The organism is Bacillota bacterium, from assembly GCA_013178125.1.
In the GTDB taxonomy this organism is placed as follows: Bacteria; Bacillota; SHA-98; order Ch115; family JABLXJ01; genus JABLXL01.
Genome location: JABLXJ010000002.1, coordinates 115344 through 173014 on the forward strand (window position 1 = coordinate 115344; position 57671 = coordinate 173014).

The 57671-nt window shown below is 49.3% G+C and carries 50 protein-coding genes and 1 pseudogene (1 of these 51 only partly in view); 46 read left to right on the forward strand and 5 right to left on the reverse strand.

The annotated features are described in order from the left end of the window. Nucleotides 1–472: 472 nt before the first annotated feature. From HPY71_02805 to HPY71_02960, 32 genes and pseudogenes are all read left to right on the forward strand, one after another. On the forward strand, nt 473–1207 hold the full coding sequence (locus tag HPY71_02805; GenBank protein NPV52434.1) for a GntR family transcriptional regulator: 735 nt from the start codon (nt 473–475) through the stop codon (nt 1205–1207). 22 nt (nt 1208–1229) lie between these two features. Next, nucleotides 1230–2330, forward strand: a complete 1101-nt coding sequence (murQ, locus tag HPY71_02810; protein NPV52435.1) for an N-acetylmuramic acid 6-phosphate etherase — start codon at nt 1230–1232, stop codon at nt 2328–2330. After that, entirely contained in the window at nt 2323–3591 is a 1269-nt protein-coding gene (locus HPY71_02815; GenBank protein NPV52436.1) for a hypothetical protein, read from the forward strand. The genes murQ and HPY71_02815 overlap by 8 nt, the downstream gene beginning before the upstream one ends. Next, complete coding sequence (locus HPY71_02820) at nt 3569–4354, forward strand: N-acetylmannosamine-6-phosphate 2-epimerase (protein NPV52437.1); 786 nt, start codon at nt 3569–3571, stop codon at nt 4352–4354. Before HPY71_02815 ends, HPY71_02820 begins: the two co-directional genes overlap by 23 nt. 321 nt (nt 4355–4675) lie before the next feature. Next, nucleotides 4676–5992: an extracellular solute-binding protein gene (locus HPY71_02825; GenBank protein NPV52438.1), complete on the forward strand. Its 1317-nt coding sequence runs from the start codon at nt 4676–4678 to the stop codon at nt 5990–5992. Nucleotides 5993–6154: 162 nt separating this feature from the next. Further along, nucleotides 6155–7060: a sugar ABC transporter permease gene (locus tag HPY71_02830; protein NPV52439.1), complete on the forward strand. Its 906-nt coding sequence runs from the start codon at nt 6155–6157 to the stop codon at nt 7058–7060. After that, complete coding sequence (locus HPY71_02835; GenBank protein ID NPV52440.1) at nt 7057–8028, forward strand: carbohydrate ABC transporter permease; 972 nt, start codon at nt 7057–7059, stop codon at nt 8026–8028. Before HPY71_02830 ends, HPY71_02835 begins: the two co-directional genes overlap by 4 nt. Before the next feature lie 277 nt (nt 8029–8305). Then, the gene (locus HPY71_02840; GenBank protein NPV52441.1) at nt 8306–9379 is read left to right on the forward strand and encodes a hypothetical protein; all 1074 of its coding nucleotides are present in this window, start codon (nt 8306–8308) and stop codon (nt 9377–9379) included. Between the two features lie 21 nt (nt 9380–9400). After that, nucleotides 9401–10444, forward strand: a complete 1044-nt coding sequence (locus HPY71_02845; GenBank protein NPV52442.1) for a hypothetical protein — start codon at nt 9401–9403, stop codon at nt 10442–10444. Nucleotides 10445–10589: 145 nt separating this feature from the next. After that, on the forward strand, nt 10590–10925 hold the full coding sequence (locus HPY71_02850; GenBank protein NPV52443.1) for a hypothetical protein: 336 nt from the start codon (nt 10590–10592) through the stop codon (nt 10923–10925). Beyond that, nucleotides 10909–11304, forward strand: a complete 396-nt coding sequence (locus HPY71_02855; GenBank protein NPV52444.1) for a type II toxin-antitoxin system RelE/ParE family toxin — start codon at nt 10909–10911, stop codon at nt 11302–11304. The genes HPY71_02850 and HPY71_02855 overlap by 17 nt, the downstream gene beginning before the upstream one ends. Before the next feature lie 304 nt (nt 11305–11608). After that, a complete protein-coding gene (locus HPY71_02860; GenBank protein NPV52445.1) occupies nt 11609–12712 on the forward strand; it encodes a LacI family DNA-binding transcriptional regulator in 1104 nt (367 codons plus the stop codon). A 249-nt stretch (nt 12713–12961) separates the two neighbouring features. After that, nucleotides 12962–14281: an extracellular solute-binding protein gene (locus tag HPY71_02865; protein ID NPV52446.1), complete on the forward strand. Its 1320-nt coding sequence runs from the start codon at nt 12962–12964 to the stop codon at nt 14279–14281. Between the two features lie 196 nt (nt 14282–14477). After that, on the forward strand, nt 14478–15389 hold the full coding sequence (locus HPY71_02870; protein ID NPV52447.1) for a sugar ABC transporter permease: 912 nt from the start codon (nt 14478–14480) through the stop codon (nt 15387–15389). Nucleotides 15390–15479: 90 nt separating this feature from the next. Continuing rightward, the gene (locus HPY71_02875) at nt 15480–16406 is read left to right on the forward strand and encodes a carbohydrate ABC transporter permease (GenBank protein NPV52448.1); all 927 of its coding nucleotides are present in this window, start codon (nt 15480–15482) and stop codon (nt 16404–16406) included. A gap of 73 nt (nt 16407–16479) precedes the next feature. Beyond that, complete coding sequence (locus tag HPY71_02880) at nt 16480–17700, forward strand: hypothetical protein (GenBank protein ID NPV52449.1); 1221 nt, start codon at nt 16480–16482, stop codon at nt 17698–17700. 44 nt (nt 17701–17744) lie between these two features. Then, nucleotides 17745–18140 (forward strand): D-ribose pyranase, encoded by a 396-nt coding sequence (gene rbsD / locus HPY71_02885; protein ID NPV52450.1) that lies wholly within the window; start codon nt 17745–17747, stop codon nt 18138–18140. A 188-nt stretch (nt 18141–18328) separates the two neighbouring features. Continuing rightward, complete coding sequence (locus tag HPY71_02890) at nt 18329–20425, forward strand: hypothetical protein (GenBank protein NPV52451.1); 2097 nt, start codon at nt 18329–18331, stop codon at nt 20423–20425. 357 nt (nt 20426–20782) lie between these two features. After that, on the forward strand, nt 20783–21631 hold the full coding sequence (locus HPY71_02895) for an IclR family transcriptional regulator (GenBank protein NPV52452.1): 849 nt from the start codon (nt 20783–20785) through the stop codon (nt 21629–21631). A 60-nt stretch (nt 21632–21691) separates the two neighbouring features. Further along, nucleotides 21692–23362 carry a biosynthetic-type acetolactate synthase large subunit gene (ilvB, locus tag HPY71_02900; GenBank protein NPV52453.1) on the forward strand — a complete coding sequence of 557 codons (1671 nt, stop codon included), beginning with the start codon at nt 21692–21694 and terminating at the stop codon, nt 23360–23362. 65 nt (nt 23363–23427) lie between these two features. Continuing rightward, entirely contained in the window at nt 23428–24885 is a 1458-nt protein-coding gene (locus HPY71_02905) for a hypothetical protein (GenBank protein NPV52454.1), read from the forward strand. 71 nt (nt 24886–24956) lie between these two features. Beyond that, nucleotides 24957–26327 (forward strand): sugar ABC transporter substrate-binding protein, encoded by a 1371-nt coding sequence (locus HPY71_02910; protein NPV52455.1) that lies wholly within the window; start codon nt 24957–24959, stop codon nt 26325–26327. A gap of 106 nt (nt 26328–26433) precedes the next feature. Beyond that, nucleotides 26434–27288 (forward strand): sugar ABC transporter permease, encoded by an 855-nt coding sequence (locus tag HPY71_02915; protein ID NPV52456.1) that lies wholly within the window; start codon nt 26434–26436, stop codon nt 27286–27288. A 41-nt stretch (nt 27289–27329) separates the two neighbouring features. Next, complete coding sequence (locus HPY71_02920; protein NPV52457.1) at nt 27330–28154, forward strand: carbohydrate ABC transporter permease; 825 nt, start codon at nt 27330–27332, stop codon at nt 28152–28154. 326 nt (nt 28155–28480) lie between these two features. Then, nucleotides 28481–29170 (forward strand): sugar ABC transporter permease, encoded by a 690-nt coding sequence (locus tag HPY71_02925; protein ID NPV52458.1) that lies wholly within the window; start codon nt 28481–28483, stop codon nt 29168–29170. Nucleotides 29171–29211: 41 nt separating this feature from the next. Then, entirely contained in the window at nt 29212–30066 is an 855-nt protein-coding gene (locus tag HPY71_02930; GenBank protein NPV52459.1) for a carbohydrate ABC transporter permease, read from the forward strand. 45 nt (nt 30067–30111) lie between these two features. After that, on the forward strand, nt 30112–31197 hold the full coding sequence (locus HPY71_02935) for an ABC transporter ATP-binding protein (GenBank protein ID NPV52460.1): 1086 nt from the start codon (nt 30112–30114) through the stop codon (nt 31195–31197). A 294-nt stretch (nt 31198–31491) separates the two neighbouring features. After that, nucleotides 31492–32769 (forward strand): sugar ABC transporter substrate-binding protein, encoded by a 1278-nt coding sequence (locus tag HPY71_02940; GenBank protein ID NPV52461.1) that lies wholly within the window; start codon nt 31492–31494, stop codon nt 32767–32769. A gap of 158 nt (nt 32770–32927) precedes the next feature. Then, nucleotides 32928–34265, forward strand: coding sequence for an FAD-dependent oxidoreductase (locus HPY71_02945; GenBank protein NPV52462.1), 1338 nt, complete (start codon nt 32928–32930; stop codon nt 34263–34265). Between the two features lie 158 nt (nt 34266–34423). Continuing rightward, on the forward strand, nt 34424–34882 hold the full coding sequence (locus tag HPY71_02950) for a helix-turn-helix domain containing protein (GenBank protein ID NPV52463.1): 459 nt from the start codon (nt 34424–34426) through the stop codon (nt 34880–34882). 3 nt (nt 34883–34885) lie between these two features. After that, nucleotides 34886–35503 carry an IS630 family transposase gene (locus HPY71_02955; protein ID NPV52464.1) on the forward strand — a complete coding sequence of 206 codons (618 nt, stop codon included), beginning with the start codon at nt 34886–34888 and terminating at the stop codon, nt 35501–35503. 110 nt (nt 35504–35613) lie between these two features. Continuing rightward, nucleotides 35614–36045, forward strand: a pseudogene (locus HPY71_02960) (IS256 family transposase). Nucleotides 36046–36122: 77 nt separating this feature from the next. On the opposite strand, the gene HPY71_02965 reads toward HPY71_02960, so the two are convergent. After that, nucleotides 36123–37817, reverse strand: coding sequence for an IS1634 family transposase (locus HPY71_02965; GenBank protein ID NPV52465.1), 1695 nt, complete (start codon nt 37815–37817; stop codon nt 36123–36125). An 889-nt stretch (nt 37818–38706) separates the two neighbouring features. On the opposite strand from HPY71_02965, the gene HPY71_02970 reads away from it, so the two are divergent. The 4 genes from HPY71_02970 to HPY71_02985 all read left to right on the forward strand — a co-directional run bounded on the left by HPY71_02970 (nt 38707) and on the right by HPY71_02985 (nt 43773). Then, complete coding sequence (locus HPY71_02970) at nt 38707–39453, forward strand: sugar ABC transporter permease (GenBank protein ID NPV52466.1); 747 nt, start codon at nt 38707–38709, stop codon at nt 39451–39453. Beyond that, entirely contained in the window at nt 39450–40298 is an 849-nt protein-coding gene (locus tag HPY71_02975) for a carbohydrate ABC transporter permease (GenBank protein NPV52467.1), read from the forward strand. Before HPY71_02970 ends, HPY71_02975 begins: the two co-directional genes overlap by 4 nt. A gap of 129 nt (nt 40299–40427) precedes the next feature. Next, nucleotides 40428–41723: a sugar ABC transporter substrate-binding protein gene (locus HPY71_02980; protein ID NPV52468.1), complete on the forward strand. Its 1296-nt coding sequence runs from the start codon at nt 40428–40430 to the stop codon at nt 41721–41723. A 541-nt stretch (nt 41724–42264) separates the two neighbouring features. Next, nucleotides 42265–43773 (forward strand): hypothetical protein, encoded by a 1509-nt coding sequence (locus HPY71_02985; protein NPV52469.1) that lies wholly within the window; start codon nt 42265–42267, stop codon nt 43771–43773. A gap of 506 nt (nt 43774–44279) precedes the next feature. Here HPY71_02985 and HPY71_02990 read toward each other — a convergent pair. After that, complete coding sequence (locus HPY71_02990; GenBank protein ID NPV52470.1) at nt 44280–44690, reverse strand: hypothetical protein; 411 nt, start codon at nt 44688–44690, stop codon at nt 44280–44282. 395 nt (nt 44691–45085) lie between these two features. Here HPY71_02990 and HPY71_02995 point away from each other — a divergent pair, with 395 nt between their 5' ends. The 4 genes from HPY71_02995 (at nt 45086) to HPY71_03010 (ending at nt 49689) form a co-directional block, all read left to right on the forward strand. After that, nucleotides 45086–46033 carry a sugar-binding transcriptional regulator gene (locus HPY71_02995; GenBank protein NPV52471.1) on the forward strand — a complete coding sequence of 316 codons (948 nt, stop codon included), beginning with the start codon at nt 45086–45088 and terminating at the stop codon, nt 46031–46033. 496 nt (nt 46034–46529) lie between these two features. Then, nucleotides 46530–47813, forward strand: coding sequence for an extracellular solute-binding protein (locus HPY71_03000; GenBank protein NPV52472.1), 1284 nt, complete (start codon nt 46530–46532; stop codon nt 47811–47813). 308 nt (nt 47814–48121) lie between these two features. Beyond that, a complete protein-coding gene (locus tag HPY71_03005) occupies nt 48122–49336 on the forward strand; it encodes an IS110 family transposase (GenBank protein NPV52473.1) in 1215 nt (404 codons plus the stop codon). A gap of 122 nt (nt 49337–49458) precedes the next feature. Next, the gene (locus HPY71_03010) at nt 49459–49689 is read left to right on the forward strand and encodes a hypothetical protein (protein NPV52474.1); all 231 of its coding nucleotides are present in this window, start codon (nt 49459–49461) and stop codon (nt 49687–49689) included. Nucleotides 49690–49887: 198 nt separating this feature from the next. On the opposite strand, the gene HPY71_03015 is transcribed toward HPY71_03010, so the two are convergent. From HPY71_03015 to HPY71_03025, 3 genes are read right to left on the reverse strand one after another with little or no spacing between them, the layout of a single operon-like run. Next, nucleotides 49888–50892, reverse strand: coding sequence for a D-glycerate dehydrogenase (locus HPY71_03015; GenBank protein NPV52475.1), 1005 nt, complete (start codon nt 50890–50892; stop codon nt 49888–49890). Nucleotides 50893–50937: 45 nt separating this feature from the next. After that, nucleotides 50938–51852, reverse strand: a complete 915-nt coding sequence (locus tag HPY71_03020) for a sugar phosphate isomerase/epimerase (protein NPV52476.1) — start codon at nt 51850–51852, stop codon at nt 50938–50940. A 1-nt stretch (nt 51853) separates the two neighbouring features. After that, entirely contained in the window at nt 51854–52594 is a 741-nt protein-coding gene (locus tag HPY71_03025; GenBank protein ID NPV52477.1) for a FadR family transcriptional regulator, read from the reverse strand. Nucleotides 52595–53106: 512 nt separating this feature from the next. On the opposite strand from HPY71_03025, the gene HPY71_03030 reads away from it, so the two are divergent. The 6 genes from HPY71_03030 to nrdR form a co-directional block, all read left to right on the forward strand. Continuing rightward, entirely contained in the window at nt 53107–53991 is an 885-nt protein-coding gene (locus HPY71_03030) for a sigma-E processing peptidase SpoIIGA (GenBank protein NPV52478.1), read from the forward strand. Nucleotides 53992–54049: 58 nt separating this feature from the next. Further along, nucleotides 54050–54790 carry an RNA polymerase sporulation sigma factor SigE gene (gene sigE, locus HPY71_03035; GenBank protein NPV52479.1) on the forward strand — a complete coding sequence of 247 codons (741 nt, stop codon included), beginning with the start codon at nt 54050–54052 and terminating at the stop codon, nt 54788–54790. 161 nt (nt 54791–54951) lie between these two features. Continuing rightward, nucleotides 54952–55725 (forward strand): RNA polymerase sporulation sigma factor SigG, encoded by a 774-nt coding sequence (gene sigG, locus HPY71_03040; protein ID NPV52480.1) that lies wholly within the window; start codon nt 54952–54954, stop codon nt 55723–55725. 114 nt (nt 55726–55839) lie between these two features. Further along, a complete protein-coding gene (gene spoIIR, locus HPY71_03045) occupies nt 55840–56592 on the forward strand; it encodes a stage II sporulation protein R (GenBank protein NPV52481.1) in 753 nt (250 codons plus the stop codon). Nucleotides 56593–56720: 128 nt separating this feature from the next. Then, on the forward strand, nt 56721–56984 hold the full coding sequence (locus HPY71_03050) for a YlmC/YmxH family sporulation protein (GenBank protein ID NPV52482.1): 264 nt from the start codon (nt 56721–56723) through the stop codon (nt 56982–56984). Between the two features lie 253 nt (nt 56985–57237). Next, nucleotides 57238–57671: the 5' portion of a transcriptional repressor NrdR gene (gene nrdR, locus HPY71_03055; protein NPV52483.1), read on the forward strand. Its footprint extends 22 nt past the window's final position; 434 of the gene's 456 nt are visible here — the first part of the coding sequence; the start codon lies at nt 57238–57240; its stop codon lies off the right edge, out of view.

Here is a 57671-nt window from a genome sequence, read left to right on the forward strand (position 1 = left end):
GCTGCAAAGAGTAGCACATTTTTTAAGAACGTGCTGTAACCAGTAGCATCAGACCCATCGATGCTACTGATTGCAGCATGTTTTTCCGGGACATGCTGCGGTCTGCAGTATGTTTTCTAAAGATATGCTGTAATGAGTAGCATCGATATCCCCGATGCTGCAGATTGCAGCACATTCCGCCAGAACATGCTGCGTAGTGTAGCATGTTTTTCATAGATATGCTGCGATCTGCAGCACGTCCAGCCTATAGCAACAATATGGAGGTTTATGTCATAAGCTAAGTAATGTTTTTTTCAATTACGTTTTTGTGTGGCAGGAATTTAGAGATCAATGTAGTATTTATTTACTAGAAAACTAGTTATCTAGATAGGCTCCTATAGATAAAGGGCTATAGGTTTCTAAGAGGGCACAGTGCGGGTCTAAAGGATCTAGCCGGGCGAAAGTGTTGGTTAGCGGAGGTCGGTTGGTTAACATGGCATTGAATCGCGATGGGGTAGTGCCGCTCTACTTTCAAATAAAGCAACAGATACTCGAGGCCATCAAATCCGGCGAATGGGGCGTTGGCGAACAGATTCCGTCGGGGCCGGCGCTGAGCGAGAAATTCAAGGTCAGTGTCATGACGGTGAGACAGGCCATCTCGGAGCTCATAGAGGAAGGAACGCTCATTTCGAAGCGCGGCAAGGGGACCTTTGTCGCCCCACCCAAGCTGGCCATCCGGTTGCCGTACTTCATGGGGTTCACGGAGGAAATGAAGCTCCGGGGCCTCGTGCCCGAAACCCGCATCCTTGAGAAAGGCTTCATAGATGCAGGTCCCGAGATCGCCAGGGCTTTGAATATACCGGCAGGTTCGCAAGTGACCTACTATGAACGCTTGCGCCTGGCGGATAACGAGCCTATCTGTTTTGAAACCTCCTACTTCAGCTCTACGCGCTTTCCAGACTTCCCTTTCCCGTCAGGGAAATACCGGTCGTTCTATGAGATATTCCAGGAACGATACGGCGTCGAGGTGGTAAGGGCGGAACAGGTACTTCACGCTACCAAAGCCACGGCGAAGCAGGCGAGGATATTGAAAATACCCGTTGATTCCCCAGTATTCTTGCTCGTGAGCACGGAGTTCGACGGGAACGGCGAACCTGTGGAGCTTACGGAAGGAATATATAGAGGCGACCGCTACACCATTACTTTTGAACGGGTCAAAAAGAGATAAGATGATAATATGAAGCAGGATAATGAAGGTCATAGAAAGATCGGAGGAAAGCTCGGAGAAGGGTAGAAAGGGTGAGATAGCCTTGGCGGCCGGCATTCGTTGGCCTCACGGGCCCCATGAGCCGCATAAGCCTCATGAGCCCCACGATTTTAAATCACATGATGAATCCCATGAACGGATCACTGAAGGGGTCAACCCACGAAGCTCAAATCTTGATCTTCGAACTACAATTGAGATTCTATCCATTATGAATCAAGAAGACAATGAGGTGCCCAGGGCAGTGGCGCTCGAGCTCCCCGAGATTGCGGCGGCGGTAGATGCGATCGTGTCGAGGTTGAGGGCAGGTGGGAGACTGGTTTATGCCGGTGCCGGCACGAGTGGCCGTATGGCGGCGTTGGATGCCCTCGAGATCCCACCTACGTTTGGAGTTGACCCTGGCATCATCAGGGCGCTGGTGGCCGGAGGACCCGCAGCGTTCACACGCCCCGACGAGGCGGCGGAGGATGATTTCGAGGCAGGGAAGAGGGATGTCGAGGAACTTGTCCCCACAAGATCCGATGTCGTTATGGGGATTGCCGCAGGCGGGCGTACACCATATGTTCTTGGGGCTATGAAGGCGGGCCGTTCAGCTGGTTCGTTTGTAATCGGGCTCGCATGCAACAGGGGAACGCCTATGGAGGGGATCGCGGATTTAATGATACGTCCCATAGTAGGTCCAGAGATTATTACCGGTTCCACACGGCTAAAGGCTGGAACTGCCCAGAAGCTCGTGCTTAATATGATAAGCACGGCGGTGATGACGCGCCTCGGCCTCGTATATGATGGCTTCATGATCGGCATGCGGCCCGTGAATTCTAAACTCTGGGAGCGGGCACGCAGCATCGTCGCCTCCATAAGTGGGGTTGGTGAGGTGGAAGCCGGAGCCGCGCTCAACTCGGCCGGGGGCGATATCAGGGTAGCGGTGCTCCAGTGCATGGGGAATATGGACGTTGAGGATGCGAGGCAGTTGCTCGCGAGTTCGGGCGGGAACCTCCGCGAGGCTTTGACGAGAATCAACGGGGAGGGTAACCAGAGAGAGGGACATCAGGGGAAGGGATATCAGGGGGTATGCGGTCTTGAATGAGGAATGCTTTCTCGGTTTTGATGGGGGGCAAAGCGCAAGCCGTTGCCTTATCGTCGATGCAGAAGGGCATGTGCTGCTCAAGGCCGTTGGCCCACCATTTGAACATATTGATGCCCCTGGCGGCAAAGAGAAGATAAGGCGCGCCTTTGGCGAGTGCCTCGCCGGGGTTACTGGGGCTACCGGGGTTACCGGCGGTAGACCGTATGCGGTTAAAAGCGCGTTCCTGGGCCTCACGGGGCTGTGGAGCCCCGAGTCGCCGGAGGCGGGTCCCATCCTTGAAATATTCCGTTCGGTGCTCCATGTCGGCCGCCTGAGCCTGGATAGCGATTCCGTAAGCTGCTGGGCGGGGGCCTTCGCTTGCAGGCCCGGCATCGTGCTGGCCGCCGGCACTGGCGTTGTGGCCTACGGGGTCAGCCCGGGCGGGCGGAGCGTCAAGGTGGGCGGCTGGGGTTATGTCATGGGGGACCTCGGCAGCGCGTTCGATATTGGGCACAAGGCGCTGATTTTGATCGCGGCGGAGAGCGACAGAGGGGGACCGCGGAGCCTGTTAACCTCCCGAATACTGGATCACCTGGGTGCGGCTGATCCGAGGGAGCTGCAGAGAAGGCTATACAGGTTGGAAGAACAGCGGCAGGCGATAAGCTCCCTGGCCTCCGTTGTGGCGGAATGCGCCCGGGAGGGAGACCAGGGGGCGGCTCAGATACTGCGCGAATCGGGGTGTCATCTTGCGGAGCTTGCAATAACGGCGATACAGAGACTCGACTGGCTTGACAGAGACGAGAGAGACGACAGAGATGATAGGGACGATAGAGGTGATAGAGATGACGGGGATGAGGGGAATGGCGGGGGTGCGGCGCTAGCTCGAGAGCCGCGGGAGCGGGGGCCGGCGGTTGGATCGGGACCCGGCCCGGGACCGGTGCCGGAATCGATGTCTCCTCCGGTGTCAATGTCGCCCGTGGTCCCGGTCGCATGTGCCGGGGGGGTATTCAAGGCTGGTTCATTACTCAGAGATGCGTTTCGTGCCGCTGTATTGAGTAGATTTAATAATGTGTGTTTCGTTGAACCCAGCTTTGAACCGGTAGTAGGGGCGGTTCTCCTGGCCTGGCGACAGGCCGGGGTCGAGATCACCCTCGAGCGCCTCAAGGCCCTGACCGAGGGCATCAGCGGGTGGAGTGATTTGGATTTAAGGACAGATTGGTCGGATCCAACGACGGAGAAGAGGGCAGGGGACCAGGTTGATGGAGCAAACGCAACAGCTTGATAAGCTACTTGACAGGGCCAGGAAGGTTCTGGAACAACTAAGAGGTGGATTAATAGTTTCATGCCAGGCCACATACAGTGACAGCCCGGCCAATAGCCCCGACTTTCTGGCCAGGATGGCCCAGGCGGCCGTCCGCGGCGGGGCCCGGGGTATCCGCGCCAACAGGCCGGAGAATATCCGGGCGATCCGGAGGGCGGTAGAAGTCCCCATAATCGGGCTTTATAAAGAATCTATCCCTGGGTATGAAGTTTACATAACGCCCACATTTGAGCATGCCAGACTTGTGGTGGAAGCCGGGGCGGATATAGTAGCGCTGGATGGCACTTTAAGAGACCGGCCGGGGCCCGAGGATTTAGGGGCGATCGTCAGGAGGATCCGCACAGAGCTTGGTGCGATGGTGATGCTGGACATATCAACCATTGAGGAGGGCTTGAAGGCAGCGGCGCTCTCGCCCGACCTGATCTCCACGACTCTGTCGGGTTATACATCATATAGCCCCAGGCTGGATGGCCCCGACCTGCGTCTGGTCTGGAGCCTTGCGGCGCGGAGTGATATTCCAGTAGTTGCCGAGGGACGCATCGAGTCCCCCGAACAGGTGCGGGCCGCTTTCGAAGCGGGCGCTTTCGCGGCGGTCGTCGGGCGGGCTATAACGGATCCAGAGGGGATAACGCGGCGGTATGCCGCAGCAGCTGAAAAAAATCGGGTGCAATTCCCGCAGGATTCTCAAGGTCAAGGCGAACGCAACAATGCTGAAGATGTGTGAGCTGAAGATGCTTGACCGGTGATTGATAGTCAGCGATAGATTGGGTTGGGTATCGCCGGATTAGATATTACCGGGTCAGGTATTGCCGGGTTTGCTTCGAGTTGGGCTCAGGCTAATTTGATGTTGGAGCTATACCTATACCGGGAAGCTTGTTCGAATAGGTGCTCTCGAATGGAGGTGATGCGGGAGAATTCGGGTAAAAGATATTAGCAGGGGGCCGGAAAGAGCTGTCTTGGCGGTTGGGGTAGTTGGCGTTTAGGAAGAGAGAGATTCGCCAGGGGAAAGGGAATGGATGAATAAATAAAAGGGAGGTTTATTGGAATGCGGTATAGTCGGAAGGTCGTCAACACGCTTCTTTTAGTCCTGTTAGGTATCTTTTTGGCCGGGTCGTTAGCGGTGGAGGCTGCTGGGGACAAACCTTTCAAGGGCCAGTCCCTGGTCCTGCTTTACTTTGAGGCTACTTATGCGAATGCTGCACGAAAGGTTGTCCCCGAGTTCGAGGAGCTTACGGGCGCAAAGGTTACGTTAGTTACGGCTCCGTATGCAAGCCTTTACGAGAAGGAGTTCACGGCCCTGGTGACCGGAGCCGGCGGATTTGACGTGATGCAGGTTGCATCTCAATGGGACGGGCAATTTGCCCCATACTTTGAGCCCCTTGATAAGAGGCTCAAGGCCGATTCTAATGCAATAAAGATCGATGATTTTGTGGTGGGCGTTGCCAGAGCTACCGGCATCTGGAGGGGAGTCCGTTTTGGCATCCCGAACGCTTGCGATGCGTATGGGATCATCTATCGCACCGACATCTTCAAGAACGCAGGGATAAAGGCAGACCCGGGGTGGTCATGGGACGATTACATGAGCATCGCCAAGAAGCTGACAAAGGGCGGCATGCAAGGTACAAGTATAGCAGGAGCCAAGGAGCAGCTCGATGCGTTCTGGACGGCCCGTTACTGGTCTATGGGCGGTCACCTGATGAGCCGTGACTGGAAGACCCCGCTACCCCAGAGGGATATAGCCGTAAAGGCGATTGATATGATAATTGCGCTGAAGCCCTATATGCCCCAGGGGGTTCTTTCCTACAACATCCCTGATGAGAATGCGGCCTTCAACCACGGGCTCGTGGCCATGGCAGAGCTCTGGCCTAGCCTGATCAGAGGCGAAGCAAGTGATCCCACGAAGTCTAAAGTAGTTGGGAAATGGAGTATAATACCTTACCCGAATGCGTCGCCCCAGCTTAGCTCCTGGAGCCTTGCGATCCCCAAGAGCGCTAAGGCCAAGGACCTTGCATGGGAATGGATTAAATTCTACACAGCCGAAAAGAAGCAGCGGGCCTTCCTGGAGGAACTCGGCATCGGCCCGACCCGGAGGGCTATCTACCAGGATCCTAACGTGATCAAGAAGCATCAGGATTTCCCCAATATGCTGATATCGCTCAATGGGGTGAGACCGAGATTCCGTATAGCTCAATCACAGGAGGCATTTGATTTCCTCGATGATCGCTTGAATGACGCCCTGACGGGGACGATGACGTCAAAGCAGGCAATCGAGTCCATAGCGCAACAGTGGAAGCAGATAATCTCCGATAATCCCCCGGAGGGTGAGTATACTGACGATTATATACCCCCATTTGATAAGTAGCGAATTGTTGCCGGTGACTGCCGACAACTGGCGGGGACTGGCGGCGTAAGGCAGGCGCCAGTCCTCGCCAGCTCGCCAGCATATATAGCCCGGGCTCGTGCACGTTATGCCTACGTTACCCGAGCTGAGGAGCTTTAGACGAGTTAGAGAGGTGTTCAAAACATGAATACCGGTGCCGCCCAAAGATACCTACCCGCTGGTTGGAGGCGGAAGGAGTGGTATGCAGGAGCAACCTTTCTTATCCCTACCGTGCTGTTTTTGGGGTTTACTTCCCTGTATCCACTCATCTATGCCTTGATACTGAGTTTTCACCGCCTTGACCTCAAGTTTGGGACAGAGGCTCGCTTCATAGGCCTGGGCAATTACCTTCGGGCCCTGACGGACCCGTTTTTCGGCAAAAGCGTTATAACTACAGTTTTATTTGTGATTATTACGGTAGCTGGGGAAACGGTCCTGGGGATGGTGATAGCCCTTTTAGTATCGCAACAGAGAGGCTATTACCGTTTGGCAAGATCTCTTCTGCTGATCCCCTTGGTGATGACCCCTGTGGTCATAGGCATCCTCTGGCGAATGCTGTTTAATCCGGATTTCGGCCTCATTAATTATATTGTGACATTGCTTGGCGGTCATAAATTATCATGGTTGGGCACCCCAAGCCTCGCGCTGGTTGGCGTTATGCTGGTTGATATTTGGGAGTGGACTCCATTCGTTGCCCTGTGTTTTGTATCAGGGATTACCGCCCTCCCTTATAATACCGTCGAAGCCGCCCTCGTTGACGGTGCTTCTTCATGGCAGCTTTTTTGGAGGGTCACGCTCCCGCTCCTGCGGCCCGTTATTCTGGTCACCGTATTACTGCGGCTCCTAGACGCCTTTAAGGTGGTCGACACTATCTACGTCATGACCGCGGGAGGCCCGGGTAATACGACGAAGCTTCTCAGCCTCTTCATCTATGAGATGGGGTTAAAATACTTCAATATTGGGTATGCATCCGCTCTTTCCTGGATCTTCATCGTATTAATGCTGGTTCTAACATTCTATTTCCTAAAGGAAAGAGGATCCGCGTTATGACTAGAGGAGAGAACATGAACGACCGTGTGACGATCACGACCGGTGGGTATAGTATAAACCCTGGACAGGTGTCAGTACGTGCCGGACTGAATAAACAGCAGGGGAGAAACGGGCAGCAGGAGAGAAATAGCGCCCGCAGGCGAAAGATAGCCTCAACGTTGAGCTCGGTAACCGCAACATATCTCTTGCTGGCGGTCATCCTGGTGCCTTTCATCTGGCTGATATTTACTTCTTTCAAATTCCCTGTTGAATTTCTGAGCTGGCCTCCGACGTTCCTCCCGAGGAGCCTGACCATTGAGAACTATCGCAGAGTGCTCCACCAGCCTCTCCTCCTGAATTATTTCGCCAACACCTTCATAGTCGCCAGCGCTTCGACATTGCTGGCGCTGGCAGTGGGGTCGGCAGCTGCCTATAGCCTGACCAACGTGAAGTTCCCGGCGAGGTTAAACGCCATCTTTGCCGTATGGGTCCTGATTACGCGCATGTACCCTGCGATCGCTACGGCTGTCCCGTATTTTATGCTTATAAAGAATCTGGGTCTTTTGGACCACAGGCTGGCCCTGATCATCACCTACACCAGCTTCAACCTTCCATTGGTTATCTGGTTTATGCTGGGTTTCTTTCAGGGCTTGCCCGAAGAGATCAACAACGCCGCTATTGTTGATGGATGCAGCCTCTGGCAACGCTTTTTCAAAATAGGCTTGCCCCTTGCAGCTCCGGGGCTCGTCACATCTGCGATCCTTTCCTTTATACTTGGGTGGAATGAATTCCTGTTCGCCGTGATCCTGACATCCATCAAGGCCAAGACTGTGCCTGTCGTGGTTGCGGGCTTCATCACCGATAAGGGTCTGGAGTGGGGCGAGATGTCCGCTCTCGGCAGCATGTTGGTGATCCCGGTCATCATCCTGGCGTGGCTGGCCCAGAAGTATTTGATCCAGGGGCTGACATTCGGGGCGCTAAAGGAGTAGCCGTATATATAGATGCCAAGCCCAGAGTTCAATAAACGTGCTGTTTCGCCGGTGCCGGCGTTCCGCATATATTCTGCGCCTGGTTCAATTCTGAGCTTGGTTATCTACAGCTGCGTGGGTCAGCAGTTGGGTGGGCCGGATTATTTCGAGATCTAGGGCGGGGTTGTTGCTCTCAGCGGACTGAAGGCTTGGAAAAGCGTGCCACATTATTGCTATGATTACGACAGATTAGGATATAGAATTTGACACGGGACGTAGATATGGGGGGGCGAGCCGAGTGACATCGAGGGAACGATCTATCAGGGCGATGAGACCAGCAGCCGGGATGGGCGGGAGGGCGGCGATGCCGGATAGGGTGCCGGTCGTGCCTCTTATCGATACCTCATATGCCGGCCGGGTTTATGGACTACTCGTATCCCAAGGTTTTCTCGACCCCGGGAAGCATGCCCGCTCGCTGATCTCATGTTTTGAACGGCATCCCGGCATTGACGGACTTTCGATAAACCTGTGCCTCTCTGAGAGCGTGATCCTGGATATAGCCCAGCGCGAGGGCGGATTCCGGGTGAAAACCGTGGGCGGGCTTACATGGGAACTCCCATATGATGACATAGGGACGCCTGTGGAGCGGGACATAGTAAGCTTCGATGATGAACGCCTCTATTCGGATGATCCGTTCGCTGCAGGCATTGTCGAGACTCTAGAGTATTTCCCCAGGGATATCCTAGATAATTATCTCATCAACGTCGGGCTTACGGGGGCGTACTCCCAGGTAGTTTTCCTCATGGGGCTGGAGCGAGTGATGGTTGGCATGATAGATGATCCTGACGGCGTGAGGCGCGCCATCGAGGCGCGGCTACCCTTCGCGTTGCGCTGGGCCGAGAAATTGGCGAGCCTCGGGGCCCCGTGCATATGGATAGGCGAAGGCACGGCATCTTCTACGTTAATCTCGCCGGCGATGTATAAGGAATTCGTCCTCCCGTATGAACAGGAGGTTATTTCATATATACATTCGCTGGGCATTCCATGTGTAATCCATATCTGTGGTAACACGAACCCCAGCCTCGATCTCATTGCCCAAAGCGGGGCCGAGTGCTTCGAGCTCGACTGGCAGGTTGACCTCGGGCATGCAAAGAACATGATAGGGGGCTCCATGTGTCTGAAGGGGAACCTCAATACGACGCTGCTTGCTGAGAGCGGGTCGGAAGAGATCTATCAGGAATCATGTAGATGTATTCGGGAGGCGGCGGCTGGGGGCGGGTTTATTTTGAGCAGCGGGTGCGCCGTCGGTAGAGATACGCCGGGCGAAAACATCGATGCAATGGTTAGGGCCGCAATGGAATATGCGTATTAATGTTTTAGCCTGAAATTGCCTATGGGGGAGATCAAGTTGTCGAATCCGCTCGAGCGCTGCATGAAAGCTATAAAGCTTGAAGAGCCTGACCGGGTGCCGGTAATCCCATTAATTATTCGGCATGCCGCGAAAATTGAAAAGGTATCATTAAAGGATTATTCTCTCAACCCTGAACTCCTTGTGCAGTGTCAAGTAGCCGCTCTCGAGAGATATGGCTATGACGGCATCCATGTTACCTCGGATAATTGGATCCTACCGGAGGCGGTGGGCTGTGAGATAACATGGCCGGGCGACGAGCCGCCTGTGCTGCTGCGAAGCCCACTCAGCGATAGACGTGATATTGACAGGTTGCGGCTCGCGAACCCTTATGTTGACGGCAGGATGCCCCTCAGGCTTCAGGCGACGGGAATAGCCATGAAGGCCGTGGGCGACAGGTGCTGCGTGAAGGTCAATTTCGACCAGGGGCCGTTCAGCCTCGCATCCGCGTTGCGAGGAATACAGCAGTTCTTTCTTGATTTGCACGATGATCCTGTATATACCCTCGAGTTGCTGGATTTTTGTGCGAGAGTGGTCGCGGAGTTCGGGGTTGCAGCAGCCAAGGCCGGAGCTCACGTGCTTACCTTTGGGGATTCGGTTGCGAGCCTTGTTAACCGCGAAGCATATGAGCGGTTTGCTTTTCCCTTTGAGAAGCGGGTTATCCAGGAAATTCACCAGCGCACTGGCGGGGTGCCTGTTTTCCTGCACATCTGCGGCGATACAACGCGCATTTTAGACCTTATGGCTCAGACCGGGGCCGACGGCCTCGAAATAGACTACGCTGTCGACCTGGCCTTCGCCAAGCGGACAGCCGGGGAGGTCACATGCTTGGAGGGCAATATAGCCCCCTCGGAGGTGCTGCTGCAGGCCGGGCCCGACAGGGTGCTCGAGGAGGCTCTGAAATGTATCCAGGCGGCGGGCCAGGGCGGTGGCTTTATCCTCAGCTCCGGCTGCGAGGTCCCGCCTGACGCCCCGGCAGAAAACATCCTGGCGATGGTGCGTGCGGCGGAGGTTTACGCGGAGGGCTGATATATATGGCTTCGTAGTCATAAATCGCGCTAGTTTTCACAGATTTCGATATAAATTGCGTAGCTTACTGAGCATTGAATTGCTCAGTTATTTGTGTAATAATTAAGCTGTAAAGATGTATAGTAAATGAAGAAGATGCGCATAGGTGGTGATTGGAATGGCACCGGGTGGCAGGCTTATGTTTACTAGAGGTCAGTTAATTCCCTCATCAGTCTTCGCGAAGAAATTTGGTTCATTCTTACAGAAGGTAAAAGATCACCCTGTATTCATTACTCATCGAAGCGGGGATATAAAAGCGGCCTTCATCGATATTGATGAGTATGAACGCTTAAAATCTTCTGAGGAAGAATTGGCCGAACTCCATCTCATTGCCGAGGCCAGCGACCGCCTCTTGAGATTTATTAAGGGCAAGCAACGCACATATAGCTTCGATGATATACTGTCTGAAGAAGGGCTGACAAGGGATGAGCTGGAAGATTGAATTCCTACCGGAAGCCAGGGATGACTTGAAGCGATTAGACGGAGATCAACGGAAGCAAGTCCTAAAGTCCATAAAGAAGTTGGAAATGGATCCGTTGGGCTACGGTTCACCTTTAGGCAGTAGATCAGGACGAAATTTGACAGGTTTATACAGCATTAGAGCAGATAACAGGTCACTCCGGGTGATTTATGCGATCTTCGATACCAGCATTCAGATAGTGCTAATCATTGTTATCGGCAAGCGTGAAGACTTTGCTGCCCACAATGAAGCAGAAAAGCGCAAGGCATTCTATAATGAGCTCCTTAATTTCTTGGAGGGCTCCGTAGATCAGGATAGTTTTGAATCCACTCTTGCCAGGATTTTGAGGAAAAGGTCGTGAGCTCATCCTACGGGTTCTTTACATCCGCTATATCCGCGAATTATCTACGATTCTCTTATAGAGTCAGCCAACTCCTTGATTTGCCTCTGGTCTATTCTGGGCTGCAACCCAAAATCAAAATGTTGGAGCATACTGCCCTATTCATCTCTCCATCCCGAACCTTACGCGCGCTAAGAAATTTTTGAAAAGCTCTCTAATCCAGAGGAGGATTTTAGGTTAGTATGTAGAATTAATAAAAATTAGGAACGTTACCAAATGGTTGTTATCATGTAGATTAGTATACGATACAGGTGTAATGTACAAGATGTCGAGAAAGTCAACTCAAATACCGCAGCTGTCACAGGGTAATCCCAATGAACTGATTCCGTCACTGGGGGGTAAGCAAATCAAAAATCCGACGATAAAGGATGTAGCCGCCATTGCAGGCGTCTCGCCCTCGACGGTTGGACGGGTTATAGGTGAGTACGGCTCTACTAGTGCCAAAGCACGAGAAAGAGTGGCTAAGGCAATAAAGCAACTAGGGTACAAGCCCAATGCCATAGCGAGGAGCTTGAAAAGTCGGCGAACGAGGACCCTTGGCTATCTCTTGCCCATCATAACAAATCCGTTTCACGCCCAAATCGCTAAGGGGATTCAGGACGTAGCCAATGCGCACGGCTACAATGTGATTCTATGTAGTACGGGTATGAATGCCCAGAGGACTTCTGAGTTGGGGCGAGTTTTGCTTGAAAATAGGGTTGATGGGATCGTTCTCTCGCTACCTGGTGACGATTCTGTGTTTGGACTAGTGGAGGCCTTTAGAGATAGTGGGATTCCTATCGTAGTTTGCCATGGTTCCAGGAGGATAGCCGGCGTTGATAAAGTCATGTGTGACGATGCTAGAGGCGGGTACCTGGCAGCGAAACATCTCGTAGACTTCGGCCACCGGCGGATTGGCATAATAGCTATAAAAGATAGCACCACGAGTTCCTTGAGACTAGATGGATGCCGGAAAGCACTTGGTGAGGTTGGGATCGATCTCTCTCCTGAACTAGTAATGGAAGTTCCGGATTTCTCGCAAGAAGCTGGTTATACCGGGACGAAGCTTTTATTAATGCGTTGTGAACAGCCCACTGCCATAATTGCGTTCAACGACCTTATGGCCCTGGGTGCGATGGATGCCCTGGCAGAGGAGAATCTAGGGGTGCCCGGGAACGTATCCGTAGTTGGCTTTGATAATACATTTGCCGCAGTTATGCGTCCGCGCCTCACGACGGTGGCTCTCCCGATGTATCAGGCTGGTCAGATTGCCGCACAGCTTTTGTTTGAGCGTATTAATGGACGTTATCGCGGAGAACCGAGAGAGGTGAGCCTTCCGGAGGAACTCATCCTAGGGGGGTCCTCTACCGTGCTGAAAATACGGGCTTGATGAGAGTTGTCTTCAACTGGATGGGGGAGTTTTGTCCAGTACGAGCCTCCCGGGATCTTCAAGTGGGAGATGGATGAATGACTTGGAGGGGCAGGTCAAGCTTGTATCGTGAATCTATCGCGAATCTACAAAAGGACGCAAATGGGGGTGGAAAACTAAGTACCGACATGATATGTCAGCTGTTATGAGGGTTAGCTGCGGGTAAATGGAGCGGGCTGAAAATAGAGTTACTAAGGAGGTTATGGAAAAGTGAAAAGAAACCTTGTTTACATTTTGTGTGCAGTAGCCTTACTTGTCCTGATATTTGGGTTTGCGACGGGTACCATGGCGGCTAGTTCGACAACACTACATATCTATGGCGTATTCCCGCCGAACCCGAAACAGGCTGAGGCCCTGCAGAAGGGTTTTCAGGCTATTCACCCCGATGTAACCTTGAAATGGCACAGATTTCTTGATGAACGCTTTATAGAGTCTTTCATGGCGGCTCGTACAGCGGGGGAACCGATTGACGTAGTTGCTTTGAATGGACAGGATTTGCGCTTTTTTGCAACTTCCGGTATGCTTGAGAATCTTACGCCCTTTGTAAAAAATAAGGAAGCCTATTATAAAATTGGGATTGACCCATACACCATCGGGGGCAAGCTATGGGCTCTCCCTGGTCTCAGTCCCGGGGTGGTTAGTATGGGACTCTATTATAACAAGTTGATATTTAATAAATACGGACTTACGCCCCCCGAAACCTACGCGGATATGGTAAAGATAGCTAGAACGCTCCGCAGCCATAATGTTGAGCCTCTGGTCCATGAGGGCGGGGTTACCTATATGTGGCCTCTATGGTATTTCTTCACCTTTGCCCAAACGAGCAAGAACCGTTCAGTAGAACGCACAGCGGATATCCTGGAGGGCAAGGGGAAATTCACCGATGCCGACTCGATGGAGGCAATGAGAGCGATTCAACAATTTGCTAAAGATAGAGTGTTTATCACTGGCGTGAATAGTATGTCTCGTGATCAGGCTGCGCAGGCTTTTATGAATGGGAAAGCGGCCATGTGGGTAGCTGGTTCTTGGATGAATCCGCAGTTCATTCAGAAGGCAAAAGAAGAGCCCAAGATCTTCCAACCAGGTCGTACTCATTTCCCTATATTGGTCGAAGGGGTTATCCCAGAGGCACCTGGTGGGCCGCCGCCTGCGATCGGTATCTACAGGGGATCCAAGAATAAGGATCTAGCTAAAGACCTGGTTCTTTATTTAGCTGGTCCGGAAGCAACGGAAATCGTCGCAAGTCTAGATCAATTCGGGCGTGGTGCAGGTTATGCCTTACCTGAAGTGAAAGGTGCACCAGGAGAGCTCAACGAGCTGACTCGAAAGGACTTTCCTCGCACCGTAGTCTGGCTCGACTGGTTTTGGCCGCCGGAGATCACCCGGGTTTTCCAGACAGAAATACAAGCTGTGGTCGGTTTGCAGCGTAAACCTGAAGATGCGATGCTGAACATCCAAAAAGAATTTGATCGTCTGGTTGCCAGGGGTTATAAATTTAGTGGGGTGGTAGAGACTACAGCCGCTGAATAAAAACTCATTAATATAACTCAATTATTAGATGCGTAATCTGTGTAATGTTATCCTCACCAAATTAGGAAACATGGGCTTGGCGGGAGGGCGGTTGCCAGCCCTCCTTTTCCCTTCTTAGTGATGAGTCGGGTGCGTTCTTGAGTAACGCGTCAAAACCCGGAAAGTCTGTGGCGCCGCATATGGGGGTGCGTTTACGTTGACTCAGAATGTGATCCGCCGAAAATCGGTAATCGCCACTTTTACTCCATATTTACTTATAGCGCCGGCTCTAATCCTATATTTAACTTTTACAGCTTATCCGATCCTCTATGGAATATGGTTGAGTCTACTTGACTGGGATGGCTTTTCTCAAAATATGATATTCGTCAGCTTTCGGAATTTTAGCGAGATCATTCTTCATGATCAATTATTCCGTTTATCTTTGTGGCACAACGTGATCTATACCCTTGGAACCGTCATGGCCAAGACTATAGTAGGGTTAGGCTTGGCACTTCTCCTTAATAGGAGTACCAAGATGCTAGTTGTATATAGAACTGCAATTTTTATTCCGGTAATCTTATCGTTTGTAGTGGTCGGGATGATGTGGTCATGGATCTTGAACCCAATATTCGGGCTCGCCAATGCCCTCTTCAAAACACTTGGTCTCGGTTTCCTGGCCCAGGATTGGCTTGGCAATCCTCGCCTTGCATTATACACTGTGATGTTTGTCGATCTTTGGAAATGGGCCGGGTTCCATATGGTATTATTTCTCGCTGGACTTAAGGGAATTCCCGAGGTGCTTTACGAAGCTGCAGCTATTGATGGCGCTACCCCGTGGCAGCGGACGATTCGAATCACCGTGCCTCTCCTCTCAACGCCAGCTTTCATGGGAGCTGCACTGGCCATCATTGGAGGATTTGGTGTCTTTGATCTAGTTTATGTACTTACTTCGGGTGGTCCCTATAATGCTACTGAAGTAGTAGCTCACCACATGTATTTGCAAACCTTCAAGTTTCGCCGAGTAGGGTACGGTGCAGCAATGGCCTGGATCCTCTTTTTGATTATACTTCCGCTGGTCATTACACAGGTCCGATCTATGCTTCGAAATATTCAGGAGGCCTCTGGCTAGACTTTAACAGGGCACTAAGGCTTGACTTGAGCTTATTCTATTTCTATTCAGGCGGATTTTCAACGCGTGGATCGTGGGGGCGACTTAGGAATGAATGATCTAATTACGGGAGGGACTTCTTCGGTGCTTAGAGGAATGGCTAGAGGGCGTTCCTCGACGACAGTATTAGCCTGTGCGGCGCCAGGAATAAGGGGGAGACGTCTGTTAGCCATATTACTAACTCACGCGGTACTAATTATTTGTTCAATTATCGCCGGCTATCCTATTGTTTGGCTCGTGTTAAATTCTTTTAAGACCGAAACGCAACTTTACTCAAATACCTTTAGTATTCCGACGGTAATCAATTGGGAAAACTACCGCGAGGCTATTGAACTTTCGAGGATTGGGACATTCATTTGGAATAGCATTTTTGTGACTACATCTACAGTAATAATTGTAGTGTTTCTTGGTTCATTGGCCGCTTATGCCTTTGCAAGGCTTAGATTTAGGGGCCGAGAGATCCTATTTTACACCTTCCTTATATCGATGATTCTCCCTCCCACGGTCAGTATTATTCCCCAGTTTACCGTAGTCGTAAAGCTTCACCTGATTAATACTTATTTCGGTTTGATTTTACCCTATGCCTCGGGGGGGTTAGCCTTTGCAATCTTTCTTTTCCGCGGGTTCCTGGCAGGTCTCCCCCGAGAGTTGGAGGAAGCGGCTCTTATCGACGGTTGTTCGTTACTGCGGGTCTACTCTCAGATTGTAATTCCCCTATCTAAGCCTATTATCGCCACGGTTACTATCTTTCAATTCATGAATACCTGGAATGAGTTTTTCTGGGCGTTATTGGCAGCCCAGGACCCTACGGTAGCGACGATTCCAGTCGGGCTCATAAATTTCTCGACACAATGGGTAACTAAATGGCCATCTCTTTTCGCTGTTTTAACTCTGGCGGCAGTTCCCATTATTATCGTTTACGTAGCCCTTCAGGGACAGTTCATTTCGGGTCTTACCTCGGGCGCATTAAAGGGGTAAGAAGTTATTGAGAACGGCCCTCAGCAAAATAATATTTATATCACACACCCAAAAACTGAGATGGGGGATATCCATGCATAAATCAAGGATGATCCATGAAACGTTTGAAAAAGGGGAAGGCATCCTCAGGCTAGTACCCACGTTTGTGCCGCGACGCTTTGGGTTGCCTGGCTACAGGTTAAGGTTACATCTTGATGACTACTACGCTCTGGGGACCAAACGAGGGGCAATCAAGGAACGCTGGTTTTCTTCTGTAATCGCTGCAATGAATGGTGAACTAGCGCCACCCGACGAAGGCATGAGTTATGTGGCTCCATCTGATAACATCGAGGATAAGTTCCTTTTCAAGGATGCCGTCGATGAGCTCGGAGCTCAGCTCATCGGGGAAGAGCTAAAGGCGAAGTATGGTACTTGGCCTATGTACGCTAAGTTTTTTGATTATGAGACACCTCTATTCCACCACCTTCATCTCGACGATCTGGCAGCGGGGCGTGTTGGCCGACTTGGCAAGCCAGAGGGCTACTATTTCCCTGTACAGCTCAATAACTATCTCGGCCAGTTCCCGGTCACGTACTTTGGCTTTGATCCGGATGTTACAATTGAACAGGTTAAGGAGAGGTTGCTGAAGTTCGAGACTTCCGATAACCGTATTACTGAGCTTTCTCGAGCTTATCGCATAGAGCTTGGAACCGGTTGGTACACCCCGCCGGGTGTGCTCCATGCACCGGGTTCTTGTTTGACATATGAACCCCAATGGAATAGCGATGTCAACTCAGTCTACGAGAATATTGCGGCCGGGGAAGTGTATCCGTACGAATTCTTGGTCGAGAACTGCCCTGAGGATAAGAAACGCAATATCGAGTACATTTTGGGCCTTATGGATTGGGAGAAGAACGTGGACCCGTATTATAAGAGACACTACTTCAGGCCACCCGTGCTCTGCGCGCATTCAGATGAACGTCACATTGAAAAATGGATTATCTATGCCAATGATTATATAGGAGCCAAGGAGCTAACAGTAATGCCGGGCCAGACGGTAACGGTGAAGGACGCTGCCGCTTATGGTTGCATCATTATCCAGGGACACGGGAAACTGGGGGTGTATGATGTTGAAGCAGCGATCATGCTCCGGTTTGGTCAGTTGAGCGCTGACGAATACTTCGTTAGCGAAGAAGCAGCAAGAAAGGGAGTAACCATTGCCAACTATAGCCGCTGGGAGCCCATGGTTATCCTCAAGCATTTCGGCCCGAACCACCCTGAAATGCCAAGATTAGTTCCGAGCGAAGGAGAGTAGATGATGATGAGGCCACAGAACGAGGTCCAATTGGGGGTGATATTATGAAGAAAACTGGCATTCTAAATAAAGACGTATCTGAAGTCGTAGCAAGTATGGGACACTACCAGAGTCTCGTGGTCTGCGATGCCGGTTTCCCTATCCCTGATGGGGTGAGAAGGATCGATCTGGCTCTGGAGGAGGGCCTACCACGCTTTCTTGATGTGCTGCGAGTTGTCTTAAAAGAGCTGCAGGTCGAGCAGATAGTCATCGCCAGGGAGACCATAGAGTGCTCGCCATCCAGGTATCGGGAAATAACCGATATGTTCCCGGGGCTCACACCGAAGATCGTATCACATTCTGATTTCAAAGAGATGTCTAAGAATGCCAAGGCTTGTATACGAAGCGGGGAGTGCACGCCGTACTCAAATATCATTCTTGTCTCAGGTGTGACCTACTGAGGTTGGTATAAGTAGGCAAACGAATCTTGATTACCTGTTCGTGAGACGGCCACTCCAGCCCCATTAGTTGGAGCCAGAATTCATATCCTCCCCAGACATCAAGATTATCGCCAGTTGCTATAGATGAAAAGAAACAATGTAGAAAGGTAATGGGTAAGTATAATAAAAATAATACAGGGGGAGAGGTAATGCGTACATTTGTTCTTGAAAATGAGAACTTGCGTTTGGAGTTTGACCGTTGTAATGGTGCATTAATAGGGTTAACCGCTGTTAAAACTGGATGGGAAATCCTAAATCGTCCTCATTTGGGACTTTCCTTTCGTTTGATGGTGCCCCTGCCGAAACGCCGCAATAACCCGGTATTTGGCGAAAAACAGTCGGTTACATCAATTGAGGTCAGTCCCGATAATCGGGGTGCGACTTTTGTATGGGACGGCGTCACCTCAGAACATGGTGGAAAGCACGACATCAAATTAACCTTAAAAGTGAATTTAACTGCACAGCAGGTGGTATTTTCACTGAATATCGAGAACAATTCCCAGTACACAGTTGAAAATGTCTACTGCCCATATTTGGGCGATATACAACATCCACCAGCCGAGGAATGGTTTAAGACTTTCATTTATCGCTATGCCACCGCGGAGGAGTGGTCTTTATGGCCTACTTTCCAGAATCTGCGTGGTTATTACGGCGTTGACTATCCTACTCAATTTGGCCCGTGGTCTCCCAGTTGTGGTGCGCCGATGTCGCCGTTTTGCTTGCTGCGGGGTGCCAAACAAGGCCTTTATGTCGGCATTTGTGAACCAAGCCCTGAGCTGGTCGCGTGGCATGCTGAATTGCGTCCCGGTTATGGAAGTTCGATAGATGCTAGGGTTCCGGAGGGATTAAGTATCGGCGGCAAAGATGTTGCCACCCGGTTTGCTGCAGTGCATATACCTTTTATAATGCCCGGAGAGACACGTTCTTTGACTCCGGTGGCACTGGAGGCCTTTGAAGGAGGCTGGCAAAAAGGCGTTGACATTTACAAAGAGTGGCGCAGCAGTTGGATGGAAACGCCTCAGGTTCCGGAATGGGCACGAGAACCCCATTCCTGGCAACAGATTCACATCAATTCTCCGGAAGATGAATTGCGTATGTCATTTCGTGACCTGGTAAAAATCGGGGAAGATTGTGCCAAACACGGTGTAAAAGCTATTCAGCTTGTAGGATGGAATGATGGAGGCCAAGACCAGGGTAATCCTTCCCATGACCCTGATCCGCGACTTGGAACATTTGAGGAGTTGAAAGAGGCCATTGCCAAGATACAGGCGATGGGCGTCAGGGTGATCCTGTTCTCTAAGTTCACATGGGCTGACCGCGCCACCGAGAGGTTCCGAAAAGACCTTATCCGCCATGCCATTAAAGATCCCTACGGCGATTATTATGTATATCAGGGATATCAATATCAGACTGCGACTCAGCTCTTAGACATCAATACTAAGAGACTGATCCCGATGTGTTTCCTATATGAGGAATATCTCAAAGTCTGTGAAGAAGAATTCAAAAAGACTATCAAGCTGGGAGCAGACGGCATACTTTTTGATGAGTGTCTCCACCATTCACCCGCGCTGCTTTGTTTTGATAAAAGTCACGGCCATCGCTATGGTGCGCCAGTTTATGCTAATGACCGCAAGCTTATTCAGCATTTCTCGCGCTTATTGCCGGAAGGTAAGGAATTCCTGTTTGCAGGGGAGGCCTGTTACGATTGGGAATTTGAGGCTTACCACTTATCCTACCACCGCAGTGAGAGTAAAGAACACATTCCTTTAACACGATACATGCTTCCCGATGTGCCATTGATGACTGCCGTAACCGGTTTCAATGACCGAAATATGATTAACCAGTGCCTCATGTACAGGTACATCATTAGCTATGAACCATACAACTTCAAAGGGCGGCTTGATGATTATCCGTTGACGGTGGCCTATGGTAAGCAAATGGATCAACTCCGTACCGAGCTTCGAGAGTATTTCTGGGATGGGGAATTTCGTCATGAATGTGGTGCAACTGTTACCACGTTAGATGGTCAACCATATCATCCTTATGCGGTATTCATTAATCGGACTAGTGGTAAAGCCGGGATAGTAATATCTAACTATGACGAACACAAAGGTGTAATTGTTAAGGTCAAATTGAATGATGGAAGTTCTTTAGGTCGTTATCGTTTGGTGGATGATGCGACATGGAAATCTACAGAAGACGGGATTATCATTCCGCCTCAGTCAGCTGCCGTTGTAGTGGATTAGCGGCGACCATATCCCCGAGGCCATCACCACAAGGCTTGAGTTCCGAGTTCGACAGAGGCTAGATACACAAGGGGGCTGAAGTGCACCAATACCAAGGCATTCGGCCCCCTTAATCCTTAAACGGTTGCCTCGGCCAGCCCGTTGAGTGTGTCCCCGGCACTCTTCTCTCAGCATTTCTGGTCCATAGTACCGCGTCTATATGCTCTCATCAGGATCTTTTATGCTGCTCCGCCTAACGAAAAATATTTTTGAGATACGGAAGGATTTCCTTTATCTACGTTGAATATATCAAATAACACAATACGATAATGATTTTCGCTATGCGGAAAATCAAGTAGGATTAGGAAGATGTCTAGTATGGATGATGATAGACGTTCAGGACTTGTGCAGTCCATTCAACGGGCATTCCGAATCATCGAATTCATGGCTAGCGGGCCGAGGGAAGTAGCGCTCACGTCAATAACTTCTGCGCTCGGTATGCATGTTGCGACGGTTCACAGGATACTTGCTACCCTTATCTCCCTGGGTCTTGTTGAGCAGGTGCCGGGGAATAAAAAGTACCGGCTGGGGATGAAAGCTATAGAGCTTGGAATCGCAGCTCTCGGCCAGATAGACTTGCGGGAGGAAGCTACCCCATATCTCAGGAAGCTCATGGAACTCACTGGTGAGACTGCAAACCTTGTGGTGCTCGATAGGGACGAGGTCGTATACATAGACAAGGTTCAAAGCAGCGCATCCCTCGGGATGTTTGTGAAGATAGGCAGGCGTGCCCCGGTTTACTGCACCGGTGTGGGCAAGGTGCTCACATCAGAGATGCCTGAAGATGAGGTTAAGGCGATCCTTTTAAAGAGCGGCATGGAACGGCTGACTCAAAACACGATTTGCAGTGTGGAGGGTTTTCTTGAGGAGCTCGAGAGGACCCGCGAGAGAGGATATGCCCTCGATAATGAGGAGTGTGAGCCTGGGGCGAGGTGTGTTGCAGCCCCCCTGAGGGATCACACCGGGCGCATAATCGCAGCTGTGAGCGTATCAGGTCCATCGGTCAGGTTCACTGAAGAGAGACTGCCTGAGCTTATCCAACAAACGATGGAGGTCGCAGCTGAGATATCAAGGAGGATGGGGTACAGGGAAAAGGCAGAAGAGATAAGCGGGTTGGATGCCTCTAAAGGCAGGGGCCGTAAGCTTGCCCAAGCATCCGGGAAATAGGACTTGTGACTGATAACAATACATAAAAGCTTTAAAGCCAATGATCGAGGGAGTGTTTATATGAAGGTAGCAGAGGTCGTAGTAAAGATTCTAGAAAGTGAAGGGATAGATACGGCATTTGGAATACCCGGGGCATCTATAAACCCCGTGTACAAGCACCTCGGCCAGTCCTCAAAGATACGCCACTATATAGCACGACATGAAGAAGGGGCGGCCCACGCTGCTGATGGCTATACGAGGGCGAGCGGCAAGATGGCGTGCGCTATAGCAACAAGCGGGCCTGCGGCAACCAACTTCGTGACAGGCCTCTATACAGCACAGATAGATTCTATTCCAATTGTCGCGATAACAGGCCAGAACACAAGGGCGCAGCTTGGTAAGGAGTCATTCCAGTGCGTTGATATCGCCACCATAGCAGAACCTGTTGTGAAGGGGGCGTGGTGCATAACCGAGCCTGCGCAGGTGCCCGGGATAATGAGGGGAGCCTTCAAACTTGCAAGAGAGGGTAGACCGGGTCCTGTTCTCTTGGATTTACCCTTGGATGTGCAGATGGCTGATATCTCATACGACCCTGATGTCGACTCTCCGCTTGCCTGGGAGAAGCCGAAGCCGGATCCCAGGAAGATCGAGAAGGCTATCGACATGATCCTCTCTGCAAAATCCCCCATCCTGCTTCTCGGAGGCGGGGTCATATTAGCCGGTGCAACAGAGGAGTTTGTCAAATTTGCAGAATACATGGCCCTTCCGGTTGTGACAACCTACATGGGTAAGGGCGGGATATCGCCTGATCACCCGCTCTATTGCGGGCAGGTGGGTATCCAGTGTAACACCAGGTTTGGGAATAAGGCGTTTTTGGATTCAGACCTTGTAATAGGGATAGGGTGCAGGTTCAGCGACCGCCACACAGGAGGGCTTGACGTTTACACCAAAGGCCGGAAGTTCATCCATGTTGACATAGAATCGACGCAGATAGGCAGGATCGTCCCCACAGAGCTCGGGATAGTATCGGATGCAAAGCTTGCACTTGAGGCCTTACTTAGTGCGGCAAAGGAGAAGACCAAGAGGCGAGAGCCGCAGGGTTGGGTTAGTGATATCCCGAGGCTACGGGGGGAGATGGAGCGAAGGCTCAAGTTCGATAACGTTCCGATCAAGCCCCAGAGGGTATTCTATGAGTTGAATGAGTTCTTCGGTGACGATGCCATCTTCACGGTAGGCTGTGGCCTGGTCCAGATATGGTCAGGCCAGTTCCAGAGGGCGTCCAGGCCAAGGCATTACCTGCCGTCAGGCGGGGCAGGGACGCTTGGTTATGAGATTCCAGCGGCAGTAGGGGCAAAGATAGCAAGGCCCAACAATCCTGTAGTAGCTGTAGTTGGGGATGGAGGCTTCTCCTTTATGGGCGAGGAGCTCGCCATGGCGTGCCAGTATGACATCCCTGTAGTTATCGTGATAGTGAATAATGGGTATTTGAGCCTGATAAGGCAGAATCAGAAGTATGCATATGACTTCGAGTATGGTGTCGACCTGTGGTACAAGGAGAAGATGATAGATTTCGTGAAGATAGCGGAAGGTTATGGAGCTAAGGCTGAAAGGGTTGAGGATCCGGCTGAGATATCAAGGGCGCTAAGGCGGGCTGTGGATTCCGGTAAGCCTTACGTAATAGATGTCATCGTGGAGAGGCAGACCGATTGCTCGATGGGAGTGGATATCGATAAGGTGAGGGAGTTTGAGTAACATCACTTTTCAAATCGAATTATAAATGGATAAGGTTTCAAAGAGTATCGAAGGAGGAGAAGATAATGAAGAGAGTCGTTAGTTTAGGTTTAACGACTAATCCGCGACCTTCAGCCCATAGACCCCAGGAGACTATTTTTTCCCCTCATGTAGAATCTGTCAGTTCAGGCCGGGGGCGCGCGGAGATATTCAGTCATCTAAAAGTCACTAAATTTAGGATTGGACAGGCTGACGAAGTCGCCGAGATCGAACAAACAGTCGATCCCTTACCGGGTACTCACTTGGAAAGCTATTATCCTAGGCGACCATGGTATCCAGATGTGTTGGGGCGAGATGTCTTTGTTCGAGACCTAACGCAGATCCCAACTAGTGAACTTGCAACAGAGGCAGCAGTTATCGATCTTTCAAAACTAGGGAGACAAGCAATAACAGCTAAGGATCTTGAGCAGGCGGGCTCTCACGTCAGAGAGGGCGATATGGTGCTTGTGCGCACGGGGTTTAGCGACCAGTATTATGGCACTCTACCAGGGCTCGAATCTTATTCGAACTCTCCGGGATTCACCATGGATGCGGCTCAATGGTTGGTCGATAAAAAGGTCAATACCGTGGGTATAGATTTCCGCCATTTAGAGGCACCGGAGGTACTAGCCAATGGTGGTGATATGCGGGTGCATGAGGTATTCCATATTAACAAGATCGCTATTATCGAAGATGTTACCCGCTTAGGCCAACTGAAAGGTAAAAGGGTTTTTGCGGCCTGTGGTCGCCCACTCAAGACCAGGTATTTAACCGGGGCTGCAACGCGGCTAATGGCATTGGAAGAAGGTAAATTGATAGACCTATCGCATCCACTTTCCCCGAGGATCGAAGTGGGAGCTGATCAAGGCATCAACCGCAGCGAGCCTTTTAGGTTTAAATCTCATATCTACAAGTGGATGAACATTGTTGACTTTAATCTCTGGGATTTTGGAATGACAGCCGCTACTGGTCCACAACTAATCTCATACGTCAACCGCCTAGGGACTCACTTGTTATCTGCTAGTACTACAGATAAGATTCCCATCCAGTGGTTATTCGGACGGTCTGAGGTCATTGACCTTTATCACTGCGGTGCTAGCCGCCTAATCGACACAAGATTACTACAGGAAGCCCTTAAAAATAAGACGCCGGAGGCGCTGGTAGTTCACACAGGTTTTACAGACTGGTATTACGACCTAGACGAGTTCATCGACTATTCTCCTAGCTTTACTGAGGATGCAGCTCAGATGCTTGTTGATAGAGGTGTGAAACTCCTAGTGGTAGATATACCAGTCATCGATCGACAAATCCCAAGTGAGGGTAAGGAGGTGGAACAGAAGGCCCTAGGTTGTTTATTAAAAAATGATGTTTTGGTGGTGGCGTGTGCGGCGAATATGAATCTATTGCGGCAGAGAAATCTAGATATTTTGGTTTTACCGTTACCGATCGCCGGCCTGACGAGTGTCCCTACTGATATCATTGCTGTAGAAGAGTGGCTGGAGTAAGTGGAGCTTATTGGCAAAGTTGGTTTCCCCCGCAGGAGGAGATTAAAAGAATTATGCGAGGTGATTAGACTATGAAACGCGGTCTTATTGGATTTACCGTGCTTATTCTGGTGATAGGTACGCTGTTAAGCGGTGGAGCCGTCGCTAAACCGGCAACATTGAACATGTTAGTCTGGAATAGCGAGCAAATGCCTAGATGGATTCCATATGCAGAAAAGATCGCCAAAGATATGGGAATTGGTCTCCAAGTACAGACTAATACCTTTGACGGCGTAAGAGACAAGGCCATCCTTGACTTCATGAGTGGTTCGCAAACCTGGGATATCATCTTGGTTGAGGATAAGTGGGTAGCCGAATTTGCGAAGCTCGGGTTGGTGATCCCGATTGATGATTTTGTTAAGCGGGGCGTAGCTGATCCATCCATCCTAGATATTGATGACCTTAACCCCGCGATTCGGCCGCTGCAGGTGTTCAACGATAAGCGATATGGACTACCATTTATGATCGATTCAGTGATTGTATTAGCCTATCGGAAAGATATATTCGAAGATCCTAGAGAAAAAGCGGCATTCAAGGCGAAGTACGGCTACGAACTAGCGGTTCCCGAAACCTATGATCAGTATCGCGATATCGCTGAGTTTTTCACGCGAAAGGCCGGGGAAATGCTCTGTGGTTCGGTGCTTAAGTCGGATTTCTATGGAATTTCTCACTCAAATAAGAAGAATGGATTCTTATGGCATGACTATATCCCTTATATGTTGGCCTTTGGTGAGGAGTTTGGGTACGATGCCAAGAAACTAGTTCCCACTTGGAACTCAGAGGCAAATAGGAAGGCTGCGGAGTTTTATGTTTCCTTGACAAAGTTTATGCCGCCCGGGCATATCAATATGACAAGCGGTGAGGCGACCTCCATGTTTGCTCAGGGAAAGGTAGCCATGCAGGAGGAATACTACTTCCGTATCAGGGAAATCGCTGGAGCGGATACATCCCTGGTGAAGGATAAATACGCCGTGGCGCCTTTGCCCTCGGCAGTCAAGTCACATCCTACCCTGTTAAGTACAGCTGCTTGGGCAGTCTATGCCAAATCCAAACAATCTGACCTTGCTTACAAATTCATAGAACGTCTATATTCTGCGGAATACGATCGGAGGAAGGCACTTGAAGTTAAGAATTATATTCCATTCCGAATTTCAACCATAAGGAACCCCGAGATTCGGAAAAAGGCCGGAGCACACTTTATACCCTTCCTTGAGGGAATCGTCAATAATCCCAAGGTTGAGATTCATAAGCACCCAATGCTGATCGAATACCCGCAGATGATAGATATCTACGAAGATAGTCTGTCTAAAGCGTTAACGGGTCGGGCAACTGTGGAGCAGGCCTTGGAGGAAGGACAAAGGGCACTAGAAAGGCTGTTCCATAAGGCAGGTTATATAAAGTAGACTTCCTACTATCGAGAAGCTAATGCAAAGCAACATAAATCCGAGTGTTCGACCCGACTAGGGTCGAACACTCTCTAAAGTTCCGATGACGGGGGAGCTTTAATCGATGAAGAAATCTATTCTTGTTCTATGTGGGTTCTTCTTACCTGGGATCGTTTACCTAGTCACGTGGCGAATCATTCCTCTACTTTACACCATGGGGATTAGCATGACTTCTTGGAATTTGATCAGGGACCGGCAACCCGGATTTTCGGGTGTCGAGAATTATTTGATGCTTTGGTCTGATCCAGAATTTCACCATTCCCTTTGGTTGAGCCTGCTTTTTACGGTAATAGCCACGGCGATTGAGCTCGGTATAGGACTGGCTTTAGTTGTTGGCGTCAATGGTAATAGGCGTAAGGATTTGTTGCAAACAGTTTTCCTAATGCCGATGATTATCACTCCTGTTGTGGTTGGTACTATATGGTATTTAATTTATCACCCTGTTCTCGGTCCAATAGCAGATCTCTTGAAACGGTTGGGTTTTGGTACTGTGGACCCCTTAGGGACGCGGGAGACAGCTTTATCTAGCATCCTTCTTGGCGACATTTGGCAGTGGACTCCCTTCGTTTTCTTAATTCTACTGGCCGGCCTACAAATGATCCCGCGAGAATTATATGAGGCATGTCGTGTAGATGGGACAAATGATTGGGAGCTGTTCCGATTCATCACTCTACCACAACTCAAAGGCAGTATTGTTACCGCCGTGATCCTACGGTCAATGGATGCCTTTCGGGAATTTGATAAAGTCATGATTATGACGGGAGGAGGACCGGATAACTCAACGGAGATGAGTAGCTTACTCATCTATAAACGAGCATTTCAGTTTTTTGACATCGGTTACGCGGCTGCAATGGTAATAATCGTCTTAGCTATACTGTCATTCGCGTATGTAGTCTATTTGCGTAGTGAAAACGGCTAGTGCTATGGCAGTATATCTGGTCCTGGAGGGAGGAAGTGCCAGTGGGAAAACGTTTCAATTTCGGTTCAGGTAATGTACTTTTGGCCTTCGCTATTTGTTTTAGCCTGTTTCCCATATTCTACCTGGTATTGACAGCCATTAAACCTGTTCAGGTTCTGTTTGCCACGCCGCCACGTTGGTGGTTTGCCTTGTCTTTTGAGGAGTTCACGTTTCTTGGTCAGGATCAGCTTTATCGGCAGTATCTTATAAATAGTATCGTTGTGACCAGCCTTAGTACTCTTGTTGCCCTTTTGCTCGGAGTCACCCTGGCCTATTCCTTCTCTAAATATAACTTTGCGGGTAAAGAAGCCTGGTTTTTCTTGATTATGTTATGTCGGGCTTATCCACCGATCACGACTTTGATTCCTATTTATCTTTTGATGCGTTTTATTGGACTATCCGATACATTGATTGGCCTTATTTTGGTTTATGCTGCTTTCCAGGTACCCATGGTGGTCTGGATCATGCGTAGCTTTTTTAGCGGCGTTCCTAACGAAATTAGTGAAAGTGCCCAGATCGACGGTTGCTCTCCTTGGATAATGTTCTGGCAAATTATGGTCCCATTGGTTACTCCGGGTATTATAGCAGCTGGGATCCTGATCTTTATCCTAAATTGGAATGAATTCTTGTTCGCTTTTGTGCTCACTTCAGTTAAGGCAAAGACCCTGCCAGTGATGATTATGACATTTAGCGAAACGGACGATGTTGTGCAGTGGGGGAAATTGTCAGCTTTAGGTGTGACCACTATCCTGCCAGTGATTATATTCGGTATCGGATTGCGTCGTTACCTCGTACAAGGTTTGACAGCTGGGGCTATTAAAGGATAACAGGCCATGCTTTAGGGTAGCAAAAACGACCTTAGCCTTGTCATCGTCTGTAAGGATATTTTAATGCAAGGAGGGAACATAAATTGAGGCTTCCTAGCCAGGCTAGTAGCGTACCTAGGACGTCAAGTATACAATATCTGCTAAAGACGATTGGCCGAAATAGTCTAGCCTATTACTTTTTCTTGCCTGCCTTTTTACTTATCGTCGCAATGACGATATATCCCGTCTTCTATTCATTGCGATTTAGCCTATATGATTCCGTAATGTTGACGAGGGGTTCCTTTTGTGGCCTTAAAAACTACATAAAGATTTTCACGGATCCTACCGTGAGTGCCAACATACTCGCATCAATGCTCTTTATATTTGGTTCTCTTGTATTAGTTCTTCCTTTAGGATTAACGTTAGCCTTGATCCTGAATGAAAAGAAGATCCGTCTTGGTCCTCTTGCTCGAACGTTGATCCTTTTGCCATGGGTAACCTCTCAGATAGCTTCCGCCCTACTATGGAGATGGTTACTCAATCCCGATTTCGGGGTGGTACCCTATTGGCTCGAGTTACTAGGTTTCGGGAGAGTTAACGTCTTTCAAAGCGGTGGTGTAGCCATGACCACTCTCGTATTGAGCAATATGTGGCGTTCGGTAGCTTTTTCAATGGTGGCTTTCTTAGCAGCACTACAAGCGATTCCTACTAACCTATACCATGCCGCTCAGGTAGATGGTATACCACCATCAAAAGTTTTTTTCAAGGTAACATTACCCCTTATCACTCCAACAGTGTTGGTATGTGCGGTCATATTGACGCTGAGTTATTCTAACATAATTACCCTTCCACTGGTGTTAACCGGCGGAGGGCCTTTAGCTAAAACGGAGGTATTGAGTATTCGTCTCTATAGGGAAGCCTTCTCATACTATAACATTGGTTTTGCATCTGCGCTCGCGATCTTTAATCTCATGGTTAGTATTGTCCTCGTAATAGCTTACATGTGGGTCCTTAGGGCAAAGTCTTTCTTCAGATGAATATTCAAATGGATACAATCGTATGAACATCATGTAAAATCATGGAGGGATATGGTGTGAGTTCCCTAAGGACATATTCTAATTTCATATTGGCGGCCAAGTATGTTTTTGTCATTGCAATATGTTTTCTGATGATATTACCATTCATATGGGCTCTAGTCACTTCGCTTAAACCGCTGGACGCGATCATGTCTTATCCTCCGCAGTGGATACCTAGAGCCCCGACTTTAAGCTACTTCTTAAATGTTGTAAGATCTAGTATGCCAAGATATTTTCTTAATAGCATATTAGTGTCTTTAGGTACGATCCTTGTATCGCTAGGTGCGGGATCTCTAGCAGGGTACAGTTTAGCAAGATTTGATTTCCCTGGTAAAGGACTACTTATGGTTATGGTGCTAATGAATATGATGGTACCCGGTGTCGTAAATTTAGTACCCGTATATCTTATTGCTAGTTCTATCGGTATTTTGGATACTTATTTAATTCTAATCCTTGTTTATAGCGTTTGGCAGATACCAATAGTTGTATGGCTAATGAAGGATTTTTTTGAGACGATTCCTTCTGCGCTTGATAAAGCTGCGATGATAGATGGTTATTCACCACTGCAAGCCTTTATAAAGATTATTCTACCTCTTTCTAGGCCGGGTCTCGTGGCAGCGGCAATCATGGTCTTTGTCTATGCTTGGAACGAGTTTATAATAGCTCAGACGTTGACATCATCCGATAATATGAGGACTATACCGGTAGGCCTACATTACTATATTACAGTGTTTGGTGTCCAGTGGGGTGAACTATGTTCAGCTGTTCTCTTGGCACTACTGCCCATTGTCAGTATCTTTATATGCTTACAACGATACCTCCTACATGGAATGGTGGCCGGAGCTTTAAAGGGGTAACACTTTAAGAGAATAACTAATTAAATGGAGTAGGTGGATATTGCTATGGCTGAAGTCCGTCTTGAGAATGTGGAGAAAAGTTATGGGCAAGTGTGTGCAGTTAGGAACTTGAGTCTTGCTATCCGGGAGAACGAGTTTGTGACACTCCTTGGACCTTCCGGATGCGGGAAGTCGACGGTACTTAACATGATTGCAGGCCTGCTTGAGCCATCTGCGGGAACTATCTATATTGATGGTCAGAGTGTTAATGATATACCTCCACATCGGCGCGGCGTGGCGATGGTTTTTCAAGACTACGCGTTATATCCACATATGACGGTATTTGACAATATCGCATTCCCATTACGAGCCAAGAAAGCTGATCCTAAAAGTGTTAAGCAAGAGGTGGAAAATGTCGCAAATACTTTAGGCTTGACCGAGCTTCTACATAGACTTCCCAAAGAGCTCAGTGGGGGTCAACGACAAAGAGTTGCCTTGGGGCGTGCGATTGTTCGAAAACCGAAAGTTTTTTTGATGGACGAACCTTTATCCAACCTTGATGCTCGCCTTCGTATACATATGAGGGCGGAACTTCGAAGGCTACACCGTGCCATAGGGACAACGACGATTTACGTTACGCACGACCAAGCGGAAGCCATGACTTTGTCAGATCGCATTGTTGTCTTAAAGGACGGGATAATCCAGCAAATCGGTACGCCCTTAGATGTCTATAGAAAACCGGCAAATACCTTCGTTGGTGGATTCATAGGAGCTGTCGGTATGAATTATATCTCCTGTGAGGTCAATAGCTCTGGCATAGTTATCACAGCCAATAATCCATCTCTACATATATCATTACCGAGACATATTTTGGATGCGTTGTCGAAGAGAGGGGCATCAAAAGTACTTCTAGGTGTGCGGGCGGAAGATATATGTATAGCAAGCAAAAACGATAACGCCATTGAAGGGGTGGTGGATGTACTGGAGAGAATGGGATCGGACACCTACATTCACGTCATCCTTGGAGAAACTCGGGTTATTGCACGAGTTTCGTCCGATATTGACGTAGGGGAGGGAAATGCAATACGTCTTTCGTTTGATATGGGCAAGATTTCCTTCTATGCAGCAGACACAGGTGATCTTATCATCTAGGGGCAACTTCACATCCTATGAAGCTTTCGTGGGCGGCTATTCCGGGGGGTTGTGATTCGAGAGGGCTCGGCGTCTCAGCATTGGTATATAGAAGGAGGCGATCAAGGTGGTGAATTAATCGCAATTGACCGAGGTTTATGTGGATAGCCCGTTGCGGTACTTTATCATTGCATGTGGTGGTCGCAAGTCTTTTCTCTTAGGTAGATGATCAAAGCCCAAGAATTCGGCCGCTCTGCAATTAGCATGGCTACCAAAGTAGTAAAAGTAATATATTCCTTAGGGGGGAAACACGCGATGATCAGAAGGTTTCTAGTGTATCTATTTATAGTTGCTCTGGCAGTAGTGATGGGGTTTGTTGCATGCATCGAAACGCAAGCTCAGAAAAAGGTGGAAATCCGATACTGGACATTCCTACAGCGGGGAGGGCAAACCCCACGTGAACTAGGGGAAACCGCAATTATCGAGGGATTTGAAAAGAAGTACCCTAATATCAAGGTCCGCGTCGAGATGGTCCCATGGCCGGAGATGGATACGAAACTTATCACGTCGGTAGCCGCTGGCCGGGGACCTGACGTAACAAGAGCTGATAGTTTTAGAATTCGTGAACACTTAGCTGCCAATACCTTGGAAGATTTGAGAAAATACGTAAGTAAGATGTCGGTGGAGGAGCGGAAGGATTTCCTCGTATGGGATGAAGGGCTTCCAGGCGGGAAAAAACCAAACTTCTATCTGCACCATAGCTGTTGGGCGCTCTACTATCGTAAGGATCTCTTCCAAAAGGGAGGCCTGGAGCCACCTAATAGTTGGGACGATCTCGTGGATGTGTCCAAAAAATTAACGACAGATAAGATATGGGGTTTTGTCCAGGGTATGGACAGGGGGCAGCCGGGCGTTACGTATACCCTCTGGCCCATGATATTAGGGGCAGGAGGTAATATTTTAGAGAACGACAAGGCCGTCTTCAATAGCGCACCCGCGATTAAGACACTTCAGTTCATATATGACCTGGTATACAAGCATCGAGTCTCGCCAGTGGATCAGCTGACGTATTCTTATGATAATGTGATGGAGGGGTTCATGGCGGGTAAGTTTGCCATGGTAATTGAAGGAGCCCATCGCTACGGTCATATGCAAACCTCAGCAATTCTTAAAGATAATGTGGGCCTTACATACATACCTTCTCCAGTCTCCGGAGAGCCTTCACCCACCCTCATGTCTGGATGGACTCTTGGGATTCCCGTGACATCAAGGCATAAGGATGAGGCATGGAAGTTCATTGAGTACTATGTTAGTGCGGAAGCCCAGCTAATGAACGCTAAACTGGCGGGCGAGCTGCCCGTTAGAAGGTCGGTCCTTAATGACCCGTATTTTCAAACAAAGGAGGCAGCGGCACAGAGGTTCTTTGCACTCTACCTTAATACGAAATCTCAACCATTCCCCAAATCTCAAAACTACGGTTTGCTAAAGGATACCTTTGTTATGGCTCTTCATGAGATATTGACTAATAGGAAGACCGTTCAAAAAGCGCTTGATGACGCCGTTGCCAAATATAACGAAGCGCTAAAGAAATGAAATCAAATATGGTAAATAGATGGCTATATAGAGCCAATTCACCCCAGCCCGTCGGTAAGACATGAGGTCTTTCTTCCATTTAGGTGACGGGCTGGGCGTGATAAAACAAACGGGCAGTGGACTAGAATTGATCTAACTAGACCAAGGAGATGGTTTAGGTGAGCTATGTTGCGACTGATCTTCAATTCGATGTCATTGTCGTTGGGGGAGGCACTGCAGGGTTAATAGCAGCGTTGGCTTCCGCTAGGCTAGGCGCATCAACTTTGCTAGTCGAACGATCCAGTTACCTGGGTGGCAATGCCGCAGTGGGGATGACGTGGGGGGGCTTCTTCGATAATGCTGGAGTACAGGTTATTAAAGGAATACCACAAGAACTTGTAGATACGTGTGTATGTTTGGGAGGAGGATTGGGGCATCTACAATATACAGGATCGGATAGATGGATATCTAGTGTGGCTTCTGTCGACCCTGAAGTTTTTAGATACTGTGCGCTAAGGAAGGTGCAGGAAGCTGGGTGTATCCTGTGGCTGCATACCACCTTTATTCAAGCGTCTGTTGAGGGCAACAGGGTTGTATCCGTCGAGCTCACGAATAAATCCGGTAGATATTCCGTTCGAGGAAAGGTAGTAATTGACGCTACAGGGGACGCAGATGTAGCCGCATCTATAGGAGTGCCCTGGGAGCGTGGAGGAGATAGAATACAGCAATGCTTGAGTAGTATATTCCGTATAAGCAACGTTGATATATCTGCATTTAGTAGATTCATGAATACTAGGGTAAATACACGAAATAAGAATCCATGGAATATTGAGACACAAACGATGCGAGATGATGTTTCATATTGGTGTCCGTGGAAGGTGTTTCCTGAAGAAGCCCAACGAATGCCCAAGCTATTTGGTGTGTACTATCATGGCAAACAGGGAGATATTTTCGTCAACTGCAATAGCGTGGCACTAAATGCATTGAATATCTACGATTTGACAACCGCTGAGGTAGAATTGAGGCATCAGGCCTTCACTATACTTCGTTTTTTGCAGAAGAATATACCCGGGTTCGCTTCCAGTTTCATCGCTGCTATATATCCTCTGGGAGTGCGAGAGAGTCGAAGGATCGTCGGTGATTATACTTTAACTCTAGGCGATATAATGAAGCAAAGATCTTTCCCTGATGTAGTAGCTATGGGTGCTTACCCGCCTGACGTTCATGATCCTAGTGGGAAACCTTTAATAGACTCACAAGGGAACGTCTGCTACCAGATCCCGTATCGTAGCTTACTAGCGAGAGATATAAGTAATTTACTTGTGGCGGGGCGTTGCATTTCTGCAACATTTGAGGCCCAATCTGCTGTGAGGGGCATAGGGCCGTGCATGGCAATGGGGGAAAGCGCTGGTACCGCAGCCGCTCTTTCTGCTAAAGGCTCCGCTGATCTACGAGAACTAAAGGTTCAGGTGTTGCAGGAGACCCTGATCAAGCGGGGGGCGTATCTTGTCGTCTGAGACGGTTCCATTACATTTATCCTTTCCAGCTTCACAAGTGGAAAGAGTAGGCTGTCGAGAATCTACCCCAGTTATTTGCCGATGATAAAAAGAGTATTGACAAAGTCAGAAATGAGTACGAAGCAAAGCTAAGTTAGTGTCCAATTAAATTTGCCACTTTGCCAGGCATATGTTACAATGTCCTGCTAGAGACCATATTGGCCTGTAGCAGGGAGGATGAGTCTATGATCTATGTGGGTAGGTTAAGCTACAAGCAACGAGATGAGCTTATTAAGTTCTCGCGTCACGCGGTCGGAAGGGAGGCACTTCGTGCCCATATGATACTCCTCTCTTCAAGAGAATACTCAGTACCCCAGATAGCCGAAATCTACGACTGCGACCGCGATACTGTCCGTGCCTGGATCAAAAGGTATCTTGAATCAGGCATAGACGGACTGCGTGATGCGAAAAGATCCGGGCGTCCACCTAAGGGCGGCAAGGCCGCCCGGTGGGCCATAGACCAAGCTATAAACATGATCCCTCTCGTGTTCGGTCTACGTGTAACTAACTGGACTGCTAAGACCCTGCGGGCTTTTCTGGCTTCATTTCAGTTAAACCTGAGCGTCGGTACCATATGACGAATCCTCCATAGCCTGGGATTCCGATGGAGAAGGCCCAAACTCGTTGCTTTAAAGTCTGACCCTATGAAAGATTTCAAGCTTGAGGTCATAGACATATTCCTTACGGCCTTTGGCTCTGCTTGTACCGTGTTCTTTCAGGACGAATCATACTGCCAGCTGCTACCTAATGTTCGTTCCTGCTGGATGAGACGAGGCCAGCAGAAAGAGATTATTACGCCAGGTACCAATAAGCGAGTAAGTGTATATGGGGCGCTTGACCCCAGAACAGGCAAGTGGATACACTCAATATTCCTGAAAAAGAACGCACAAAACTTCATTGCATTCCTCGAGATTTTGTGTAGCCGGGTAAAAACAGGGCCGATAATCGTCATCTTGGATAACGACCGGACCCATAAAGCCAAGGTAGTAAAGGAGTGGCTTATGACCCATCCAGAGGTACATCTACTTTGGCTTCCCAAGCACACTCCCCATCTAAACCCAGTGGAGACTGTATGGAGGCACCTGAAGGGGCACTTAGCTAACCATTGCTTTATGGATGTAGATGAACTCATCTGGACCATTGAACAATACTTCAGTCATGGGTCCGGGGTGAATTTTAAGTTACCAATTGCTGCATAAAAAAGTTCGGTAAACTTTTGTGCATTAACTTAGATGAACCCTATGCCGAGATTGGCCACCTCACTACGCAGATTGCGTGGTTCAAAAAAAGTTTCTGAGTTACCCCGGTTAGAAAGGTGAGAAGCGTTGTTGAAGAGCTTTGTGGTACTGAGTTGTCCAGGTCAACCGTTTCTGACCTATACATGCGTCTTGATCCTGTGGTGAAGGAATGGAACGAACGGGACTTGAGCGATCGAGAATATCCCTTTGTCCTGGTGGACGCCCTTGTGATAAAGGTGCGTAAAGAGGGGCGGGTGCGAGTGCAAAGTGTGCTCCTTGCGGCTGGGATTAACCGGGAGGGGTATCGGGAGATTCTGGGGTTGATGATAGGGGATAGCGAGTCCGAGGCAAGTTGGTCGGAGTTTTTTGGCCGGCTGAAGGTGCGGGGGTTAAGAGGGGTTGACATGGTAGCCTCAGAATCCGTAATATCCTTGAGGTCTGTCCAGAAGATGCTACATTCTCGACTGAGGTACATATTCGACGCTCCGGATCTTGAGACAGCTAGCGGAAGTTTCTCATTTATCAATGTGAATAGTCCTCAAATGCCCGTCTGATCTGGCTTTGAGCGCTCGGATTTGTATTACCCAATCATCGCAAGACCCTTAAGACCAAGCTCATCAAATAGTTTCTTTTGAATATCGCTCATCTCTGTGAGTGTGATATGAGCTCTGGTATGGGCTATCTCCGGATATATATGCGCTACCTCTTCTATCTCAGACAATGTTTCGATGATAGAGGCTATGCTCATTTCAATCCCTTTCTCGCTGAGCCATTTCTTGAGCAGTGATACCAGGCATAACGCGAGAACACAGTAGAAAGCATGTACCCGTATCTTTTGATCAGTCCAGTGAAACATCGGAGCCCAGCTCACAAAGTAGGGATCCTTCATCTGCTTAAAATCATTCTCAAACCCGCCAAGGTGTCTATAGGCGGCAACGATTTGCTCGGTGGTCCAGTTTTCATTATCCGTACATAGAAGGGTCTTACCAAACCGGAGATTCATAACCTCATCCATAACGTTTTGATCTATTGTATATCGAATGGATGGAAACCCATTCTCTAATTCAATTTGCACCTTGACAATATCACGTATATACGGTTCTCCTCGTAGCATCCCTTCTACACGTTTACTTACGGATGCAGTTGTTGGCTTCTTACCCTTTACTACTTTACCGGATATCCACTCATTTAAGCTGTGTTGAAGCTCATTTAGCGCATCGGTTATTCGCCTTAAGGTGGTTATGAGGCCTTGCATTTGTCCAAGCCGCAGACTCTCACTGTAAATGACCGCTACCGTTCTCTCGTAGTCCCCGATCTTCTTTTTTGTCCGGTAGGCAACCTCTCCAGCATAGCTACTGCTAAAAGCCTCAAATTTCGAGATCGGGATCGAGAGAAGGTCTTTGTGATGCGATGGAACTAAAGACCCGACAAAGTGAAGTGGCGTCAAAGCAAGCGAGGAAAAGTTCTCCTTGCTGTTGTTACCTTTATCTATTACCAGGGTTATGTGTTCGAAATCCCTGTATAAGGCCTTGTATCGTTTCACCAACTTATCAGTTACGCACCCGAACTCTTGTGAATCCGTAGAATTACCTGGATATACTTCATGAAATAAGGGTACGAAGAAGTCAACCGTGGCCATAAGGGCAAGATCAACCTGTCTTAAATCATTGCGTTTCTGTTTGTTATGCCCTCGCCTGGAGAGCTCGCTATCTGTCCGGGTGTCGATGTAGGTAAAGAAGTTGGTAGTGTCATATACAGCGCATTCGAGGTTGAGATTGAACTCCTTCACCATATTTGAAGCAAGGTCAGCCTCAATAGAAGCTATAGCATGTTCATCGAGGTATCCCATGTTATGCCAGAACCTCTGGCTCGATAGGGCTCCCGGCTTTGAGGGAATGAGTCTACGAAGAACAGTGCCCTGGTACCATTCCCCGATGCGTCTTTTGCTTGTGGGTGCTACGGCTCTGTTGATAGCAGCTATAGCCATATACTCACCCACGGTCAGTCCCTGGTCTCGTTTAGACACATGAGCATCGATAGTCTCAATGAGCCTGATGCGCCTAGCTACAGAGTACAGAGCGGCTATGGCTCCGAAGTCGAAGACCCTGGCAGAGATAGGCTTATCCGGGTGAGCCTTTTCGAGCTTGTCCAAAATATCCTGGACTCGCCCGAGGTATTTTTGCCAGACTATCCTTGGTTTACCCTCGATACGTTTGGATTCAACGATATAATAGTAGTATTGATTGCCCTTCTTCTTTTTGATGATGGTGGGCACGATAACCCCTCCGATCCCAAGGGCAATACAATATTCGATATCGTACCCAATTCTTCCTGCTTATTCTGCGCCATATCTGATAAAATATGACATGTAATTAATTCCAATATCTATAGCATATAGGGTAATACATTTGGTTTCCTTTAATTTTTCCATACCTGTCGAGGGTGGTTATGAAATCAAGGCTTGTAGCTTGGAATTTGCCTGTACGCCAGATCAGATTGTCAAGGTGCACTGGAAATTTTAAAGGGTCTCAACTCATAAATGAGAAACTTCCGCTAGGAGACTTAAGGATGAGGTAACACAAGAATTCGGAGCGCAGGCACCCAAGGCAATAGAGAGGCTTGAAGCTGGGTTTGAGGATGCGATGCAGTGATAGGTACTCAGAAGCAGCCTAGAACAGTAAACTGGGAGGCGATAGCTACCAGAGGAGAATTTACACACAGAATCGGACTTGACCGGGAAATAGACAAGACACGTTATCTATTCTAATCACTGAGGGAAACGCTTCCCCAGGATACCAGGATATATTCTGCATAAAACTCTTCAGCGTAACCATGTAAACTAATAATGAAACTGTTTAATTTAATGTAGTAGCATATTATGATTGGATACACATCCAACTTGTATACCTTATATGATGGGGCGATGAGTCAAGCGTTTTTACTTATACCCTTACTGGTTTAGCTTTAGGAGATTAGGTATCTAAAAGCTTCAAAAATGGGAGGCGTCTTAGTGAATGGAATCTAGGATTTCTTCCTGGACTAGAAAGAAAAGTGTTTTTCCGTATCTCCTTCTGCTTCCGACACTTCTGCTTATGATTATATTTCTTTTATATCCATGGTTGTGGGGTTTTTGTTTAAGCTTCCAGTCATGGAGTCCTTTTCGGTTGGATCCTCCACGCTTCATCGGACTCAAGAATTATATGGATACTTTATCCAGACCCATTTTTCAGAGCTCGTTAGTTAAGACAATAGTATTTACCATATTTAACGTTGGGATACAGTTTTTTCTCGGATTCGCGGTTGCTTTATTATTGGATACGAGACGTCACAGCCGTAAGTTTTTCCTAACACTATGTATCCTGCCGATGATGATCACCCCAAGTATTGTAGGCCTCATTTGGAAAGTCCTTTTGCATAATGAATGGGGGATCGCAAACTATTTTATAGAAACCATCGGCTTAACTAAATTAGGATGGTTATCGGATCCTACATTGACGCTCGTTACCATCGTCTTGGTCGAAGTATGGCTACATACACCATTCACTACCCTTGTCCTATTAGCTGGTTTGCAGGCTATTCCCCCAGAACCTTACGAGGCCGCCAAAGTTGATGGCGCTTCCGGGTTTCAAGCCTTTCGCTATATCACCTTGCCGTGGCTCCAACCATTAATAGTAATCGTCCTCATGTTTAGGATAATGTTCAGTCTTAGGGCTTTTGATACCATCTATTCGCTATTCCGCTCGGGTGGGCCGGGGAATGAGGGAATGGTGTTGGGGGTATACTTGTACGAACGTTTACGTATTACATGGAGTATGGGAGAAGCCGCAGCTTTATCCTATATTATTCTCTTCCTGACCGCATTATTCAGTATGGTATTTGTGGTGAAGCTATATAGGGGGGAACAACAGTGAAGCCTAGATATCACTGGTTTAAGGAAATTGGAATAAACCTACTTCTGGTTTTAATAAGCCTGTTTTTCGCATTCCCCATATTATGGTTGGTGTTAATGTCAATTAAGCAACCTCAGGACACATTTAAATTACCGCCCGTTCTTTGGTTTAGTCCAACACTTGAGTCCTATAAACAGTTACTTTTTAGAAGTCACTACTCTATTGGACTCGATTTCTGGCGCCTTTTCAGGAACAGTGCAATCAGCGCCATGGTAGCAGCAGCCCTTTCGATGTTCGTTGCTTCGCTTGGCGCCTACAGTTTGTCAAGGTTTTACTTCCGAGGGAAAAAGCTACTTTCTTTTATAATTATTGCTACTAGAATGTTACCGCCTCTAGCCTCTGCTATACCTCTATTCTTGTTTGCTTTTCGGTTGGGGATGATTGACACCCTATTTATATTGAGTACAGTCTACTGCGTAATTAATATCCCATTTGCATTATGGATGCTAAGGGGATTCATGGATCAAGTTCCTACTGAGTTAGAAGAATCAGCTATGATTGACGGCTGCACCCGTTTTGGGGCCATGTTAAGGATAGTGATGCCACTAATAGGTCCTGGTTTAGGAGCTACTGCTATTTTCACCTTTCTTAATAGCTGGAACGATTTTGCTTTAGCTCTGGTCTTAACTAATAAGAATGCTATGACTTTACCATTAGTTGCTATGTCCTTTATTACAGAAGAGGGAGTCTATTGGGGTCCCATGAGTGCAGCAATAACGCTCATTGCGGCTCCCGCTGTGCTCTTTGTAATTGTTGCCCAAGGGTACCTTGCTAAGGGGTTAACAATGGGAGCAGTTAAAGGCTAAGGACGTCGCCTCTAACCCTTTTAATGCATCGGCGGCCGAGTAAAGGAGGTGGGGGGTAGCCCTATATTGAAGCTATATCGGATGTTCAATGATTATTGGGGACGAATCAATAAAGGGGGGTTTAGGAAAATGCGTTTAATCAGCAGGAAGGCTTTGATAGTAGTTTTGACGGGCATTTTGATATTTGCTTTTACAGCCCAGAGCACCGTTGCCGGGGAGACGGTAATTAACTTCATTGCCAGTGTCGGAGGTAGTGGGAAGAGTTTTGCGGGTGGAGTAGAGCGGTTTAACGAGAAATATAAAGGGCAGTACAGGGTTGAAGTTACCTTGGTGGCGTGGGAATCTGTTTTGGAAAAAGCCGTAATGCAGTTCATGTCTCGGAGGCCCACTTATGATGTACTAGCTGTTGATGGTATGTGGATTCCGGCAGTCCGTCAGTATTTGGAGCCGTTAGACCCTTACGTGGCCAGGTTTGGACCCGAACCAGTTAAGTTGTTCGGGCGAGGGGCATTACGTGATCTTACCTATCATGGAAAGATTATCGCTTTCCCAATTCGTTCGGGGGTTATCTTGAATTACTACCGGAAGGACCTTTTAGATGCTGCTGGCCTTAAAGTCCCTCGAACCCTGGATGAGTACACGGCTGCAGCCAGGAAACTCACCCGCAAGGATGCCAGTGGCAAGGTTCATGTTTACGGTACCTCCCTTATGGCACAACATCCAACCTGGACTACCTGGTCATTTAGTCAGTTCGCCCGTCCCCATGGAATTAGCTTCTTGACGGATGACAATACAGGTCCTAGCCCCGCCTTAAAGGAGAGTGGTACCCTTCAAATCTTGAAGTTTATCAAAAACTTGCAGGATGAAGGGTTGACCCCGAATCCTCTGGCGTGGACATACGATGATAACGTAGTTGCCTTCCAAAACGGACGTCTGGCTATGACGCCTGAAATGAGTGTGAGGGCTTTACTGCTAGAAGACCACGCCAAGTCTCAGGTAGCGGGTAAAATGGGATATGATGTCTTGCCAGCCGGAAAACTTGGTCCAGATGAACCTGCCTATGCCGGAGGCTACTGGACTTTGGCAATCGATAAAAACAGCAAGGTTAAGGAAGCCGCTTACCAATTTATCAAATTCATGACGAGTCTAGAGAACCAAAAGTATATGGCCATAAAATGGTCAAATGGACCCACTGCGCTTGCTCTTTACGATGACCCCGAGTATATAAAGATTAACCCAGCCGCCCCAGCTATTAAAAAAGTGCTGGAAGGAATCGGGTATGCTCAAGATTTCCCTGTGCGGCAGAACCCCGAGTTGACCAAAGTCGTGCATGAAGAGATGCAGGTTTTTCTATTAGGTCGGCAGACGGCTGAGCAGACCGGTATGAATATGTTCAACCGTATCAAGGAAGTTATGGAGCAATAGGTCTTCGTAGAAACCTTTTTAGCTAGCCTTAAGGCTGGGATCGCAATACTATAACTAAGGTTTTCTAGTGCTGCGCTTTATAAATACTATAGTCCTTATTTAGTAAGGTACTGTTTGTTAGATCTGAGGCTGTCGGTTATTACCACTAACTGGCATGGCATATTGTGGATACAACGAAGCCATGCGGGTTTGAAGGTATCGAGCCGCACCATTATGTGGATGATTTGGACAGAAACTGGAGAAAATCGACAGTCTCAGATCTGGCCAGGTATATAAACAGCGGTTTATAGTATGAGGAAGCGCAGTACTAGAAAATCAGATTTCGGGGGATATGATAAGGGGAATCAAAGGCTAATGGTTTACGGCCGGCCCCTTTACCGACCCCGAAACTATATCAGGAGAAGGGAACGGCAGAAGGGGCCATTTCCTGTAAAACATCGATATGACGCAAAAATAGAATCGGGAGTCTCAGCTATTCTATTCAACTTACGTTCTTCAAATTCTTGACGACAGGCTCCCCTGAAAGAGAGGACTAGGTATCATGCGAAGAGTAATTGACATGAGTCTGACTATTACACCTAATAATGGACGAAATCCATTCTATGGTTCCTTGCCGGTAAACTGTCTACACGTAGAACCAACAGGGGATCGTAGACCCAGAGGTTCGGCATTTGCATACTTGAAGATTGAACCCTATAAGTTTGGGGATTCATACGAACATATGGTAATGAATGTCCTCTGCACTACTGATCCTTACCCAGGTACTCACGTGGAGACGTATTACCCAGAGAAATGGTGGTATCCTAAAGAGGATGGTCGGCATTTATTCCGTAGAGATGTCGCCCATATTCCAGTCTCAATGCTATGCGGGGAGGCGGTAATCTTTGACTTCCCCTATAAAGAAAAACCCGTCATCGATGCCCCAGATTTCGAAAGGTCTGATATAGAAGTGCGAGCGGGGGACATTGTGTTTGTAAGAACTGGATACAGCTCAGTTTATGCCAATATGCCCCCGGAGCAACGCTTATATGACGGTTCACCAGGCCTAACAAATGAAGCGGCCCAGTGGCTGGTTGATCGGCATATCAAGGCTTATGGCGTTGATGCTCGTGGTTTGGAAGCCGGGAGGAGTTCAGTACCAGGGGCTAAACTGGATGTTCACCGTATATTCCATCTGCATAATGTAGTACTCTTAGAAGACTTAGCTAATCTTGATAAGTTAACCAAATCCCGAGTCTACGTTATGTGCGGCGCCCCGTTGAGAATCGAATATCTCACGGGTGCTGCTGGCCGTGTGGTGGCTATTGATGATGGGAAGATTATCGATCTTTCACATAAGGTGCAGTGTTATCCCAAGACGAGGATCCAGTTAGAAGACATTCGCAGAGAACCTGTCAATCAGAAGCCACGGTTATTGAAACGGGCTACGGTTACCCCATTTACCATAACAGATTACGGGATAGATGATTCTGTCGGCCCGGAGTATATGGAGTTCCCGAGCCACTTAGGGACTCATGTTGAGATTCCATACTATAATTCTGAAGACACGGGTCCCATGAAGGATATTGAAAGGGACATTTATTCAACACCACTGGAGCAACTAATTGGCACCGCAGCTGTTATTGATCTGACAACAAAAGGCCCTGTTGAATTGATCACTGCCCGTGATCTGACAAACCAGGGGACTAATGTCCAACGTGGCGATATTGTCATTCTAAAGACCGGGTATACAGATAGATATTATGAGCTAGATGAGTATTTCGACCTCAGTCCAGCCTTATCGGAAGATGCGGCCGGGTGGTTGGTTGATCGTGGGGTTCGAATGCTGGTGACTGACATAGCCTCGGTAGATCGACAAAGGCCCAGTTATGGTGAGCTACCAGAACGGACTATACATTCTATTTTATTCAAGCACAATATCCCAATAGTTGAGAGTGCCTGTAATACTTGGCTTCTTTTTAGAGATAGGCTTTTCTTAGCATGCTTGCCGCTACCTTTTGTGGGACTCGATTCATCTCCGGCCCATGTGATCGCGGTAGAGGATTGGTAAAAATCCTGGGGATTAAACAAGGAGATAGCGATATAGTGAATGTAAGTTGAAAGAAAGGTCGGGGAACAGGGCTATGTGTTTCTCCGACTCTTTCGGTTCATCTTTGTTCATGAGGAGATACAGACCTACGGGTGTAAACTAGAGGTGAAATCTTAGTAAATGTAGGAACTTTAGTCCGCATCGATATTTATAGCGCGCACTATCCTATCTACTAAATGTATGACACATGTTAGGCATGGCACCACTTAGCCCACTTAGTTCTCCTGTTCATAAATAAGGTGACGTATTATCATGCGATAAGTGATTCGACCCCGTTATCTCCTTTATCGGAGAGCCTAGATATTAACGTTTCTAGATCGACTTTGGTAAACTTCCACTCGAACGGTTTGGCTAGCTGCTCATAGTAGTTCTCGAAAGCCAGCAGTCGGCTCTGTGCCTCCGATATAGCTGGGAATGTATAGGGGGGGCAGAACCTTACGCTGAACGATAGAAAAGTAGATTTCAATCTAGTTGAGCCAACTTGCGTGCACGGGGAGGTGAACAAGGACCAAATGAGGCCATCGGCTCTGCAATCGGCGAATTGCATGCTCACCTCGATGAGCCGAGCCGTTGTCTATAATCCAAAAAACCCGGTGTGCCGAGCGGTAAGGTTCCTGAGACATAACATCATCAACCAGCCGGTCAAAGGGTTTGATGCCGCTACGCTCTTCACAGCGTCCGAACAGTTTGGCTCGGTAGACATCGAGGGCGGCCAAGTAAACAAAGGCACCTTGGCGTCGGTACTCATGCTCCACACGCATGGGTATCCCCGGTGCCGCCGGTTCGCTTGGGTATCGCCGTTCTCGTGCTTGAATGCTGGTTTTCTCGTCGGCTGAAATTCGGTATCCAAAATAACTTATTCTAGCAAATTCATTCATGGAGGGCTCAGTAGTTCCCTAAACTATATCGGTAATTTAATAATCGTCCATGCAACTTATCCGGTGCCCTATGGATAACCGGAAAGGGAGGGGAGGGCGGCCGGGGGTGAACGTTGATTTTGCCCTGGGTCGCCCGGGTGTCAGGGGCCTACAATAGTGCACCACTATTTTGACATGGCTGAAATATTGGGCGTCGGGGGTAGGGTCCTTTAAGAGAGGCAGAGAAGGCGAGGCATGCCTATCTAGAGGTAGTTCAATATGGCAAAATGGAGGCGATCAATGCTGGAATGGAATTTATACCGAAAATCAGACTTGACCTAAGCCAAGCCATGGTTGTATTATACTGTTAAATATAACGATAGGTGTTAAATATATCAGAAAGATAAAGATAAGATATGCTACAACGCGAGAGTCATGATAAAACTGAAGCATTGTTGACGAGTGTTGCTTTCCTATATTATGAAAAAGGTCTCACTTTGGAAGAGATTGCTCGGCGGTTTTGTGTATCAAAAATGACCATTTCTCGTATGTTAGATAAAGCACGGTTGCGGGGAATCGTAGAAGTCAAAATTCACCTTCCTATTGAGCACGATAAGAACCTTGAAGGGCAATTGATGAAGAAATTTGCTCTGAAGGATGCATTTGTTATTAAAAACCCTGGTACTAGTAATCTTGTAGAGCTTCTAGGTCAGGCTGGTGCATATTACTTACAGCTATATCTAAAGAGTAACGATATTCTAGGTATTGCACAGGGTAAAACGATGTCGAAGGTCGCCGAGTATATGGCCCCGAATTTCTATGAGGATTTACACATCGTCCAGATAATGGGCGGTCTCACTGACGTTGTCTCAACCAACATGTTCAGTGTTATCCAGGCATTTTGTGAGAAGCTTAAATGCAAAGGAACATATGTCCATGCGCTGGGTTACGCCAGCAGTAAGAAGCGGCGTGATATTCTGTTAGATGAAATCTTCAAAGCTACAGAGTTGGGTGAGTTGTGGGAAAAATGTAATATCTGTATGATGGGGATAGGAAATGCCGATGATACCTCCATATATACGAGATTGGGTTTTGCTACTTTAGACGAGTTAAAGGAAATCCAAGCCCTCGGTGGGGTAGGGGTGGTACTGGGTTATTTCGTAAATATCCATGGGGAGCTGTTATCCTGTTCAGTTAATGAACGCGTGTTGGCTATGCCGATTGAGTTGTTAAAAAGGGTTGATCATGTCATTGCGGTAAGTGGCGGCCATGAAAAGATCGGCGCAATTATCGGAGCGCTCGCTACGGGATGGATAAATGCTTTAGTAACAGAGGAGGAAACGGCTAGACAGCTTTTAATGTAAGAATCAAAGCTTTACCCTTGATTCGGTTGTCCGGCAACGCACCTTTATTCTTAAAGATCTTATTCGAGGGCTATGACTAGCATTTGGTTTGATAAGTCTTGATAGGGCATTAAGCTGTTAACGCCGATGATTTAGGATAGCGGTGTAAATCATCGCAGCGGAATAGGTGCAAAAAGGCCAGTATCTCTTATACGATCTTGCAAGACGCGGTACTAAGGCTGTCAGTTCCAAATTGCTGGTGAAGTCATCCGCGCAATGGCTTGGCTTGGTACCTTCAAACCCGATCCGTTATATCTGTGATCCTCCATATTAGTTGGTGACAATAATCGGCGGTTTTGGTCCTAACCTTCTCAGAAGAAACCACCAGAAGGAGGTGATGTGAGGAGGAAAAGGCTATCGCTGTCGCTAGCTTGATTATCTTATAAGAGTCAATTGGCACTACCCAGCTATCGGAATTGCAGGTTGGTCACAATTTAATTGCGAGGGGGCAGCTATTGTGCTAAGGCGATCGATGCTACTAGCCTTAATTCTGGTGACCTTGATGAGTTCCATGAGTGTAATTGGGTGGGCAGCAGGTAGAGAGATTACGATCAATGTGCTGGCAAGCGTGGGGGGTAGTGGGAAATCTCTTAGCAAGGGGATTGAATTATTCAATGAAAAGTATAAGGGCGAATATCAAGTAAAGGCCACACTGATCGCACACGAATCTCTGCAAGAAAAACAGATGATGCAGTTCATTACTCGTGTTCCAACTTATGATGTATTATCCATCGATGCAGCCTGGCTCCCAGCCGTATCTCGTTATCTAGAGCCTTTAAGTCCCTGGATAAAAAAATATGGACCCCATAATATGGAAGAAATGTACGGAGCGCCAACCATAGGCCGTATAACTTTCGATGGACATGTCGTAGGTCTACCGGTTCGGTTCGGTACGGTTATTCTATTCTATCGCGATGATTGGTTCAACGAGGCAGGCTTACAGGCACCTACAACGTTAGAGGATTATGTCAGTGCAGCAAGGAAATTGACAAAGCCTGGTCGCTACGGTACGTCATTAAAGCTACAGTCACCTGCTTGGAGTCTAGAATCCTACGGCTGTTTTCTTTTGCCGCATGGGGGAGCATACCTTACAGATGATCTGAAGCATGCCAGCTCGTCTCTAACAAGTGAAGTAGGGATAAAGGTCCTTAACTTCCTCAAAGAATTACAGGATAATAGAGTTATACCAAATCCCCTTGAGTGGACATATGATGATAATGTAGTGGCATTTCAGACAGGTAAGATCGCCTTTTCTCATGAATATAGTGCACGGGCCGCACTCCTTGAAGATCACAAAAAGTCAGTTGCAGCGGGGAAAATGGGGTACGACGTCTTACCCACTCCTAAAGCCCCCATCGGCCCTCACACTCCCCGGTATTTCGGTAGTTATTGGACATTAGCTATTGATAAGAACTCCAAGAACAAGGAAGCAGCATATAAATTCATTAAATTCATGGCAGATGTAGAGGCCCAGCGATATATGGCTTTTAAAGCCGATAATGGGCCTGCTGTTCTCTCCATCTATGATGATCCCGAATATAGGCGGATAAACCCTGCAGCTCAGGCTATAAAAAAGGCCATTGTTACCCTCGGGACTGCGGATTTCCTCGCTGTACCTCAGAATCTAGAGCTCACGAAGGTGGTTCATGAGGAACTACAATCATTTATCATTGGTAAGCAGGACGCTGCTAAGACAGCTAAACGGATGAGGGATAGAATAGATGAGGTATTAGGCAAGTAGAGTGTTGAATGAAGACCTTGGGCCGGGGTTTCAATGCCCCGGCCAATTAGGAAGTAGACCCTCATGTCGCCTTGGGCGACACCATCAGAAGGATGAAAATGGGGTTCATGTCGAATGATTCTTCTGCGGCTGGCGAAGAGAGGTCGGGTTTTCGTTGGTGCCTCGAGCCCGAGAAGTAGACGGACCCCAGCGGTCTGGTGTACCACAGATTGTTGCTCCTTTAGGAAGCACGCAGGGCAGATTGGCCCATTTAAAGGTTGCTGCACCAGCCGCAGTTAATCTACAGCCGCAGAAGGAGAGGGAGTTGCATGGAGATTCTACACGAGCGTTGTTGTGGGTTAGACGTCCATAAGAAGATCGTTATGGCTTGCGCTATCACGCCTGAGGGGAAAGAGATCAGGACGTTTGGCACCATGACAGAAGACATTCTGGCCCTTGCAGAATGGGTTAAATCTAAGGGTTGTACCCATGTTGCAATGGAGAGCACGGGGGTGTATTGGAAACCAATCTACAACATACTGGAACTGGCAGGTATCGAGATTCTGGTTGTAAATGCCCAGCATATCAAGGCAGTCCCTGGGAGGAAGACAGATGTTAAAGATGCCGAGTGGATTGCTGATCTATTGCGCCATGGCTTATTACGCGGCAGCTATATCCCCAATCGAGAGCAGCGGGAGCTACGGGAGTTGGTACGTTATCGGAAGAGCCTGATTGAGGAGCGAGCTCGGGAAGTGAACCGTATCCAGAAGGTATTAGAAGGGGCTGGCATCAAATTGGCATCGGTAGCCACGGATATAACTGGTGTCTCAGGGAAGGCCATAATCGAAGCTATCATCGATGGTGTAGAGGACCCGAAAGCCCTAGCGAAGCTAGCACGCGGCCGGCTTAAGGAGAAAGAAGGAGAATTGGAGGAGGCCCTGCGTGGTCTTGTGGGAGAGCACCAAAGGATGCTTTTAGCCACTCAGCTACAGCACATCGAATTTCTGGATCAGCAGATTGCGACCCTTGATGAAAGGATAGGGGAGCGGATGCGCCCTTTTGAGAGGGAATTAAAGTTGTTGGATACGATTCCGGGTATAGGGCGTCGGAATGCAGAAGCTATCCTAGCATGTACTGGCGTAGATATGTCTCGATTTCCGAGTGCAGCACACCTATCATCATGGGCTGGGGTAGCCCCTGGTAACAACGAAAGCGCAGGCAAACGGAAATCAGGCAAAACCCGTCAAGGGAGTCCTTTATTACGAACGACTCTTATACAAGCCGCGAGAGCTGCTGCTAGGACAAAGGGTACATATCTATATGCCCAATATCACCGGATAGCTGCCCGTAGGGGAGCCAATCGAGCCTGCGTTGCGGTTGCGCATACCATTATAGTAATTGTTTACAACATGATAAAGAATCTTCGGCCTTACTACGAGCTTGGCGATAGTTACTTTGAGAAACGTCGGCAACAAGCTATAGCCAGGAAGGCCATCAAGCAATTAGAAGACCTGGGGTACAAGGTTACCCTTGAGGTTGCATAGATATCTGGGTATTGAACTCTGTTTAATGCTAGCCAGTTCACTATATACCAGCTCTGGCATAGTATGGGAAATCTAATGCCAGGGTCGGTAGGTAGGATGTTGGTGTTTTTTGCTCACTAGCCATGTTAATTTTCAGGGCAGATCTCTGCGAAGATAAAAGCGACAATAAGTTTATAGCATGCGCCCTTGAGAGTGGTGCTCAATACCTAATAACCACGGATGGTGCACACCTTGGAGGTCTGGCGGATATCATATATGCCCAATATAGAAAATATATACAGATAATGTCCCCCTATCAAATTGTTCGCATGGAGGCTTCCCGGCCTGAGGTTGATTTGTCTCCAGTATCATAGAAAACTACGTGAGATGCGTTCCGGGGACGGCGCGCTTGCGGCGCGCCTCCGTTGAAATTTGGCGCGAGGGCATCGCCAAATTTCAACGGCCCCGTCACGCAAGCACCGGCAAACCTTGGAAAACGGCGGTGATTTTTAAACTCACACTTAGTGGTAAGCTAGTGGTAGCCACTCAGCTTTTCGTCCTGCCTTAGCTTTTCAGCTTGCCTTGCCCTTAAGCTCCTTCACCTTCAACACCTCAGTATTGACCAGGTTGGGCGGCACCTCGCCCTTCAGGATCGCGGCGCACCCCTCGGCGGCCATCGTTGCCATCTTCGTGCGCGTGGCCACGCTCGCGCTCGCGATGTGGGGGGCGATGGTGAGGTTATCGAGCCCGAGGATCGGGTGGTTCGCCGGGATGGGCTCAGGCTCGGTGACATCGAGCCCCGCGCCAGCGATCTTGCCATCCCGCAGCGCCTCATACAGGGCATCCAGGTCCACGATCGGCCCGCGGGCGGTGTTGATCAGGATCGCGGTCTTTTTCATCATGGCGAGCTCCTGCCTCCCGATCAGGTGGTAGGTCTTATCCGTCAGGGGCACGTGCAGGCTCACGAAATCCGAGCGCTGCAGCAGCTCCGGGAGCTCGACATACTCAATACCCAGCTCCTTCTCGAATTTCTCGTTCCGGTAGACATCGTAGTAAAGGAGCTTCATCGAGAAGCCGGTGGCGCGCCTCGCCATCTCATACCCGATCCGCCCGAGGCCCACGAGCCCCAGCGTGGCATGGTGGATGTCCTGGCCGAGGAAGCCCGTCGGGACCCAGGTTTTCCACTTGCCCTGGCGGGTATGCTTGTCGGCCTCGACGATGCGGCGCGCGCTCGCCATCAGGAGGGCAAACGCAAAATCTGCGGTCGTGTCCGTGAGGACGCCGGGCGTGTTGGTCACAGCTATACCCCTTTTCGTCGCCTCGGGGATATCGATGTTGTCAAAGCCTACAGCATAGTTGCTTATGACCTTGAGCTTCTCGCCGGCATCCATGGCCTCTGCATCCATCTTATCGGTAAGGAGGGATATGATCCCGTCTACATCCCGGATTTCTTTGAGTATGATCTCGCGCGGGGGCGGGAGCTCACCATCCCATACCTTCACATCTGCGACCTTCCGGATGATATCGAGGCCGGCTTCAGGAATCTTGCGGGTTACATAGACTTTGAACTTCGCCATAGTCAGCATGTATCCTCCAATCTATATCATCGCCTCTCACGGGCGTCACAGGCGGGCCCAGGCTTCGTTGAGGGTCCTCTTTGCGTTTGCGATCACAATTTCCGACGACTCGCCCGCGAGCGGCTTCACCTCGAAGCTCACTATACGTGGGGCATCCTCATTCAGATAGCCGATTTCAAACAACACCCTCAGGAACTCCGTGAGCTCCGCCACGTCATTTTCCCCGCCCGCGATGCCGAATCTGGGGTGGGCATCTCCGTAAGCGGGATGCGATTTGTCCTTGACCACGGCGTTCCCTATATGGGCGTGCACCAAGTAGTCCTTGACGGGGACGAGCGCATCCCTCGCCGTCTGGCCAAGGAGCGGCAGGTGGCTCAGGTCAACCATGAGGCCGAAGTTGTCAAACTTCTTCCTGACGTTGCTTGCTATCCTCAGGGCGGTGTCATTCGGCCCCACAAGGGATTTCTTCTCTATATCCCTGTCGAATATCTCGAGCACAACCGGCATGTCCCCCTTTGACCTGGCGTGAGCGCAGAGCTGCTCGATGGAATCCTCCAGGGCCTGGCAGGCGTCCTCCTCCCTGTCCTTGCCCGGGTACTTACCGGCGAGGAAAGCAAACCCAACGCATCCGAGCTCGTAAGCCTCATCGATGCCCTCCTTCAGCGTGGCGATGGTCTTCTCCCTTACGGCAGGGTCGAGCGAGTTGATGTCGAGCCCTGTGGTAAGGGTTCTCGGTTGCCCACCGTAGGCCACCGTCATATGCGCCTCGTTGAGGAGCTTCCTTGCGGCCTGGCGGACGCCGGGATCCTTCATCCAGGTGACCTCGACGGCGTTGAAGTAATCATCCTCGGCAATCTTCGTGAGGGTCTCGATGATCGGGCCTTCGCCCTTCATTACCTGAGGATAGGCCATGAAGTGGATCAACCCGACCTTCATGTACCTGTACATTGAGTCCTTCATACTATCCACGCTCCTTTGACTTTGACTTCTTTGCCTCATCCAGGACAAATCCTGCAACGGTATTCAAATGATCCAGAGCGGCCTCTCGCGCGGCTTTTTCGTCCCTGTTTTCGATGGCCGTGAATATCCTACGGTGCGCTTCGATGGCTGTGGACCTGCCCTCGGCGAGGCGCGCTACGCGCCTGTTGGCCTCCCTCAGGAGCTCCCTCAGGATCAGGTTCGTCTTGGCGAGCACGGGGTTGCCAGCGGCTTTATCGACCTTTTTATGGAAGAGCATGTCGTATTCCAGGAACTCCTCGACGTTGCGCGAGGCGCTCTCCTCCATGCGCTCCATGATCTCCCGTATCTCCGAAAGGCACTCCCCAGTCCTGCGGGATGCAGCGAGGCCAGCGGTCTCGACCTCGAGGATTGAACGAAGCTCCATTATATTGCCGATGTTCTCGGTATCAAACATGAGCACATACGAGAGCGGCTGGATGATCTTCTCCGATGTCGCTTTCGCAACAAAGCTGCCCTCGCCCGGACGGATCTCGATCCACCCCATGAGCGCCGCGGCCTTGAGCGCCTCCCTAAGCGATGCCCTGCTCACCCCGAGGGCCGCAGCCAGCTCGCGCTCGGCCGGGAGCCTGGTGCCCACGGGGAGCTGGCCGTCGAGGATGGCGTTTTGCAGTTGCTCCAGGATGAGGTCGATCATCTGGGGCCGCTTGATCTTAGCGATCTTAACGAATTGGTCGCCTTCCAAAGGCCTGACTCCTTCCTTACGGTTTCCTTATGGTTTCCCTAGGGCCAACAGGTTTATTGGTCTGACCATAGGTCTGGTCAACAATCCAGATTATTTTATTCTATGTAGTTGATAGAATTCCTTCAATCGCCATAGAATCATTTCATGTTTAAGCAAAGGCCTGGCCAAAGCGGGCAAAGGCTTGATTAAAGCGAAGGCTCGGGTGCTAACTCGAAGTCCGCCAATTCAGGGTCCCTGATGTGACATATATCGCATGACCGGGGCTGTATAATAAGATAAGGGGTAATTGCGGCTGGCGCAATAATAGAGGAATACCCACGGGGAGCGGGTAAGATTAGGTTGAATGCTATCTTGATCCTGCCCGGTCCCGGGGGGACAGTGCGGGGGGCCTGCACCCATCGCCCAGACCGCACCGGTATCGCCTGGATGGGGGTGGCCCCCGAGCCGCAGCCGCGGCACTCACCAAAGGGGCTATAGGCCATGGGGCCGGGGATCTCGAGGAGGCTGGCTCCATGAATGAGGTAATACTCAGGATACTTCAGAGCGCCCTCATGGCGTTTATCATGCACTATCTTATTCTCTGGGCTACGTCGGGAGTGCTCGGGCTTAGAAGCACGAGCGTTAGGCTCTCGCTCGGCGCCTCTCTCGCGACCCTCATCGACGCGACTATTATTGTCTTGATGGTTGCCAGGGTCATGGCCACCCCTTCGGCGGTTCTCCTGGCTTTTCTATCAATAATCCCAGCAGCGCGCATTTCCTATGGTCGCCTCCTGCCCCGCAGGCTCGCGGTAACCATCGCTTACGTGTATATCATAACGATAATGGGCGGAGGGGGCGGTCTTGCGGTCTCATACCTGACGGGCGGCAGGCCCATACCCGCCTTCATAGCCACAATCGCAACCATCCTCGTGGTGGCTGAACTCGGCTGGGGCCTCGTTCACAGGAGGATCCGGGAATGGCTCTTCTTCGTGCCGATAGAGATATTCTTCGGTGAGGAGCGCGTCTTTGTTAATGCCCTGATAGACACGGGCAACCGCCTGAGGGACCCAATAACGGGAGCGCCGGTCATAATCCTGGAGTATTCGGCGGTTGCATCGATCCTCCCTGGTGAGGTGCGACAGGTATTTGATTTGCTTGACACGGAGGACCTTGCGGCGATCACCGATATCGTAGCCAATTCGTCCTGGTCATCGCGGTTCAGAGTTTTACCGTTTGCATCCATAGGAAAGGAAAAGGGGATGCTCATAGGCTTTCGCCCCGATGAAGTGCGCATAATGGAGGGCGACCGGAGGGCTTCCACCAGGAATGCCGTGGTGGGTATCTACACTCAACGGCTTTCAGCCGAGGGCGGCTTCAGAGCCCTCCTCCACCCTGAAATCCTTGAATCGGCATCCTGATGCGAACCAGCATCCTGATACCTGATGCCTGATGCCCATGCGGATAGGAGGGGAGAGAATGACGCCACGCGTTGCACTCAATCGGCTCATCTTGTTCCTCCGGCTTTATTTGATCCTTCTCGTGCGCCGGTTGGGCTTATTTCCGGGATATATCATACTGTTCGTTGGCAACAGTGAGGCTTTGCCGCCACCCCTCTCCAGCGACGAGGAGATATCGCTCTTGAAACGGCTGGCACGTGGGGAAAAGGCCGTGAAGGGCGAGCTTATCGAGAGAAACCTGCGCCTTGTTGTGTATATTGCCAAGAAATTCGAGAATACCGGCGTGGGCATAGAGGACCTTGTATCAATAGGCACCATTGGTCTTATCAAGGCCGTCAACACATTCGATCCCATGAAAAAGATAAAGCTCGCTACCTACGCCTCACGCTGCATAGAAAATGAGATCCTCATGTATCTGAGGCGAAATAACAAGACGAGGGCCGAGGTTTCATTTGATGAACCCCTCAATATCGACTGGGATGGGAATGAGTTGCTGCTTTCCGATGTAATGGGGACCGACAATGACATTGTATACAAATCCATTGAGGAGGAGCTGGATAAATCGCTGCTCGAGGCGGCCATGCGTCGCCTCACGGGGCGCGAGAAGAAGATCATGGAGCTCCGCTTTGGGCTGGTGGATGGTGTGGAGAAGACTCAGAAAGAGGTGGCCGATCTTCTTGGAATATCTCAATCCTATATATCCAGACTTGAAAAGCGTATTATTAGAAAGCTAAGAAAGGAGATAAAGAGAGCGGAGTAGATTTTGTCGCCATATTAGATAAAATGTCGACTGATCTTTAAAATCGCGCGTATATGCGTGATTTTCTTTTTTATTCGCATAAAAAAGGTAGATGGAGGTAATACTTCTATTGAAAGAATATGGCACTGAAAGGGATAGGCGATCCATCGGGGGGATTCTTCATGCTGGTCAACAAGGTGGAAATCTGCGGCGTCAACACCTCAAAGCTGCCTGTATTATCCAACCAGAAGATGCGCGAGCTCCTTGTCCAGGTTAGAGCTGGTGACCGCTCAGCCCGCGAGAAACTGATTCACGGGAATCTCAGGCTGGTCTTGAGCGTTATTCAGCGCTTCAACAACCGCGGAGAGTATGTGGACGACCTGTTCCAGGTGGGTTGCATCGGACTCATGAAGGCCATAGATAACTTCGATTTAAACCAGAACGTGAGGTTTTCGACATATGCTGTCCCGATGATAATAGGGGAGATAAGGCGCTACCTGAGGGACAACAACTCGATCAGGGTGAGCCGGTCTTTGAGGGATGTAGCTTACAAGGCCCTTCAGGTACGTGATGCCCTGGTAAACAAGAATTCCAAGGAGCCCACCATCAACGAAATTGCAGAGGAGCTCAATCTCCCCCGGGAGGAGATTATATACGCCCTCGATGCTATTCAGGACCCGGTATCTCTTTTCGAGCCGATATATCACGATGGCGGGGACCCCATATTTGTCATGGACCAGGTGAGCGATGAAAAGAATCAGGATAGCACATGGCTTGAAGGCATATCGATAAGAGAGGCGATGGAGAAACTGGGCGAGCGGGAGCGAACCATACTCCGCAAGAGGTTCTTCGAGGGCAAGACGCAGATGGAGGTTGCGGAGGAGATCGGGATATCCCAGGCCCAGGTCTCGAGGCTCGAAAAGGCTGCCTTGAAGCACATGAGGAAGCTCATGTGAGCTTATATAGACTTATATAAGTCTATGTAAGCTGCAACTTTGGAATTCTAACTTCATGAGCCTGATTCATGTAATGGCTTGATGTCCTGGGCACGGGCAGGGGAGGTGAGATGTTTGCGGGCGCGTGTTATAACAACTTGCGGTATTATAGCTATCGCAGCGATCCTTATAGCCATATCGTCAGCGTTCTCGCCTGCGAATAACAGGGTGGACGAGGCCTATACCCCGGATAACCTGGTCCGGCTCCACATCGTAGCAAACAGCGATTCGGCAGCGGATCAGGCCCTGAAATTGGAGGTCAGGGATGTGATCCTTGATATGGCAAGGAAGTTGCTCGAGGGGGTTACCAGCAAAGAGGAGGCCAGGCAGGTCTTGCAGGAAAACCTGCCGGCATTACAGGAAGCTGCCCGGGCCTATGTTAAGAGCCGCGGCAGGGATTATCCAGTTATTGCGGAGATGGGGAGGTTCAAGTTTCCAAAGCGGACCTATGGTGATGTCATTGTCCCTGCAGGGAATTATGATGCGCTTCGCATAATACTGGGGAAAGGCCTGGGCCAGAACTGGTGGTGCGTTTTATTCCCCCCGCTGTGCTTTGTTGATATATCAAGAGAACGCCTGGCTGTCAGCAGGATCAAAGCGGATGGGAGCCCCGAGGAATCGCTATCGAGATTGAAACTCGAGCTCGGGCGATACGCCACCACGCGACAGGGCGGCTTTCTTGCAAAGGACTTGAAGAGCTTAAAGGAACTGAAGATCCTATCTGATCCCGCGGCGGAGCTTGGGCGGCTCCTGAGCCCCCTAATGTTATTTTACTATGATTACGATGCCCTTGCCGGGGGTGAGGAGCACAATGAGCGGCTGCAATAAGCGGCAAGGCAAGTAGGAGCACAAGAAGACAAGAAGAAGCACAAAGTAGATCAGGCGAGTCCGGAATAGCACCACCCGGCGTCCGGAAGCATATAATGTGTACGTGAGCGCCGGGGGTGAACGCGATGCTGATAAGGACATCCGAGCTAAGGGTCAAGGATGTCGTAAACGCTTTGGATGGCCGGAGACTGGGGCCGGTTTCGGACCTCGAGATCGATATTGACACCGGCCAGGTCAAGGCCGTCATGGTGCCGGGCCCGCCGAGGTTTCTAGGTATAATTGGCCGGGGCAATGATTACGTCATACCGTGGGAGCGCATCAAGCGGATCGGTCTTGATGTGATACTTGTTGAGGTTAGCGATGCCGTCGATCCCCGGGAGTTTTCGCACTAGCGAGTTTTTGCATCAGTGAGATGCATCAGTGAGGTCTTACATTAGCGTGACCCCGGCCTGGAGGGGTAGCCAGCTTCCTGTCAATGCAGGTGATGCAGGTGGCTGGCTTGTTTATTTCACGGAAGATGTTATATAATGAGGTTAGGCCTGTCTTTATGTCTTGAATATGCTAATTATCTCGATATTAATTTCCCGGTATTAATACTATTGTTAGTTGTCCTGGAGCCACCGTCCGGAGGAGGGAGGCTGGCTCATGAAGTGTCCATATTGCGGGGCCCCCGAGAGCAAGGTCGTAGATTCGAGAGCGGCTGATGAAGGTAGCTCCATAAGGAGAAGGCGGGAGTGCGTCGCCTGCGGCAAGAGGTTCACCACTTACGAGGTCGTAGATGAGATACCCTTGACCGTCGTCAAAAAGGACGGGCGGCGCGAGCCATTCGATCGCAACAAGATCCTGGCGGGGCTCCTCAAGGCCTGCGAGAAGAGGCCGGTCCCTGTGGCCAGACTCGAGGTGCTCGTTGATGGCGTTGAGAGGGCCCTCAGGGGGAAACTGGAGCGGGAGGTCAGCAGTTCGGAGATCGGGGAGATGGTCATGGAAGGGCTCCGGGATATAGACGAGGTCGCCTATGTGCGGTTTGCGTCGGTTTACAGGCAATTCAAAGACATCGATCGTTTCATGCAGGAACTCCA

What these genes read in the sequence shown, in the direction of transcription:
- HPY71_02805 (NPV52434.1), top strand. Translation starts at nt 473, where the DNA reads ATGGCATTGAATCGCGATGGGGTAGTGCCGCTCTACTTTCAAATAAAG.
- murQ (NPV52435.1), top strand. Translation starts at nt 1,230, where the DNA reads ATGAAGGTCATAGAAAGATCGGAGGAAAGCTCGGAGAAGGGTAGAAAG.
- HPY71_02820 (NPV52437.1), top strand. Translation starts at nt 3,569, where the DNA reads ATGGAGCAAACGCAACAGCTTGATAAGCTACTTGACAGGGCCAGGAAG.
- HPY71_02825 (NPV52438.1), top strand. Translation starts at nt 4,676, where the DNA reads ATGCGGTATAGTCGGAAGGTCGTCAACACGCTTCTTTTAGTCCTGTTA.
- HPY71_02830 (NPV52439.1), top strand. Translation starts at nt 6,155, where the DNA reads ATGAATACCGGTGCCGCCCAAAGATACCTACCCGCTGGTTGGAGGCGG.
- HPY71_02835 (NPV52440.1), top strand. Translation starts at nt 7,057, where the DNA reads ATGACTAGAGGAGAGAACATGAACGACCGTGTGACGATCACGACCGGT.
- HPY71_02845 (NPV52442.1), top strand. Translation starts at nt 9,401, where the DNA reads ATGGGGGAGATCAAGTTGTCGAATCCGCTCGAGCGCTGCATGAAAGCT.
- HPY71_02855 (NPV52444.1), top strand. Translation starts at nt 10,909, where the DNA reads ATGAGCTGGAAGATTGAATTCCTACCGGAAGCCAGGGATGACTTGAAG.
- HPY71_02860 (NPV52445.1), top strand. Translation starts at nt 11,609, where the DNA reads ATGTCGAGAAAGTCAACTCAAATACCGCAGCTGTCACAGGGTAATCCC.
- HPY71_02875 (NPV52448.1), top strand. Translation starts at nt 15,480, where the DNA reads ATGAATGATCTAATTACGGGAGGGACTTCTTCGGTGCTTAGAGGAATG.
- HPY71_02880 (NPV52449.1), top strand. Translation starts at nt 16,480, where the DNA reads ATGCATAAATCAAGGATGATCCATGAAACGTTTGAAAAAGGGGAAGGC.
- rbsD (NPV52450.1), top strand. Translation starts at nt 17,745, where the DNA reads ATGAAGAAAACTGGCATTCTAAATAAAGACGTATCTGAAGTCGTAGCA.
- HPY71_02890 (NPV52451.1), top strand. Translation starts at nt 18,329, where the DNA reads ATGCGTACATTTGTTCTTGAAAATGAGAACTTGCGTTTGGAGTTTGAC.
- HPY71_02895 (NPV52452.1), top strand. Translation starts at nt 20,783, where the DNA reads ATGGATGATGATAGACGTTCAGGACTTGTGCAGTCCATTCAACGGGCA.
- ilvB (NPV52453.1), top strand. Translation starts at nt 21,692, where the DNA reads ATGAAGGTAGCAGAGGTCGTAGTAAAGATTCTAGAAAGTGAAGGGATA.
- HPY71_02905 (NPV52454.1), top strand. Translation starts at nt 23,428, where the DNA reads ATGAAGAGAGTCGTTAGTTTAGGTTTAACGACTAATCCGCGACCTTCA.
- HPY71_02910 (NPV52455.1), top strand. Translation starts at nt 24,957, where the DNA reads ATGAAACGCGGTCTTATTGGATTTACCGTGCTTATTCTGGTGATAGGT.
- HPY71_02915 (NPV52456.1), top strand. Translation starts at nt 26,434, where the DNA reads ATGAAGAAATCTATTCTTGTTCTATGTGGGTTCTTCTTACCTGGGATC.
- HPY71_02930 (NPV52459.1), top strand. Translation starts at nt 29,212, where the DNA reads ATGGAGGGATATGGTGTGAGTTCCCTAAGGACATATTCTAATTTCATA.
- HPY71_02935 (NPV52460.1), top strand. Translation starts at nt 30,112, where the DNA reads ATGGCTGAAGTCCGTCTTGAGAATGTGGAGAAAAGTTATGGGCAAGTG.
- HPY71_02940 (NPV52461.1), top strand. Translation starts at nt 31,492, where the DNA reads ATGATCAGAAGGTTTCTAGTGTATCTATTTATAGTTGCTCTGGCAGTA.
- HPY71_02980 (NPV52468.1), top strand. Translation starts at nt 40,428, where the DNA reads ATGCGTTTAATCAGCAGGAAGGCTTTGATAGTAGTTTTGACGGGCATT.
- HPY71_02985 (NPV52469.1), top strand. Translation starts at nt 42,265, where the DNA reads ATGCGAAGAGTAATTGACATGAGTCTGACTATTACACCTAATAATGGA.
- HPY71_02990 (NPV52470.1), bottom strand. Translation starts at nt 44,690, where the DNA reads ATGAATGAATTTGCTAGAATAAGTTATTTTGGATACCGAATTTCAGCC.
- HPY71_02995 (NPV52471.1), top strand. Translation starts at nt 45,086, where the DNA reads ATGCTACAACGCGAGAGTCATGATAAAACTGAAGCATTGTTGACGAGT.
- HPY71_03005 (NPV52473.1), top strand. Translation starts at nt 48,122, where the DNA reads ATGGAGATTCTACACGAGCGTTGTTGTGGGTTAGACGTCCATAAGAAG.
- HPY71_03010 (NPV52474.1), top strand. Translation starts at nt 49,459, where the DNA reads ATGTTAATTTTCAGGGCAGATCTCTGCGAAGATAAAAGCGACAATAAG.
- HPY71_03015 (NPV52475.1), bottom strand. Translation starts at nt 50,892, where the DNA reads ATGGCGAAGTTCAAAGTCTATGTAACCCGCAAGATTCCTGAAGCCGGC.
- HPY71_03020 (NPV52476.1), bottom strand. Translation starts at nt 51,852, where the DNA reads ATGAAGGACTCAATGTACAGGTACATGAAGGTCGGGTTGATCCACTTC.
- HPY71_03030 (NPV52478.1), top strand. Translation starts at nt 53,107, where the DNA reads ATGAATGAGGTAATACTCAGGATACTTCAGAGCGCCCTCATGGCGTTT.
- sigE (NPV52479.1), top strand. Translation starts at nt 54,050, where the DNA reads ATGACGCCACGCGTTGCACTCAATCGGCTCATCTTGTTCCTCCGGCTT.
- sigG (NPV52480.1), top strand. Translation starts at nt 54,952, where the DNA reads ATGCTGGTCAACAAGGTGGAAATCTGCGGCGTCAACACCTCAAAGCTG.